This window comes from Methylobacterium nonmethylotrophicum (assembly GCF_004745635.1).
Taxonomy (GTDB): Bacteria; Pseudomonadota; Alphaproteobacteria; order Rhizobiales; family Beijerinckiaceae; genus Methylobacterium; species Methylobacterium nonmethylotrophicum.
This window is the reverse complement of the sequence record NZ_SRLB01000017.1, coordinates 56,303-112,832: the sequence shown is the minus strand read 5'-3', so window position 1 is coordinate 112,832 and position 56,530 is coordinate 56,303. Positions and strand designations below refer to the sequence as shown.

The 56,530-nt window shown below is 70.8% G+C and carries 50 protein-coding genes (2 of these 50 cut by a window edge); 18 read left to right on the top strand and 32 right to left on the bottom strand.

The genetic code is table 11. From position 1 onward, the window contains the following. The 5 genes in view from EU555_RS22390 to EU555_RS22370 are tightly spaced (at most 13 nt apart) and all read right to left on the bottom strand, a layout consistent with a single transcriptional unit that may run on beyond the window. Positions 1-560: the 5' portion of a peptide ABC transporter ATP-binding protein gene (locus EU555_RS22390; protein WP_135417443.1), read on the bottom strand. Its footprint begins 445 nt before the window's first position; 560 of the gene's 1,005 nt are visible here — the first part of the coding sequence; its start codon is at positions 558-560; its stop codon lies off the left edge, out of view. Then, positions 557-1,633, bottom strand: a complete 1,077-nt coding sequence (locus tag EU555_RS22385; RefSeq protein ID WP_135417442.1) for an ABC transporter ATP-binding protein — start codon at positions 1,631-1,633, stop codon at positions 557-559. The genes EU555_RS22390 and EU555_RS22385 overlap by 4 nt, the downstream gene beginning before the upstream one ends. An 8-nt stretch (positions 1,634-1,641) precedes the next feature. Continuing rightward, positions 1,642-2,553 carry an ABC transporter permease subunit gene (locus EU555_RS22380; protein ID WP_135417441.1) on the bottom strand — a complete coding sequence of 304 codons (912 nt, stop codon included), beginning with the start codon at positions 2,551-2,553 and terminating at the stop codon, positions 1,642-1,644. Between the two features lie 13 nt (positions 2,554-2,566). Next, positions 2,567-3,577: an ABC transporter permease subunit gene (locus EU555_RS22375; RefSeq protein WP_135417440.1), complete on the bottom strand. Its 1,011-nt coding sequence runs from the start codon at positions 3,575-3,577 to the stop codon at positions 2,567-2,569. Positions 3,578-3,587: 10 nt separating this feature from the next. Beyond that, positions 3,588-5,183: an ABC transporter substrate-binding protein gene (locus EU555_RS22370; RefSeq protein ID WP_135417439.1), complete on the bottom strand. Its 1,596-nt coding sequence runs from the start codon at positions 5,181-5,183 to the stop codon at positions 3,588-3,590. 201 nt (positions 5,184-5,384) lie between these two features. Between EU555_RS22370 and EU555_RS22365 the strand changes: the two genes are divergently transcribed. After that, positions 5,385-5,609, top strand: coding sequence for a hypothetical protein (locus EU555_RS22365; RefSeq protein WP_135417438.1), 225 nt, complete (start codon positions 5,385-5,387; stop codon positions 5,607-5,609). Positions 5,610-5,834: 225 nt separating this feature from the next. On the opposite strand, the gene EU555_RS22360 is transcribed toward EU555_RS22365, so the two are convergent. From EU555_RS22360 to EU555_RS22335, 6 genes are all read right to left on the bottom strand, one after another. Further along, a complete protein-coding gene (locus tag EU555_RS22360) occupies positions 5,835-6,680 on the bottom strand; it encodes an aminotransferase class IV (protein WP_135417437.1) in 846 nt (281 codons plus the stop codon). Beyond that, positions 6,667-7,278, bottom strand: a complete 612-nt coding sequence (locus EU555_RS22355) for an anthranilate synthase component II (RefSeq protein ID WP_135417436.1) — start codon at positions 7,276-7,278, stop codon at positions 6,667-6,669. Before EU555_RS22355 ends, EU555_RS22360 begins: the two co-directional genes overlap by 14 nt. After that, the gene (gene pabB, locus EU555_RS22350) at positions 7,275-8,663 is read right to left on the bottom strand and encodes an aminodeoxychorismate synthase component I (protein ID WP_135417435.1); all 1,389 of its coding nucleotides are present in this window, start codon (positions 8,661-8,663) and stop codon (positions 7,275-7,277) included. Before pabB ends, EU555_RS22355 begins: the two co-directional genes overlap by 4 nt. Positions 8,664-8,747: 84 nt before the next feature. Beyond that, positions 8,748-8,978: a hypothetical protein gene (locus EU555_RS22345; RefSeq protein ID WP_135417434.1), complete on the bottom strand. Its 231-nt coding sequence runs from the start codon at positions 8,976-8,978 to the stop codon at positions 8,748-8,750. Then, on the bottom strand, positions 8,971-12,231 hold the full coding sequence (locus tag EU555_RS36310; protein ID WP_167858637.1) for a hypothetical protein: 3,261 nt from the start codon (positions 12,229-12,231) through the stop codon (positions 8,971-8,973). Before EU555_RS36310 ends, EU555_RS22345 begins: the two co-directional genes overlap by 8 nt. A 4-nt stretch (positions 12,232-12,235) precedes the next feature. Then, the gene (locus tag EU555_RS22335; RefSeq protein WP_135417433.1) at positions 12,236-12,817 is read right to left on the bottom strand and encodes a hypothetical protein; all 582 of its coding nucleotides are present in this window, start codon (positions 12,815-12,817) and stop codon (positions 12,236-12,238) included. Positions 12,818-12,991: 174 nt separating this feature from the next. On the opposite strand from EU555_RS22335, the gene rimO reads away from it, so the two are divergent. Continuing rightward, the gene (rimO, locus tag EU555_RS22330; RefSeq protein WP_135417432.1) at positions 12,992-14,308 is read left to right on the top strand and encodes a 30S ribosomal protein S12 methylthiotransferase RimO; all 1,317 of its coding nucleotides are present in this window, start codon (positions 12,992-12,994) and stop codon (positions 14,306-14,308) included. Positions 14,309-14,427: 119 nt separating this feature from the next. Here the strand turns inward: rimO and pncA are convergent, their stop codons facing one another. Next, the gene (pncA, locus tag EU555_RS22325) at positions 14,428-15,057 is read right to left on the bottom strand and encodes a bifunctional nicotinamidase/pyrazinamidase (protein WP_135417475.1); all 630 of its coding nucleotides are present in this window, start codon (positions 15,055-15,057) and stop codon (positions 14,428-14,430) included. 62 nt (positions 15,058-15,119) lie between these two features. Further along, a complete protein-coding gene (locus EU555_RS22320) occupies positions 15,120-16,094 on the bottom strand; it encodes a quinone oxidoreductase family protein (protein ID WP_135417431.1) in 975 nt (324 codons plus the stop codon). Positions 16,095-16,227: 133 nt separating this feature from the next. Between EU555_RS22320 and EU555_RS22315 the strand changes: the two genes are divergently transcribed. Further along, positions 16,228-17,439: a UbiH/UbiF family hydroxylase gene (locus tag EU555_RS22315; RefSeq protein ID WP_135417430.1), complete on the top strand. Its 1,212-nt coding sequence runs from the start codon at positions 16,228-16,230 to the stop codon at positions 17,437-17,439. Positions 17,440-17,652: 213 nt separating this feature from the next. Here EU555_RS22315 and EU555_RS22310 read toward each other — a convergent pair whose 3' ends face one another. Further along, positions 17,653-18,873: a patatin-like phospholipase family protein gene (locus EU555_RS22310; protein ID WP_135417429.1), complete on the bottom strand. Its 1,221-nt coding sequence runs from the start codon at positions 18,871-18,873 to the stop codon at positions 17,653-17,655. A gap of 540 nt (positions 18,874-19,413) precedes the next feature. Between EU555_RS22310 and EU555_RS22305 the strand changes: the two genes are divergently transcribed. From EU555_RS22305 to EU555_RS22295, 3 genes are all read left to right on the top strand, one after another. Further along, entirely contained in the window at positions 19,414-20,469 is a 1,056-nt protein-coding gene (locus EU555_RS22305) for an HpcH/HpaI aldolase/citrate lyase family protein (protein WP_135417428.1), read from the top strand. Positions 20,470-20,609: 140 nt separating this feature from the next. After that, positions 20,610-20,975, top strand: coding sequence for a heat shock protein HspQ (gene hspQ / locus EU555_RS22300; protein WP_135417427.1), 366 nt, complete (start codon positions 20,610-20,612; stop codon positions 20,973-20,975). A gap of 289 nt (positions 20,976-21,264) precedes the next feature. Beyond that, positions 21,265-22,074: a class I SAM-dependent methyltransferase gene (locus tag EU555_RS22295; RefSeq protein ID WP_135417426.1), complete on the top strand. Its 810-nt coding sequence runs from the start codon at positions 21,265-21,267 to the stop codon at positions 22,072-22,074. Between the two features lie 223 nt (positions 22,075-22,297). On the opposite strand, the gene EU555_RS22290 is transcribed toward EU555_RS22295, so the two are convergent. Next, positions 22,298-23,047 (bottom strand): invasion associated locus B family protein, encoded by a 750-nt coding sequence (locus EU555_RS22290; RefSeq protein WP_135417425.1) that lies wholly within the window; start codon positions 23,045-23,047, stop codon positions 22,298-22,300. A gap of 301 nt (positions 23,048-23,348) precedes the next feature. On the opposite strand from EU555_RS22290, the gene EU555_RS22285 reads away from it, so the two are divergent. Together EU555_RS22285 and EU555_RS22280 are read left to right on the top strand one after the other, a co-directional pair. Then, positions 23,349-24,719 carry an AMP-binding protein gene (locus EU555_RS22285; RefSeq protein ID WP_245524436.1) on the top strand — a complete coding sequence of 457 codons (1,371 nt, stop codon included), beginning with the start codon at positions 23,349-23,351 and terminating at the stop codon, positions 24,717-24,719. 199 nt (positions 24,720-24,918) lie between these two features. Beyond that, positions 24,919-25,263: a hypothetical protein gene (locus tag EU555_RS22280; protein WP_135417424.1), complete on the top strand. Its 345-nt coding sequence runs from the start codon at positions 24,919-24,921 to the stop codon at positions 25,261-25,263. Between the two features lie 108 nt (positions 25,264-25,371). Here the strand turns inward: EU555_RS22280 and recG are convergent, their stop codons facing one another. From recG to EU555_RS22265, 3 genes are all read right to left on the bottom strand, one after another. Beyond that, positions 25,372-27,486 carry an ATP-dependent DNA helicase RecG gene (recG, locus tag EU555_RS22275; RefSeq protein WP_135417423.1) on the bottom strand — a complete coding sequence of 705 codons (2,115 nt, stop codon included), beginning with the start codon at positions 27,484-27,486 and terminating at the stop codon, positions 25,372-25,374. A gap of 238 nt (positions 27,487-27,724) precedes the next feature. Then, positions 27,725-28,243, bottom strand: coding sequence for a CHAP domain-containing protein (locus EU555_RS22270; protein WP_135417422.1), 519 nt, complete (start codon positions 28,241-28,243; stop codon positions 27,725-27,727). A 46-nt stretch (positions 28,244-28,289) separates the two neighbouring features. After that, a complete protein-coding gene (locus EU555_RS22265; protein ID WP_205820980.1) occupies positions 28,290-28,799 on the bottom strand; it encodes a lysozyme family protein in 510 nt (169 codons plus the stop codon). 404 nt (positions 28,800-29,203) lie between these two features. On the opposite strand from EU555_RS22265, the gene EU555_RS22260 reads away from it, so the two are divergent. Both EU555_RS22260 and mfd read left to right on the top strand, forming a co-directional pair. Then, positions 29,204-29,500: an FAD assembly factor SdhE gene (locus tag EU555_RS22260; protein ID WP_135417421.1), complete on the top strand. Its 297-nt coding sequence runs from the start codon at positions 29,204-29,206 to the stop codon at positions 29,498-29,500. Positions 29,501-29,815: 315 nt separating this feature from the next. Beyond that, positions 29,816-33,418: a transcription-repair coupling factor gene (mfd, locus tag EU555_RS22250; RefSeq protein WP_135417420.1), complete on the top strand. Its 3,603-nt coding sequence runs from the start codon at positions 29,816-29,818 to the stop codon at positions 33,416-33,418. 58 nt (positions 33,419-33,476) lie between these two features. On the opposite strand, the gene EU555_RS22245 is transcribed toward mfd, so the two are convergent. Then, a complete protein-coding gene (locus EU555_RS22245) occupies positions 33,477-34,103 on the bottom strand; it encodes a 2-dehydro-3-deoxy-6-phosphogalactonate aldolase (RefSeq protein WP_245524435.1) in 627 nt (208 codons plus the stop codon). After that, positions 34,094-34,972: a 2-dehydro-3-deoxygalactonokinase gene (locus EU555_RS22240; protein WP_135417419.1), complete on the bottom strand. Its 879-nt coding sequence runs from the start codon at positions 34,970-34,972 to the stop codon at positions 34,094-34,096. Before EU555_RS22240 ends, EU555_RS22245 begins: the two co-directional genes overlap by 10 nt. A 284-nt stretch (positions 34,973-35,256) precedes the next feature. Here EU555_RS22240 and fahA point away from each other — a divergent pair, with 284 nt between their 5' ends. The 3 genes from fahA to EU555_RS22225 are packed head-to-tail and all read left to right on the top strand — an operon-like array spanning position 35,257 to position 37,350. Beyond that, positions 35,257-36,564 carry a fumarylacetoacetase gene (gene fahA / locus EU555_RS22235; RefSeq protein WP_135417418.1) on the top strand — a complete coding sequence of 436 codons (1,308 nt, stop codon included), beginning with the start codon at positions 35,257-35,259 and terminating at the stop codon, positions 36,562-36,564. Further along, positions 36,561-36,881: a Rieske (2Fe-2S) protein gene (locus tag EU555_RS22230; protein WP_135417417.1), complete on the top strand. Its 321-nt coding sequence runs from the start codon at positions 36,561-36,563 to the stop codon at positions 36,879-36,881. Before fahA ends, EU555_RS22230 begins: the two co-directional genes overlap by 4 nt. Positions 36,882-36,915: 34 nt before the next feature. Next, positions 36,916-37,350, top strand: a complete 435-nt coding sequence (locus EU555_RS22225; protein ID WP_245524434.1) for a hypothetical protein — start codon at positions 36,916-36,918, stop codon at positions 37,348-37,350. 51 nt (positions 37,351-37,401) lie between these two features. Here the strand turns inward: EU555_RS22225 and EU555_RS22220 are convergent, their stop codons facing one another. Both EU555_RS22220 and EU555_RS22215 read right to left on the bottom strand, forming a co-directional pair. Further along, positions 37,402-37,884 carry a hypothetical protein gene (locus EU555_RS22220; protein WP_135417416.1) on the bottom strand — a complete coding sequence of 161 codons (483 nt, stop codon included), beginning with the start codon at positions 37,882-37,884 and terminating at the stop codon, positions 37,402-37,404. 117 nt (positions 37,885-38,001) lie between these two features. Continuing rightward, on the bottom strand, positions 38,002-38,358 hold the full coding sequence (locus EU555_RS22215) for a hypothetical protein (protein WP_135417415.1): 357 nt from the start codon (positions 38,356-38,358) through the stop codon (positions 38,002-38,004). 357 nt (positions 38,359-38,715) lie between these two features. On the opposite strand from EU555_RS22215, the gene EU555_RS22210 reads away from it, so the two are divergent. After that, entirely contained in the window at positions 38,716-40,716 is a 2,001-nt protein-coding gene (locus EU555_RS22210) for a calcium-binding protein (RefSeq protein WP_135417414.1), read from the top strand. Positions 40,717-41,315: 599 nt separating this feature from the next. On the opposite strand, the gene EU555_RS22205 is transcribed toward EU555_RS22210, so the two are convergent. Beyond that, positions 41,316-42,224 carry a 2-dehydropantoate 2-reductase gene (locus EU555_RS22205; RefSeq protein WP_135417413.1) on the bottom strand — a complete coding sequence of 303 codons (909 nt, stop codon included), beginning with the start codon at positions 42,222-42,224 and terminating at the stop codon, positions 41,316-41,318. Between the two features lie 187 nt (positions 42,225-42,411). On the opposite strand from EU555_RS22205, the gene zwf reads away from it, so the two are divergent. Beyond that, entirely contained in the window at positions 42,412-43,932 is a 1,521-nt protein-coding gene (gene zwf / locus EU555_RS22200) for a glucose-6-phosphate dehydrogenase (protein WP_135417412.1), read from the top strand. A gap of 6 nt (positions 43,933-43,938) precedes the next feature. Continuing rightward, entirely contained in the window at positions 43,939-45,855 is a 1,917-nt protein-coding gene (locus tag EU555_RS22195; RefSeq protein ID WP_135417411.1) for an amylo-alpha-1,6-glucosidase, read from the top strand. Positions 45,856-46,044: 189 nt separating this feature from the next. On the opposite strand, the gene EU555_RS22190 is transcribed toward EU555_RS22195, so the two are convergent. From EU555_RS22190 to EU555_RS22160, 8 genes are all read right to left on the bottom strand, one after another. Beyond that, entirely contained in the window at positions 46,045-46,224 is a 180-nt protein-coding gene (locus tag EU555_RS22190; protein WP_135417410.1) for a hypothetical protein, read from the bottom strand. Positions 46,225-46,304: 80 nt separating this feature from the next. Then, positions 46,305-47,384 carry a L,D-transpeptidase gene (locus EU555_RS22185; protein WP_245524433.1) on the bottom strand — a complete coding sequence of 360 codons (1,080 nt, stop codon included), beginning with the start codon at positions 47,382-47,384 and terminating at the stop codon, positions 46,305-46,307. A gap of 43 nt (positions 47,385-47,427) precedes the next feature. Next, positions 47,428-48,696, bottom strand: a complete 1,269-nt coding sequence (locus tag EU555_RS22180; protein ID WP_135417409.1) for a polysaccharide deacetylase family protein — start codon at positions 48,694-48,696, stop codon at positions 47,428-47,430. Positions 48,697-48,916: 220 nt separating this feature from the next. Then, a complete protein-coding gene (locus EU555_RS36305; protein ID WP_167858636.1) occupies positions 48,917-49,078 on the bottom strand; it encodes a hypothetical protein in 162 nt (53 codons plus the stop codon). Positions 49,079-49,225: 147 nt separating this feature from the next. Further along, positions 49,226-50,116: an NAD(P)-dependent oxidoreductase gene (locus EU555_RS22175; RefSeq protein WP_135417408.1), complete on the bottom strand. Its 891-nt coding sequence runs from the start codon at positions 50,114-50,116 to the stop codon at positions 49,226-49,228. Continuing rightward, positions 50,113-50,439, bottom strand: a complete 327-nt coding sequence (locus EU555_RS22170; protein ID WP_135417407.1) for a putative quinol monooxygenase — start codon at positions 50,437-50,439, stop codon at positions 50,113-50,115. Before EU555_RS22170 ends, EU555_RS22175 begins: the two co-directional genes overlap by 4 nt. Positions 50,440-50,535: 96 nt before the next feature. Then, entirely contained in the window at positions 50,536-51,897 is a 1,362-nt protein-coding gene (locus EU555_RS22165; protein WP_135417406.1) for an NAD(P)H-dependent oxidoreductase, read from the bottom strand. A 191-nt stretch (positions 51,898-52,088) separates the two neighbouring features. Then, positions 52,089-53,015 (bottom strand): LysR substrate-binding domain-containing protein, encoded by a 927-nt coding sequence (locus tag EU555_RS22160; protein WP_135417405.1) that lies wholly within the window; start codon positions 53,013-53,015, stop codon positions 52,089-52,091. 307 nt (positions 53,016-53,322) lie between these two features. Here EU555_RS22160 and EU555_RS22155 point away from each other — a divergent pair, with 307 nt between their 5' ends. Then, positions 53,323-54,354 carry a TRAP transporter substrate-binding protein gene (locus tag EU555_RS22155; RefSeq protein ID WP_135417404.1) on the top strand — a complete coding sequence of 344 codons (1,032 nt, stop codon included), beginning with the start codon at positions 53,323-53,325 and terminating at the stop codon, positions 54,352-54,354. Then, on the top strand, positions 54,351-56,225 hold the full coding sequence (locus EU555_RS22150; protein WP_135417403.1) for a TRAP transporter large permease: 1,875 nt from the start codon (positions 54,351-54,353) through the stop codon (positions 56,223-56,225). Before EU555_RS22155 ends, EU555_RS22150 begins: the two co-directional genes overlap by 4 nt. An 83-nt stretch (positions 56,226-56,308) precedes the next feature. Here the strand turns inward: EU555_RS22150 and EU555_RS22145 are convergent, their stop codons facing one another. Next, a protein-coding gene (locus EU555_RS22145) for an SDR family NAD(P)-dependent oxidoreductase (RefSeq protein WP_135417402.1) crosses the window boundary here: on the bottom strand, positions 56,309-56,530 show its 3' portion. 564 nt of this gene lie beyond the right edge of the window; the window shows 222 of its 786 coding nt (coding positions 565-786); the start codon falls outside the window, past its right edge; its stop codon occupies positions 56,309-56,311.

The following is a 56,530-nucleotide window of genomic DNA, read 5'->3' as shown; positions in this document are numbered from 1 at the left end:
ACGTCGAGGGCCGAGACCGGCTCGTCGGCCACCACGAGCTTGGGCGACAGCATCAGGGCGCGGGCGATGGCGATGCGCTGGCGCTGGCCGCCGGAGAACATGTGGGGGTAGCGCGCGTCGTGCTCCGGGCGCAGGCCCACCTTGGCCATCATCGCCCGCACCCGCTCGCGGCGCTCGACTCCCGACAGGCCGGTATTGATGGTGAGCGGCTGCTCCAGGATCGCCCCGATGCGCTTGCGCGGATTGAGCGAGCCGTAAGGGTTCTGGAACACCAGCTGCACCGTGCGGCGCAGGCGGCGGCGCTCGGAGGCCGGCGGGTCGACGGCATTGATCCCGTCGAGGGTGAGCGACCCGTCGCTCGGCGGCTCGATCAGCGTCACCATGCGGGCGAGGGTCGACTTGCCGCAGCCGGATTCGCCGACCACCGCCAGGGTCCGGCCGGGCTCGATCGCGAACGAGATGCCGCCGACCGCCTGGAGCCGGGCCGGCGCGCGGAAGAGCCCGCGGCGGATCTCGTAGGTCTGGCGGAGAGCGTCCGCGACGACGACGGGGGCGCTCACGGGGCCGCCTCCGCGGTGGTGGGAGCCTCGGCGCGCGCGCCGGCGTCGGCGCTCGCGCCCGCATCGGCGCTTGCGCCGACAGGGTGGTCCTGGCGGATGCGGGCGTCGCGGGAGGGATCGCCGAGAGGATAGTGGCAGCGCACGAAGCCGTCCTGCCAGGGGCGCAAGGCCGGGCGCTCGTCGCGGGAATGCGCGGTGGCGTAGGCGCAGCGCGGCGAGAACAGGCAGCCGCGCGGGCGGTCGTAGAGCCCCGGCACCACGCCCGGGATCGTGGCGAGGCGCCCGCCCGCGCTGCGCTCCGGCAGCGCCGCGAGCAGGGCTGCGGTGTAGGGGTGCTGGGGATGGGCGAAGAGCGCGTCGGCGCGCTGCTCCTCCATCACCTGGCCGGCATACATCACCATCATCCGGTCGGCGGTCTCGGCGACGACGCCCATGTTGTGGGTGATGAGCACCAGCGCCATGCCGCGCTCGCGCTGGAGCGAGAGCAGGAGGTCGAGGATCTGGGCCTGGATCGTGACGTCCAGCGCCGTGGTCGGCTCGTCGGCGATGAGGAGCTTCGGGTTGCAGGCGATCGCCATGGCGATCATCACCCGCTGGTTCATGCCGCCGGAGAGCTGGTGCGGATAGGCCGAGAGCCGGCTCTCGGCGGCCGGGATGCCGACCTGCTCCAGCAACTCGATCGCCCGGCGCTTGGCCGCCTTGCGGTCGAGGCCGAGATGCTGGCGCAGGGATTCGGTGATCTGGAAGCCGATCGTGAAGCAGGGGTTCAGGCTGGTGGTCGGCTCCTGGAAGATCATCGCCACGTCGTGGCCGGTGAGGCGGCGGCGCTCGCGGGCGGGCATCCCCAGGAGGTCTCTCCCCGCGAAGGCGAGGCGGTCGGCCTGCACCCGGCCCGGATAGGCGACGAGGCCCATCAAGGCCATCATGGTCACGCTCTTGCCCGAGCCCGACTCGCCGACGACGCCGAGCACCTCCCCCTCCTCAAGGGTCAGGCTGACGCCGTCGACGGCGCGGAGCGTCCCGCCGGCGGACGGGAACTCGACGGAGAGGTTTTGTATGTCGAGGAGCGGCACGGGTGGCCTCACCGCTTCAGCTTGGGGTCGAGGGCGTCGCGCAGGCCGTCCCCGACGAGGTTGAAGGCCAGCACCGTGACCAGGATGATCAGCCCCGGGAAGGTCACCACCCACCAGGCCCGCAGCACGAACTCGCGGGCATCGGCCAGCATCGTGCCCCATTCCGGCGAGGGTGGCTGGGCGCCGAGGCCCAGGAAGCCGAGGGCCGCCGCATCGAGGATCGCGGTCGAGACGCCCAGCGAGGCCTGGACGATGAGGGGGGCGGCGCAGTTCGGCAGCACCTCCCCCAGCATCAGGCGCAGCGGCCCCGCCCCGCTGACCCGGGCGGCGGTGACGTAGTCCTTCGATTTTTCCGCGATCACCGCCGCGCGGGCGATGCGGACGTAATGCGGCAGCACCACCACGGCGACCGCCAGCATCGCGTTCATCAGCCCGGGACCGAGGATCGCCACGATGACGATGGCGAGCAGCAGCGACGGCAGGGTCAGGATGATGTCCATCACCCGCATGATGACGATGCCGGTGGCGCCGCCGACGAAGCCCGCGACCAGCCCCAGCATCGTCCCGACCAGGATCGACACCGCCACGACCGCGATGCCGATCGAGAGCGACAGCCGGGCGCCGTGGATCAGGCGCGAGAGGATGTCGCGGCCGATCGCGTCGGTGCCGAGCGGATAGGTGAGCGAGCCGCCCTCCTGCCAGAACGGGGGCTTGAGGAAGGCGGCGTTGTTGGTGAGGTTCGGCGGGTGCGGGGCGATGAGGTCGGCAAAGACCGCCATCAGCAGCACGAGCACGATCAGGACGAGGCCGATCACCGCGCCCTGGTTGGCGCGAAAGCTCGTCCAGAACTCGGCGAGCGGGTGCGGCGGGCCGGCGGGTGCGGCGGACGCGGCGGGGGTATCGAGGAGTTCGGCGCTCATTGGCGTTCGGCGCTCATCGGGCGTGCCGGATGCGGGGGTTCACGAGGCCGTAGGCGAGGTCGACGATCAGGTTCACCGCCATCACCACCGCGCCGATCAAGAGGATGCCGCCCTGCAGGACGGGGTAGTCGCGCCGGCCGATCGCCTCGATCAGCCACTTGCCGATCCCGGGCCAGGAGAAGATCGTCTCGGTCAGGATCGCGCCGGTGAACAGCACCCCGACCTGGAGGCCGATCACGGTGACGACCGGGATGAGCGCGTTGCGCAGCGCATGCAGCCCGACGATGCGCCAGGCTGGCAGGCCCTTGGCGCGGGCGGTGCGCATGTAGTCCTCGCCGAGCACCTCGAGCATCGCCGAGCGGGTCATGCGGGCGATGACCGCGAGCGGCACCGTGCCGAGCACCACCGCCGGCAGGATCAGGTGCGACAGCGCCGAGCCGAAGGCACCGGATTCGTCCGACAGCAGGGTGTCGATCAAGAGGAAGCCGGTCACCGGCTCGACGAAGTACTGCACGTCGATGCGGCCCGAGACCGGGGTCCAGCCGAGCTGGACCGAGAACAGCAGGATCAGCAGCAGGCCCCACCAGAAGATCGGCATCGAGTAGCCGGTGAGCGAGAGCCCCATCACCCCGTGGTCGAGGACCGAGTTGCGCCTGAGGGCGGCCAGGATGCCGGCCGGCAGGCCGACGAGGAGCGCGAACAGGATCGCGCAGACGCCGAGCTCGACGGTGGCCGGAAACAGGCTGGTGAACTCGGCGATCACCGGCTCCTTGGTGCTGATCGAGCGGCCGAGATCGCCGTGGGCGAGCCGCTCGAGGTAGACGCCGTACTGCACCAGCAGCGGCTTGTCGAAGCCGTACTCGGCGCGCAGGGCCGCGTGCCGCGCGGGATCGATGCCCCGCTCCCCCGCCATCGTCTCGATCGGGTCGCCGGGCACCAGGCGGATCAGGAAGAACGCCACCAGGGTGATCCCCAGGAAGGTCGGGATCACCAGGGACGCGCGGGTCAGGAGGAAGCGGAGCACGGGCGGGATCTTACTTCAGGCTGACGCCGTAGAAGGTGTGGCGGCTGAACGGCGAGATCTTGAAGTCGACCACCTCCTTGCGCACCGGCTTGAGCTGCACCGCGTGCGCGATGGTGAACCAGGGCGCCTGCTCCTTGAACACCACCTGCGCCTGCTCGTAGAGCTTGGTGCGCTCGGCCTTGTCGCTGATGGTCTTGGCCTTGTTGACGAGGTCGTCGTAGCTCTTGTCGCACCACTTGGCGGTGTTGCCGCCGCCGGGCTGCGCCGCGGCGCAGCCGAGGAGGGTGTGCAGGAAGTTGTCGGGATCGCCGTTGTCGCCGGTCCAGCCCAGCATCGCGGTCTGGTGCTCGCCCTCCTGGACCCGCTTGCGGTACTCGCCCCACTCGTAGGTCTTGATCTCGGCCTTGACCCCGACCTTGGCGAGGTCGGCCTGCATCAGCTCGGCGATGCGGCGGGCGTTGGGGTTGTAGGGCCGCTGCACCGGCATCGCCCACAGGTCGGTCGTGAAGCCGTTGGCCAGGCCGGCCTCGGCGAGCAGCTTCTTGGCGGCTTCCGGATCGTACGGATCGTCCTTGATCGCCTCGTTGTAGGACCAGATCGTCGGCGGGATCGGGTTCGTGGCGGCGATGCCGGTCGAGAGGTAGACCGCGTCGATGATGGCCTTCTTGTTGATGGCCATGTTCATCGCCTTGCGCACGCGCACGTCGTCGAACGGCTTCTTCTGGGTGTTGTAGGCGAGGTAGCCGATGTTGAGGCCGGGCTGCTCGAGCACCTGGACGTTCGCGTCCTTGCGCATCGCGTCGACGTCGGCCGGGTTCGGATACGGCATGACGTGGCACTCGCCCTTCTGGAGCTTGGCCCAGCGCACCGAGGAATCCGGCGTGATCGCGAAGACGAGGTCGTCGAGGCTGGCCTTGCCGGCGTAGTATTGCGGGAAGGCGCGGTACCGGATGATCGCGTCCTTCTGGTACTGCAGCAGGTAGAACGGGCCGGTGCCGATCGGCTCCTGGTCGAGCTTGTCGGGCGTGCCGGCCTTCATCATCGCGTCGGCGTATTCCTTCGACTGGATCGCCGCGAAGGACATCGCGAGGTCGGAGAGGAACGGCGCCTCGGGCTTGGTCAGGGTGAAGCGGACGGTGTAGTCGTCGACCTTGTCGAGCGAGGCCAGCAGCTTGGGCAGCCCCATGTCGTTGAAGTAGGTGTGGTTGGCGCTGGTCACCCGGAAGTACGGGTGGTTCTCCTTCCACTGCCGCTCGAACGAGAACACCACGTCATCGGCGTTGAAGTCGCGGGTCGGCTTGAAGCCCTTGTTGGAATGCCACTTCACGCCCTTGCGCAGGTGGAAGGTGTAGGTCTTGCCGTCCTCCGAGATGTCCCATGTCTCGGCGAGGTCCGGTACCACGTTGGTGGTGCCGCGCTCGAAGCCGACGATGTTGGAGTAGATCTGGGCGCTGGCGTCGAACGAGGTGCCGGTGGTGTTCACCGCCGGATAAAAGTTCTCCGGGCTGCCCTCGGAGCAGTAGACCAGCGTCTTGGCGCCGGCCGGCAGGCTTGCCGTCAGGGCGGTCGCGGCACCGAGAACCACCGCCAGGGACGCGCGCTTCATGCTCTGCTCTCCACTGCTGCGGGCCTGAAGGCCCGTTTGCGCCACTTCTGACCGTTTCCCCCCCTTGTCCGCAAGGCCCCGGCGAATCGGACGCACAGTCGCCTAACCCCCCGGGTGCTTGTCCTCGGGCACGGAGTCGTGTCTGGTTCCAGACAGAGGGCGCGCCGCATATGCTCCCCGGATGTATGAGTTGGAGGCTGCGTGGAGCCGCAGGGGACGCCGACGACGGACGACCCGACGATCGCGGAGGCCTGCCGGGGCGTCGAGCGCCAGCTCATGCTGCTGGACGAGCGCCGGCGCCAGGGGCTGCCGACAGGGACCATCGAGGAGGCTCTCCGCGCCCTCTGGATCGATCTCGGCCTCGCCTATGCCCGCGAGGCGGTGCGTGTGGCGGAGCTGCGTCACCGGGTGGCGGGGCCGGAGTGAGATCCGGATTTCTTCCGGGTCTTTCGATAATTAGCGCCCGAACCCTCCCCGCTCTGCGGGGGGGCCCACGAAGTGGGGCGGGAGAGGGGAGCCACGCTTCCGGAGAGGCCGCAACCATCCTGACGAGCGCTTCCTGGATCAGCGTCGCGCTGCCCGTCTCGGCGGGACTGTATCCCGCTGGGCTCGCCACCCTCCCCCGCAGAGGGGGAGGGTTTGGGCGTTGTCTCACCCCTCCGGCGCCACCCCGCAGGCCTGCGCGATCTCCCGCGTCAGCGCCTCCTGCAAGGCCCGCACCGCCGGATGCCCGGCGCTCGAGAAATCCCGCTCCCCGATCCGCCGCACCGGCGCGATCAGCCGCAGGGAGTTGGTGACGAACACCGCCTCGGCCCCCGCGAGGTCCGAGGTCGACATCGGGCGCTCGGCGGGCTCGAAGCCGAGGCCGGGGGCGAGGGCGAGCACCCGGGCGCGGACGATGCCGGCGAGCACCCCCTCCTCCAGGGGCGGCGTGACGACCGCGCGGCCGAAGACCGCCCACAGGGTGCCGGTGCCGGCGCAGGCCACCCGGCCCCGCATGTTGAGGAACAGGGCTTCGTCGTGACCGTCCCGCGCCGCCGCCTCGGCGGCCAGCACCGCGTCGAGGTAGCCGAGCGTCTTGTGGCGCGCGGCCGGCGAGGTCTCGTTGCGACGGATCGCGCTCCAGCCGAGGGAGAGTTCCGAGAAGACCGTGCCGAGCCGCAGCGGCGCGGCGCTCGCCCACAGGACAGGGCGCGGCGCCGACGGCGGGCGCAGGCCCCGCGGTCCGGGGCCGCGGGTCACGGTGGTGCGGATCGCCGCCCGCTCGCAGCGCGCGGCCAGGGTCCGCATCGCGGCGCGGGCCTCCTCGATATCGAAGGCGAAGCCGAGCGCCGCGGCGGCCTCGCACAGGCGCGCGAGATGCGCAGCCTCCGCCACCACCGTGCCGCGAAGCGACAGCGCGGTGTCGAACACCCCGTCGCCGAGCAGGAGGCCGCGGTCGGACAAGTCGAAGGGCGCGCGCGTCCCCTCCTGCACCGCCCCGTCACGCCACAGCACGGCGCGGTCCCCCTTCCGCGTGCCAGCGCCGGGCGAGGCCCAGGAAATTGCCGAGCAGGGCGTGGCCGTGCGCGGTCAGCACCGATTCCGGGTGGAACTGCACCCCGTAGGTCGGGTGCCGGCGGTGGGAGAGCGCCATCACCTCGCCCTCGGGCGAGACGGCGTCGACCGTGAGGTGTTCCGCCATCGCCGGCTCCGGCGCCACGATCAGCGAGTGGTAGCGCCCGACCGTGAGCGGCGCCGGCAGGCCCTCGAACAGGCCCCGCCCGCCATGGTCGATGGCCGCTGCCTGGCCGTGGAGCGGGCGGACGGCGCGCGCGACCCGGCCGCCGAAGGCCGCCCCGATGCATTGATGCCCGAGGCAGATTCCGAGCAGGGGCACCTCCCCCGACAGCGCGCGGATCGCCGGCAGCGACACCCCGGCCTCCGCCGGGCTGCACGGCCCGGGCGAGATCACCACGGCCTGCGCGCCTGAGGCCCGGATGCCCGCGACGTCGAGGGCGTCGTTGCGCGCCACCCGCACCGGGGCGCCGAGCTCCTCGAGGTAGCGCACCACGTTGAAGACGAAGGAATCGTAATTGTCGATGACGAGGATCATGGCGCCTCCCCGCTCGCGAAGGCCGAGAAGACCCGCTCGGCCTTGGTCAGGGTCTCGCGGTACTCGGCCTCCGGGTCCGAGAGCAGCGTGACCCCGCCCCCGGCCTGCAGCACCGCGCGCCCCTCGCCGATCAGCACGGTGCGGATCGCGATGCTGGTGTCGAGGCTCCCGTCGAAGCCGATCCAGCCGATCGCCCCGCAATACAGCTCGCGGGCGTCGCCCTCGATCTCCGTGATGATGTCCATGGCGCGCAGCTTCGGCGCCCCGGTGATCGAGCCGCCCGGGAAGGTCGCGGCGAGGAGGTCGAGACCGTCCGTCCCCTCCTTGAGCGTGCCGGTGACCGCCGAGACGAGGTGGTGGACCCCCGCATAGGTCTCGAGCCCGCACAGGGACGGCACCGCGACGCTGTGGGGGGCGCAGATCCGCGACAGGTCGTTGCGCAGGAGATCGACGATCATCACGTTCTCGGCCCGCTCCTTGGCACTCGCCACGAGCGCCTCGGCCCGGGCCCGGTCCTCGGCCGGATCCGCGGCGCGCGGGGCCGTGCCCTTGATCGGCCTCGTCTCGACGTGCCGGCCGTCGAGGCGCAGGAACCGCTCGGGCGAGGAGGAGGCCACCGTGACCCCCGCGCATTCGAGATAGGCCGCGAACGGCGCGGGGTTGCGCGCCCGCAGGTGCCGGTAGAACGCGAAGGCGTCGAAGCCCGGCGGCAGGGCCGCCTCGAAGCGCTGGGCGATGTTGGCCTGGTAGATGTCGCCGGCCCGGATGTAGTCCCGCACCCGCTCGACCGCCAGGGCGTAGCGCTCCGCCGTGAAGTTCGAGCGCCAGGCGAGGGCCGCGACCGGGGCGGGTTCGGCCGCCGGCTCGGGCCGGCCCAGGGCCTCCTCCAGGGCGTCGAGGTCGGCCTCGGCCTTGCGCGCCCGGGCGCCCGGGCCGGTCTCGGGAAAGCCGGTGGCGATCAGGTGGCAGGTCCCGGCCCTGTGATCGAAGGCGACCACGCTGGCGTAGAGGTTGAAGGCCATGTCGTCGGTCAGGCCGGCCCGCCGGGCCGGCGGCGCCACCCGCTCGAGGTTCGCGCCGAAATCATAGGCCACGTAGCCGATCGCTCCGCCCTGGAACGGCGGCAGGCCGGGCTGCGGCGCGCTGCGGAAGGGCGCCAGCACCGCCCGCAGGGCGTCGAGGGGGGCGCCCGGCACCGGGTCGCCGTTCCAGAACGCCTGGTTGCCGCGCACCCGGAACGACCCGAACGGGTCGGCGGCGAGATAGGACGAGCGCCCGACGGCGTCGTGCCGCATGGCGCTGTCGAGGAGCGCGAGGCCAGGCCTGCCGCGCAGGCGGGCGGCCGCGGCGGCGGGATCGAGCGGGGGGACGAGGCGGCTCCACATGGCGCCGTGATAGCGGAGGCCGAGGCCGCAGCGGAAGCCGGTTCGCCGGGGCGGACGGCCCGTGGAAGGGGACGTCCGGAGGCGTCAGGAGCCTTTCGTCGTCTCCGCCTTCCCGCCATAGGCGGAGCTCTCATCCACCGCCCGGCTCATCCGCCGCACCGCGTCGCCCAGCGACCGGGCGGCGAAGATCGTCTCCGCGCCGGACGAGAGGGACGACGTGGTCGGCTTGCCTTGCTTGACGACGAAGCGCGGCACGTTGCCTAGCCCGAGGCTCTCCAGCTTGCGGATCACCTTGTCGTCGAAGACGTCACTCATCGCCTCTCTCCAACCTGACTCGTGGCGTGCCGCCGTCCCGGCCAACCAGGTCGAAGGCGTTCCGTTCCGCCAACCAGCCGATCAGCCTGGCCGAGCGCCATAGCTCGAACTCATTGACTGCCAGGATCCCGGTCGCATCCGGCGGCGGCGGCGCGTCTGCGAGATCGGCAGTGTCGTCCTTGAACCATAGCACGCCTGCGCGCTTCGGTCCCGCATCGCGGGCGGCCCGCACGAAATCGTCGAGACCTTTCGCACCGCCGACCTGCTCGGCGGCCGCCGCGACGATATCGCGATCGAAGCCGAGAGCCGCAAGGGCGGCGACGAAGGCCCAGCGCGGCGGCTGCGGGACGCTGCTGTCCAGGTTCTCGTCGTCCGGGCCGCCTTCGACCGGAAAAGGGGATGCACGCTGGGCCAGCGCGCTCCATTCCGCGACGGTAACCGTGCCGAGGCGGCGGCGCAGAAGGCCGCCGGGCCATGTTCCATGCACGGCCTGCACGACGTCCTCGAGTGAGACGGCGCCGGGTGACGGTTCGGGCTCGGCGAGGAAGCTCAGGACGCGCGGCCGCCAGGCCTCCCACCGCTCGATATCGTTTCCGTCGCGCGGCGGGGCGACGAGGGCCCGTCCCGCGCCACGAATCCTCTCCCGCCAGTCCCGCACGCTCCCGGGATCTGCCGCGAAGGGCGGCGGCACGGTCACGCCGGGTGGGACGTCGTTCAGGATACCGTCCAGCAGCGTGTCCAGGGAGGCGCCGGCTGCGGCGCGGTCCACCTCGTCGATGCGCAGGTGCCGCAGGACGGCGCGCAATCCGTCCTCGGTCTTGCCGCTCGTCCCGACGACCGTCCGGGCCAGGAGGATCGTCCATCCCAGAATATCGCCCGCCGCGACGCAGGTCTCCACGAACGCCCTGACCAGCGACCCGTCTTCCGCCTCCGCGCGGCCGGCGCGGATCCGGGTCGACGCCTCGGCGAGGGGCTGCTCCGCCGCCGATGCCGCCAGCACCCCCGCGTCGATCAGCGCCGCGGGCGTGACTCCCAGATCCGCGAAGCTATCCAGCAGCGCGTCGGCCGTCTCCAGCAAGGCCGCCGCATCCGCCGTGACCGCCTCCTGAGACCTCCTGGCATGCCGCGCGCCGTAGCGGTCGACCTGGAAGGCGTACCGGCCGTTCGCCACCTTCTCGACGAGGCCGGTGATGCCCTCGGGCATCAGCCCGGCGCCGACGATGCCCTCGAAGGCCGCGAGCCCGGCGGCGACGAACGTGTCGTCCGGCCCGATGCCGGCCAGAAGCTCCCGGCGGTGCGGCGTCCAGTACCCGGCAGCCGCCTTCTTCAGGGCGTCGAAATCCGCCAGGAGATCGGCCAGACCGATCGCCGAGCGCGACAGCAAGGCGAGGTCCTCGGGGGAGAGGGCGTCGGTGGTCGCCACGCCCCGCGGGGCCGCCCGTGCGGGAGGCGGGTCGGGCGGTTCGCTCGGCGGGTCGGCCTCGGCCGGCGCCGGGGCGTCGCTGCGCGTCCTGAGATAGGCGGCGAGGGCCACGGGGCCGAGGCTTACGTCCTCCTCGCCGCTCTCCCACGCGGCGGAGAGCCGGTAGAGCGCGTCGACGGCGAGTTGCGCGAAGAGCGGGTCCGCGGCGATGCGCACCGACAATTCGGGCCCGTCGAGGCAGAGGTCGACCGCGACCTGCACGCTGGCCTGAAGCCGGCCCTGCACGCTGGCGGCGATTCGCTCGGGCGAGACCCGCATCGCTCCGGCCTCGTCGAAGGCGAGCGACAGCTCGCGCATCAGCGCGATGGAGTTCAGGCGCGAGCGGTGGCGCGCCGCGAACGCGAAGGTCATCCAGGCGGCCGCTTCCTGCGTCGGGCGGGCGGTCTCCGCCGGCTGCACGATCCGCAGGAGGTAGCGCAGGACCTCCGGGGCGCCGTAGTGCACGAACAGGAGGTTGCTGAAATAGGTGAATTCCCGTGGATAGGCCGACTGGCGCATCCGCCACCAGACGTCCTCGTAGTAGGCCCGATTGGTCAGGAAGCAGAAGAAGCCGTAATCGGTGGTCAGGTTCTTCAGCTGGCCGATCAGCTCCTCGACGCAGGCGCGGGTGTCGTCGAGCTTGTCGAGCTCGTCGATGACGAAGACCGGGGCGAGGCCGGCCTCGCGCAGGCGCTGGATCACCTCGGGCAGGTCGCGGTCGAGGGTGGCGAGGGAGAAGTCCCGGATGAAGCGGTACTCGGCCGATTCGTCCCGCCGGTCGGCGCGCGTCGCGGCGAACGAGAAGGTCAGGGCCGAGACGAGGCCGCCGACGAGTCCCGCCGTCGCCGCGTTCGCCGCGCTGCCGCTGACGGCGCCCACCCCGGTCCCGACCGCCGCGCCGACGAGCAGGCCGGACAGCCGATCGAGCACGCCCTTCAGGTTCGCCTCGCCCTTCGCCTCCGCCTTCACGGATTGCTCGCCGGTCCCCTTGCTGACGTGCTGATAGCTGACCGCCCCGATGCAGACCTGGAACGACTGGGCGGCGGTGGCGACCGCCACGATCTCGCGCACGCCCTGGTCGAGGCGGGCAGCCCCGACCTCCGGCCACAGCACGCCCTGGCGCAGCCGCCCGGCGCGCCGGTAGACGGCACGCAGCGCGCCGGGGCCGGGCGCCGTGTCGAGCTCGAGCCGCAGGCGGGCGGCCAGTTCGAGCCCCTCGGCGAGGCGCGCCGTCGCGGCGGGCGAGGCCGGCTGGCCGCCGCGGAGGGCCTGCGTGCGGAACCGCCGGGCCACTTCCGTGGCGAGGGCGCGGTAGAGCGCCGCCATGATCTGGGCCAGGGCCGCCCGGGTGCGGTCGTGCGTCGACGGTTGCGCCGGCTTGGCTGTCGTCGTCTCGGCCTTCGCGGACTCGGCCGCCGCGCTCCCGTCCGTCTTCGGCACGCTCCCCTGTTCCGGCAGCCGGCCCGAGAACAGGCTCGGGCCGTGCAGCCTGACCAGGAGCGGGCGCTGCCGCGCCGGCAGGGGCTGGCCCGCGGCGGCGGCGATCAGGACCTCGTCGGCGACGCTGGCGACCGCCCGGTGCACCAGGGTCGTCTTCCCGGCCCCGCGATGGCCCGCGATCAGGAACGAGCGGCCCTCGACCTCCTCGCGCAGGTAGCGCCAGAGCTCGCGCTCGAGGATCGTCTCGGGAACCGACGCGATGGCGAGCGTCCGGGCCGCGGGGATCCAGGCATCGGGCCCGTATTGCGGGCCGGTCCGGGCGACGTCGATGTCGAGGAGGTGCAGCGGCATCGGTTCACTTCGCCCGGGCCGCGGGCGGTGCGGCACCCGGTGCCGGTGGGGCCGGTGCGACGCCGGGCTTGGCCGTCGCGTCCCCCTTTGCGGCGGGGTCCGCGACCCTGGCATGGAGCGCGACCGCCCCCACCGTCATGCCCCCGAAGGCGAGGGCGCAGAGCAGCAGGGCCGCGGGGGTCGAGAGCTGCCAGCCGCCGACCCCGTGCCCCAAGCCGCCCCAGTCGCTCTCGAGCCGGACCGGCTCGTCCGACGTCCAGATCCGGTGCAGGGCCATCGCAAGGGCGGCCACGGAGGCCGCCCCGAAGGCGAGCCCCAGGAGCGTCGGCAGGAGGCCGATCAGGGGGGTCGAGGCCAGCCCGATCGCGGCGACCGGGATCAGGCCGAGCCCGTACCCGGCGAGGGCGCCCGGCACCAGGCCGCCCCGGACCGGCGTCAGCGCGAGCCCGAGCAGGAGACCGGCGACCGCGAAGCCGGCCATTCGGAGGCCGGCCGGAAGCGCATCGCCCCACGCGGCGGTCGCCGCGCCCAGGATGGCGGCCACCGCGAGGAGAGCGGCGATGAGGAAGACCTGCCCTGGCGACATGCGACCCTCGGCCCGCGAACGCCGCATGGTGCCGCAGATCCGGCGCGCCGCAAACCGCCGGCCCGTGACGCCCGCCCTCCCCTGTGCTAGAGGCCTGCCCCAGCACCCTTCCCTAAATCCTTGATCCCGCTCGCGCCGCCTCGGCCGCGGGCCGGCGTCGCTCCCCTTCCTGCCATGAACGCACCCGCCCCAAAGATCTCCTTCGTGTCGCTCGGCTGTCCCAAGGCGCTGGTCGATTCCGAGCGCATCCTCACCCACCTGCGGGCGGAGGGCTACGAGCTGGCGCGCAAGCACGACGGTGCCGACGTGGTGATCGTCAACACCTGCGGCTTCCTCGATTCGGCGAAGGCCGAATCGCTGCAGGCGATCGGCGAGGCGATGGCGGAGAACGGCCGGGTGATCGTCACCGGCTGCATGGGCGCGCAGCCAGAGGAGATCCGCGAGAAGTACCCGAACCTGCTCGCCGTCACCGGGCCGCAGGCCTACGAGTCGGTGGTGGCGGCGGTCCACGAGGCGGTGCCCCCGGCCCACGACCCCTTCCTCGACCTGATCCCGCCGCAGGGGGTCAAGCTGACGCCGCGGCACTACGCGTATCTGAAGATCTCGGAGGGCTGCAACAACCGCTGCACGTTCTGCATCATCCCGCAGCTGCGCGGCGACCTCGTCAGCCGACCGGCGGCGGACGTGCTGCGCGAGGCCGAGAAGCTGGTGAAGGCCGGCGTCAAGGAACTGCTCGTCGTCTCGCAGGACACCAGCGCCTACGGCATCGACACCCGCTACGCCACGAGCGTCTGGCGCGACCGCGAGGTGCGGGCGCGGTTCTACGACCTGGCCAAGGAGTTGGGCGAACTCGGCGCCTGGGTGCGCCTGCACTACGTCTACCCCTACCCCCACGTCGACGAGGTCATCCCGCTGATGGCCGAGGGCAAGGTCCTGCCCTACCTCGACATGCCGCTCCAGCACGCGAGCCCGACGGTGCTCAGGCGCATGCGCCGCCCGGGCAACCAGGAGAAGATGCTGGAGCGCATCCGCTCCTGGCGCACCACCTGCCCGGACCTCGCCATCCGCTCGACCTTCATCGTCGGCTTCCCGGGCGAGACCGACAACGAGTTCGGGGAGCTGCTGGCCTGGCTCAAGGAGGCCAAGCTCGAGCGCGTCGGCTGCTTCCAGTACGAGCCGGTCCGCGGCGCCCCCGCCAACGCGATGGCCGAGGCGGTGCCGGACGCGGTGAAGGCCGAGCGCCAGCGCCGCTTCATGGAGACCCAGCAGGCGGTGTCATTGAGGCTCCAGAAGGCCAAGGTCGGCAAGCGCCTGCCGGTCCTCATCGACGCCGCCGGCCCGACCGTCGCCAAGGGCCGCTCGAAATACGACGCGCCCGAGATCGACGGCAATGTCCACGTCGCCTTCCGCCGCCCGGTCCGGGTCGGCGACATCGTGACGGTGAAGATCGAGTCGGCGGATGCCTACGACCTGCACGGGGTGGCGGTGTAAAACGCACTGCATCGTGCGCATCTCCCCTCTCCCGCCCGCGGGGAGAGGGGGAAACCCGCGCCTTTGGCACGACGTGAAGCTGTTGGTCCGTGCGTGCGCCTCTGCGACCTGGGCTGCATTCACCCCCCGATCGCCCCGCTCTCCACCCGCTCCACCCCCGCCGCCGCCATCGCGTCCCAGGCCCGCGCCAGCGACCCGCCGAGGTCGATCGCCCGGCAGGCATCCTCGACCACCACCGCCTGGAAACCCGCCTCCCGCGCGTCGAGGGCGCTCCAGCCGACGCAGTAATCGGTGGCGAGCCCGCACAGGACGACCCGGGTGAGGCCGCGCTCGCGCAGGTAGCCGGCAAGCCCGGTCGGGGTGGTGCGGTCGGCCTCGCGGAAGGCCGAGTAGCTGTCGATCCCGCGCCGGTAGCCCTTGCGGAGGACCAGCTCGGCGTGGGGCAGGTCGAGCTTCGGCGACAGCGCGGCGCCGGGCGTGCCCTGGACGCAGTGCTCCGGCCACAGCACCTGCTCGCCGTAAGGCAGCCGCACCGTCTCGAAGGGCTGCCTGCCCGGGTGGCTCGTGGCGAAGGAGGCGTGGCCCGCCGGGTGCCAGTCCTGGGTCAGGACGACGTGGTTGAATTGGCGGGCGAGCGCGTTGATCGGCGCGATCACCGCGTCCCCGTCCGGCACCGCGAGCGCGCCGCCGGGCAGGAAATCGGCCTGGACGTCGATGACGAGGAGCAGGTCGGTCTCTGTCGGGCGCATCACGCTCAAGGTCTCCGCCGATCCGGGGCGCGAATCGCCCCGGATGCCGCTGCGTCAGGCTATCAGGGATGCATCACCGTGGCGCCGGTCGTCTGGCGCCCGGCGAGGTCGGCGTGGACCTTGGGCGCGTCGGCGAGCTTGGCGCGGGTGTGGACCGGGATCTTCACCGCGCCGCTGCCCACCACGTCGAACAGGTCGGCAGCCATCTCCTCCAGCGTCGCGCGGTCGGCGGCGTGGGTGAACAGGGTCGGCCGCGTGGCGTAGAGCGAGCCCTTCTGGGCGAGGAGGCCGATGTCGAAGGCGGCGACCGGGCCGGACGCACTGCCGAAATTCACGAAATAGCCGAACGGCCTGAGGCAATCGAGGGAGGCCGGGAAGGTCGCCTTGCCGACGCCGTCATAGACCACCTGGCAGCCCTTGCCGCCGGTGATCTCCTTGACCCGGGCGGCGAAATCCTCGTCGCGGTACAGGATGACGTGGTCGCAGCCGTGCTCGCGGGCGAGCGACACCTTGTCCTGCGAGCCGACGGTGCCGATCACCGTGGCGCCGAGGTGCTTGGCCCATTGCGTCGCGATCAGCCCGACGCCGCCGGCGGCGGCGTGGAACAGGATCGTGTCGCCGGGCTGGACCCGGTAGGTGCGCCGCAGCAGGTACTGGGTGGTCAGGCCTTTGAGCATCATCGCGGCGGCGGTGTTGTCGTCGATGCTGTCCGGCAGGCGCACCACGGACTTCGCGTCGATCACCACCTCCTCGGCATAGGTGCCGGAGGCCGAGCCGTAGGCGACCCGCTCGCCCGGCCTGAAGCCGGTCACGCCCTCGCCCACCGACACCACGGTGCCGGCGCCCTCGTTGCCGGGGGTGAAGGGGAGCTGGGGCGCCTTGTACTGGCCGGAACGGAAGTAGATGTCGATGAAGTTGACGCCGATCGCGCTCTGGCGCACCCGGATCTGGCCGGGGCCGGGCTCGGCCACCGTGACGTCCTCGTAGCGCATCACCTCGGGGCCGCCGTACTCGTGAATCCGGATCGCCTTGGGCATCGCCCGCTCCCATGTCGCTCTTGGTGGCGGGCGGGATCATAGGTGGCGGCGGCGCTTCGGCAATGGCCGGGATGGCGGACGAGCCCTGCATGACCCAGATCTGACCCAGGATCGTTCGAGGAGAGCCCGTGTCGTGAGTGAGACCGCCGCTTCCACGCCCGAGGGCGACATCTACGACGTGGCGGTGGTCGGGGCCGGCGCGGTCGGCCTGGCGGCCGCCCTGGCGCTCGCCCGCGAGGGCCTGCGCACGGCGCTCGTCGGCCGCCACGCCCCCGTGGCCGACGGGCGCACCGTGGCGCTCCTCGACGGCTCGGTGAGGCTGCTGCGCGCCCTCGGCGCCTGGGAGGCGCTGGAACCGCAGGCGGCGGCGCTCGCCGAGATGCACCTGATCGACGACACCGGCAGCCTGTTTCGCCCGCCGCCGGCCCGCTTCGTCGCCCGCGAGATCGGCCTCGACGCCTTCGGGTGGAACGTCGAGAGCGCGCGCCTCGTCGAGACCCTGCGGGCCCGCGCCCGGGCGGTGCCGGGGCTGACGCTGATCGAGCACGACGCCGCCGGGCGCACGCTGCAGGAGGACCGGGCGGTGCTGGCCCTGGAAGGCGGCGGGAGCGTCGCGGCGCGCCTCGTGGTCGCGGCGGATGGCGGCGGCTCGCCGTTGCGCGAGGCGGCGGGCCTGACGGCGCAGCGCTGGACCTACCCGCAGAAGGCGCTGACCACGATCCTGGCGCATACCCGCGACCACCGCGAGATCTCGACCGAGTTCCACACCCGCGAGGGGCCCTTCACCCTGGTGCCGCTGCCGGGCGGACGCCGCTCCAGCCTGGTCTGGGTCTCGGCCGAGGCGCGGGCGGAGCGCCTGATCGCCCTCGACGACGCCGCGCTCGCCGCCGCGATCGAGCGCCAGGCGCAGTCGATGCTGGGCGCGATGCGGATCGATGGGCCGCGGGGCCTGGTGCCGATGCGCGGCCTCTCGGTGCCCCGGCCGGTGGGCCCCCGCCTCGCGCTCGTCGGCGAGGCCGCCCATGTCTTCCCGCCGATCGGCGCGCAGGGGTTGAACCTGGGGCTGCGCGACGCCGCCGCCCTGCGGGACGCGGTGGCGGGCGCCCGCGATCCCGGTGCCGAATCGGTGCTGTCCGGCTTCGCCCGCGGCCGGGCCCTCGATGCCCGCCTGCGCACGACGGCGGTCGACACCCTCAACCGCAGCCTGCTGACCGCCTTCCTGCCCGGCGACCTCGCCCGCGGCATCGGGCTGCTGGCCCTCTCGACCATCGCGCCGTTGCGCCGCCTGGTGATGCGCGAGGGCGTGACGCCGCGGCTGGGCACGCCGACTCTGATGCGGGGGTGAGCCGCACAAGGTCCACCCCACCCACACCCTCATCCTGAGGTGCGAGCTTAGCGAGCCTCGGAGGCCTCCAGATCCCACCGAGATGACTGGAGCCCTCCTTCGAGGCCGGTCGATCGCAGATCATGCGATCTGCGATCGACCGGCACCTCAGGATGAGGTCGTGGGTGGGATGATGTGAATTCGGGACATAACCTGACAAATACTTGAAACGTATCACGGCGCGCTGCTGGCACTCCGCCGGGTCGAGCTGGTGGCCAGCGTGTCGGGCGACCAGTCGAAGGCGGTGCCGGCCTTCCCCAGCCGCTCGCCATGGGCGAACAGCGCCCGCATGTAGCCCTGCTCGAAGGGCGCCTGCGAGGTCTGGGGGAAGCGCTGGTCGATGGTGGCGACGTGGATCGCCGTGCCGGTGCGCGCCGCGAAGGCCCTGGTCACCGCGATGGCGCCGGCGGTCTGGGCCTTGATCATCGCCGAGAGCGAGCGGCCGAGGATGCTCAGCATCGAGCGCTGGGCGACCTGGAAGTCCGGCGCCTGCGCGGTGTTGACGACGACGTAGATCGCCGGCGCCGGGAGCTTGTCCTCCTCGGCCGGCGCGCCGGCGATCGGCCCGAGCAGGGTCCGGCCGGGGGCGACGAAGAACGGCGCGGTGGCGCCGCCGTCGGCGTGCATCTCCTGGAAGCGCTTCGCCCCGGGGCCGACCGAATCGATCATCACCGGCGGGAAGATGCCGGGGATCGCCGCCGAGGCCAGCATCACCTCGCGGAAGAGCTTGAGCCCGGCCGGGCCGCCCGCGGCCGCGATGGCGCCCATGTCCCACAGGGTGGGGCGCAACGAGTCGAGCTCGGTGGTCACGACGAGGAGGCGCCGGCCCTTCCGGTGCTCCGCCGCCACCGCCGCGAGCAAGGCCGGGGTGACGCTGCGCTCGATGCCACGCTTGAGCGGCCAGGTGTCGGTCAGGCTCTCCGGGCCGCCGCCGAACTCGAACACGTCCGCGGCCGAGGTCTCGGTATAGGCCTTCTCCAGGGCCGCGTCCTGCGCGGCGCCCAGGAAGGCGAAGGGCGCGATCAGCGCGCCGGTCGAGACGCCGGTGACGACGCCGAAATCCGGCCGGTTGCCGGCCCGGGTCCAGCCCTTCAGGAGGCCGGCCGCGAAGGCGCCGTTCTCGCCGCCGCCGGAGAGGGCGAGCCAGGGCTCCCGCGCCGCCATCGGCGCCCCGTCGAGAAAGGCCCGGAACGCGGCGGGGTCGTCGCCGGGAAGCCGCACCGTCGCGGCCAGGCCCTCCGGCCGCGCCGCCGCGAGGTCCGCGGCCGTGAAGCTCGCCCGCACGGTCGAGCGCTGGCGGTCCGCGACGGTGCCGGCCTGCGCCGGCATCGTGCCGAGAGCGAGCGCCAGCATCGCGGCGCCGGCCAACCCGCGCCGATTCATCACTCGGGACATGGTGTGTGTCCTCCGCCGCCCGCCTCGCCCGGTGAACGCCGTGTGTGCGCCTGCGTTCCCCTGCCGCATGTGCGAAACGGCACCCGCGCGCAGGGCTCCCCCGGATCCGTGCCGGGTCCCGGCGCGGAGGTTCCGGCCTGCAATCAATCCGGCCGCCGCACCGTTCGGGATTGTCTGTCCCTTCCCAACGCTCTTGATGATAACGCCGAAATCAATCCCCGCAAGTCGACATGCGGTGACTTGCGGGGATTGATCCCAAGACAAGTTCTGGCGCGTGTCCGGCCGCTCCCGACGAAGCCGGACGCCGGGCCACTGCCCGGAGGCAGGCGCCGCCGCGGCGTCCGACGGGGAGGCGCAGCCGTTGCAGGCCGGCACCGCGCGGGCGATCCGGCGCCGGCCTCGGTCCGGAGCCCGACCATCTGCCGAGCCGCCGCCCCTTTACGGCCGCGCCGCCCCTGCACTACCCCTCCGTCACGGCCGGGACCCCGCGACGCGGGCTCGCCGGTGGCCGGCCGTGCCGGAAGGTTGGAGATCCGCCCCATGAAACTGCCGCGCCGCTTCTTCCAGCCCCTGGCCACCGGGGCGCCGGCTCCGTTTCGCGAGCTGCCGGTGCGGCTCGAGCGGATGATCCACTTCGTGCCGCCGCACAACGACAAGGTCCGGGCCCGGGTGCCGGAGCTGGCGGCCCAGGTCGACGTGGTGCTGGGCAACCTTGAGGACGCGGTCCCGGCCGACCAGAAGCTGAACGCCCGCAAGGGCTTCATCGCCATGGCGCGGGACACCGACTTCTCCCGCCACGGCACCGGCCTGTGGACCCGCGTCAACGCCCTCAACTCACCCTGGCTGCTCGACGACCTGATCGAGATCGTGGCCGAGGTCGGGACCAAGCTCGACGTCGTGATGGTGCCGAAGGTCGAGGGCCCCTGGGACATCCACTATGTCGACCAGCTGCTGGCCCAGCTCGAGGCGAAGGCCGGCGTCACCAAGCCGATCCTGGTCCACGCCATCCTGGAGACGGCCGAGGGTGTCGCCAATGTCGACGCCATCGCCTGCGCCTCGCCGCGCATGCACGGCATGAGCCTGGGGCCCGCGGACCTGGCGGCGTCGCGCGGCATGAAGACCACCCGGGTCGGCGGCGGCCACCCCGACTACCGCGTCATCGCCGATCCCACGCCCGGCGCCTCCGAGCGGGCGAGCGTGCAGCAGGACCTCTGGCACTACACCATCGCCCGCATGGTCGATGCCTGCCAGGCCAACGGCATCAAGGCGTTCTACGGCCCGTTCGGCGACTTTTCGGATGCCGCCGCCTGCGAGGTGCAGTTCCGCAACGCCTTCCTGATGGGCTGCGCCGGGGCCTGGACCCTGCATCCGAGCCAGGTCGCGATCGCGAAGAGCGTCTTTGCCCCCGATCCGGGCGAGGTCGCCTTCGCCCGGCGCATCCTCGAGGCGATGCCCGACGGCACCGGCGCGGTGATGCTCGACGGCAAGATGCAGGACGACGCCACCTGGAAGCAGGCCAGCGTGATCGTGAACCTCGCCCGGCTGGTGGCGGCCAAGGACCCCGACCTCGCCCGGGCCTATGGCCTTGAGGGGTGAGAGCCCTCCCGGCATCGTGAGATCAAGGGCGCGGGTCCCGCATCGCGCGGGCCCCGCGCCGGTGCAAACCCACCCCCGTCATCCTATGTGACGCCCGATCCTATCTGAAGCTCTTGCCTCTCGGACAGACCGCCTCCGCCATGCCCGCCCCGCAGCCCGTCGTCGCGCCGTCCGGCGCCGTCATCCGCCTCGCCAAGTTCAACATCGGCGATGTCGTGCGCCACCGGATCTACCCGTTCCGCGGCATCATCTTCGACGTCGACCCGGTCTTCGCCAATACCGAGGAATGGTGGCAGGCGATTCCCGAGGAGGTGCGGCCGTCCAAGGACCAGCCGTTCTACCACCTGCTCGCCGAGAACCAGGACACCGAGTACGTGGCCTACGTCTCGGAGCAGAACCTGGTGCCGGACCGCTCCGGCGAGGCCCTGCGCCACGCCCGCATCCCCGAGATGTTCGAGCGCGACGCCGACGGGGGCTACCGCATGCGGGGCGACGCGGCGAATTGAGGCGCTGGACGCTATCGTCGTCCGTCCGCAGCCTCTTGGGATCCCGTGGCGGGAGCGCGGCGCCTTCGTCGCGCCTCTGCCGGGTCCGTTCCGGCTGACCCAGCGGCGCCCGGCTGTCTCCGCCCTGGCCGATGGCGCCGTGCAACTTATGTGAACGAATGTCGATCGCGTTCTCATAAGATGCCGTCAGTCGATGCAGTCGCTCTTGCAAGCATCCAACTGTCAGTCCCCCATCGTGACGATCGGCCGATCGTCTCGATGATGCTTCCTGCGCGAACGGGAGGTCGTCATGAGCAGCGGGATCCAGCCTCACAATGCCAGGCCGGCCGGCATCTGGAACTCCGGCGGCGGTCGTTACGATGAGATCAGCCGGGGCATCGCCGACAGCATCGCGCATTGCGTGCTGCGCCTGGCCCCGCAGCCCGGCGAGCGGATTCTCGATCTCGCCACCGGGACCGGCTGGACCTCGCGCCTGGTCGCCCGGCGCGGCGCGCAGGTCGTCGGCGTCGACCTTGGCCCCGACCTGATCGCCTTCGCGGCCGAGCAGGCCAGGGCCGAGAACCTCGCCATCGACTACCGGGTCGGCGATGCGGAGAGCCTGCCCTTCGACGACGGCGCGTTCGATGCGGTGATCTCCACCTGCGGTGTGATGTTCGCCAGCCGGCCGGAGGCCGCGGCGGCGGAGCTGGCGCGGGTCTGCCGGCGGGGCGGCCGCATCGCCCTGACCACCTGGACGCCCGACGGCGCCGTGTTCGAGATGTTCACGGTGATGAAGCCCTACATGCCGGCGCCGCCTGTGCCGGCGCCGCCCTCGCCGTTCGAGTGGGGCCGCACCGAGCGCATCGCCGCGCTGCTGGGCCGGGACTTCGACCTGTCGTTCGAGAAGGGCGTCTCGTTCTATCGTGAGCCGAGTCCGGAGGCGGCGTGGGAGACCTTCTCCACCAGCTACGGTCCGACCAAGGCCCTGGCCGCTAGCCTGGACGAAGACCGCCGCGCCGCGCTGCGCCGCGACTTCATCGCCTTCCACGCCGGCTTCCCGACCTCGCTCGGCATCTGCGTGCCGCGTGAGTATTGGGTCACCCGCGGCCTGCGCCGGTAGGCGTCCTGCCACAGGGGTCCTGCCACGCGGAACGCCCCGGCATCGGCGCGGCGATACCGGGGAGTTCGGATGATTCCCGACCTGTCGTCGAGCCGCCGGTCCGGGGCCGGCGCCCCGATGCGGCCTCCCGCGTCTCAGGCCGGCGGCCTCGCTCGGCCGGAGAGTGCTTGACCGAGTATTACTTGGCCGAGGGTTACTTGGCCGAGGGTTACTTGGCCGAGGGTTACTTGGCCGGAGCCGCGGCGGTCGGGGTGCCGCTCTTCTGCTCGAGCTGCTTGCGCATCTCCTCGCTGCGCTTCTCGAGCTCGGCCTGGAGCTTCTTCTGCTGCTCCTCGAGCACCTTCGGGTCGATCGGGGCGCCGTCGAAGGCCTTGCCGAAGCCGGCCAGCGGCACCGCGAAGGTGACCTCGCGCTGCATCTGGTTCTGCACGCTGACGTTGAGGGTCGTGCCCTTCTTCATCGCCGCGATGACGTCGTCCTTCAGGCCCGGCGCCTCGGCGAAGCAGCCGTTCGGGAAGCAGACGGCGTAGCGGCCGGGGGTCGGCTGGCCGCCATCGACCGTGAAGCGGATGCCGGGCTGCAGCAGCAGGCCGAGCGGCATCAGGAAGCGCACGACCTTGGCGCCCTGCGGGCCCTTCATGTCGTAGACCGCCACGGCGAGGACCGCCTGGCCCTGGTCGGAGACGAAGTCGCGGGTGGTGTAGCAGACCTCGTTGCCGCTGCCCTGGTCCTTGCCGCAGACCTTGGTCCAGTCGGCCTGGGACGGCTCGGCCTTCACCTGCACGACCATCGGGCCGGTCTGCTGCGCCTGGGCGGCCGGGGCAGCCTGCTGGGCGGGGGCGGCCGGCGCCGGGGCAGCGGGCTTCTTGGGCTGGGCGAGCGCCGGGGCGGTCGCGAGACCGAGCCCGAGGCCGGCCAGGGCGAAGGCGATGGCGGCCTGGTTCGGGCGCGCGGGACGATTCGCGAAGAACATCAGGAGTGGACCCCTCAAACGGCAAGAACGTCGGTGGCTTTTGCGCGCGAAGCCCGCTGGTGCGGGTGCGCCGGCAGCAAGCGGAGCGCGGCCGAAGGGCTCCGCCCGGCCTCCGGGGCGCCTGCTTTCCCCCGGATTGAGGCGAAGGCAAGGCCTCGGCCGCCGACCGAGGGGCCCCTTAGCCGATCCCATCGCGGACCGCGAGAGGTCCCGGAGGATTAAAACGCCCTTAACCATGTCGGGGCAGGATGCGGGGTGAAAAAGCGCGGGCGGGGTTACGGCGGTGGCGGCTCAGGCGACGGTGAGACGAGACGACGCGCCGTTCCTGCGGGCCGCCACGGCGGCGCCGGGCCGCGAGGCGCCGGCGATCCCGGCCGATCGCGCCGCCGCCATGGGCCTCTGCGCCCTCCTTGCCGCCGTCGCCGACCGGCACCCGACCCGCATCGCCTTCGTCGACCAGGCGAGCAAGCCCGCCTGGTGCGGCCGGCCCGCCATCGCCTGGACCTACGCCGCCGCCCGGGAGATCGTGGCGCGCCTGGCCGAGGGGCTGCAGCAGCTGCGCCTGCCGCCGCGGAGCCCCGTCGGCCTCTGCATGGCCGGCATGGCCGAGGCGCACCTCGCCTACCTGGCGATCGAGCAGGCCGGCCACGTTCCCTGCCTCCTGCCGGTCACCTGGCACGAGGGGCGCCTGCTCCAGGCCGTCGAGGCGGCGCAGGTGCTGGCCGTCCTGACCCAGGGCGTGCTCGGGGCCGAGCGCCCGGCGGAGCGGCTGTGCCGGGTCGCGGCGCGCTACTTCCCCTTGCGCTTCATCGCGGCCTTCGGGCCGCACGTGCCGGACGGCGTGCTGAGCCTCGACCAGATCGTGCTCGACCACCGCGGCGATGCCGCCTCGCTCGGCGCCGGATCGGTGGCGGGGCTCGTGACCTTCGCGGTGCCGGGTCCCGCGCCGGCGGGCCGGCCGGGGGCCGCCGGTCCTCTCCCCGAGCCCGAGGGCGCGCCCCAGGCGGTCTTGCGCGAGGCCGAGGCGCTGACGGCAGCGGCCGCCGCCTTCCTGGTGCCCCTGCGGGCCGAGGCGGGCGATCGGATCCTCAGCCTGCTGCCGCCGAGCGACCTCAAGGGCCTCGCCACCGGGCTTGCCGCCGCCCTGCTCGCCGGAGCGGCCCTCGAGTGCCATCCGGTCTTCGATGCCGGCGCCCTCTCCTCCGCCCTCGACCAGCCGCAGCCGACCCACCTCGTCGCGCCCGCCTGGATGGAGGCGGGTTTTGCCCGCACCACGGTTCCGGGCCGCGTGCGCACCCTCGCCTACGTCCACCGGGCGCCCTGCCGCCTCAGCACCCGCCTGCCGGGACGGCCCGGCGTGGTCGACACGGTCGCCTTCGACGAGGTCGCCCTGCTGTGCGGCCGCCGCGACGCCCAGGATGTCGGGCTCGTGCTGGCGTCCCCCGAGCGGGCCGCATCGGCTCCGGAACGAGCCGCATCGGCCCCCGAGCGGACCGGCCTGCTCCAGCTTCGCCGCGATCCCGACGGCCGCCTGAGCTTCCGCGGTCCGGCCTGCGCGACCCGGATGTTGCGCCGCAGCACCACTCAGGACGAAAATCACGACGGGTGGTCGGCCTCGCGCTTCCGGGCCTCGCTCTTCGCCGGCGTCGCCACGGCGGTGACGGAGATCTGACACCGCGCCGGCACATTTTTCGGCCGGCCCGTCCTGCGGAAAAGTGCGAATGTTCTGAGCCTCTTGCCGGAGGCCGGGCCGGGCCGGGCCGGGATGGGCCGCCCGCCCCGGCCCCGCGACGGCGGTGAACCTTTGTCGGCTCACGGCGTTACTGCCCCGGTGCCTTCACGAGAGGCGCGCGATCGGCTAACGCTTGAACATGGGTGCGCTGCAAAAAGTCCTCGTCGTCGATGACGGCCACCGCGCCGTCGACCGGGCCCTCTCCGCAGAGCTGGCCGAGCTGGGCTATGCCAGCGTCACCGCCTCCCTCGAGGCGGCGGACGACGTCCTGGCGATGATGCCGCGCCCGGCGGCGGTCCTGCTGCATGTTCCGCCCCGCGACACCGGCGGCGCCTTCCGGATGCTGTCGGAGCGCCTGCGCGAGCAGATGCGCAGCGCCGGCGTCCCGGTGATCGAGGTTGACGCCGCGGGCCACCAGACTGGCGCGCCGGTCGATCTGCAGAGCCGGATCGGCACGCGGGTGCTGAACGAGCCGGAATTCTGAGAAGGCCTGCCGAGACCCTCGGGTCTCGCCCTGCCATCCCTCGATCTCATCCTGAGGTCGGGCGGTCGGAGTTGGACGTTCACGTCCGATGCGAGCCCCGCTTCCCCTTCACCCCGCCTGCAGCAGCTTCACCGCTGCATCCCGCTCGAACAGGTAGAGCAGCGCCCGCAGGGCGTGGCCCCGCTCCGTCTCGAGCCCCGGATCGCGCTCGACGATCAGCCTCGCATCGTCGCGCGCCGCCACGATCAGGTCGCCGTCGGCCTCCGGCCGGGCGAGGCGGAAGGCGGCCAGCCCCGACTGGCGGGTTCCCAGCACCTCGCCCTCGCCGCGCAGGCGCAGATCCTCCTCGGCGATGCGAAAACCGTCCTCGGTCTCGCGCATCATCTCGAGCCGGGCGCGAGCGACCTGGCCGAGCGGCCCCTTGAACAGCAGCAGGCAGGTCGAGGCGCCCGCGCCCCGGCCGACCCGGCCGCGCAGCTGGTGCAGCTGCGCCAGGCCGAAGCGCTCGGCGTGCTCGATCACCATGACGGTGGCCGCCGGCACGTCCACCCCGACCTCCACCACGGTGGTCGAGACCAGGATCTTGGTGTCACCGGCCACGAAGCGCTCCATCGCCTCGTCCTTGTCCTTGCCGGCCATCTTGCCGTGGACGAGCCCGACCGCGTCGCCGAAGCGCTCGCGCAACCCTGAGAACCGCTCCTCGGCGGCGGCGAGGTCGACGTATTCGGATTCGGCGACGAGCGGGCAGATCCAGTAGACCCGGTCGCCCCTGGCGAGAGCCCGCTCGAGGCCGAGCACCACCTCCTCGAGGCGGTCGGTCGAGACCAGCACCGTCTTGATCGGCTGGCGCCCGGCCGGCTTCTCGTCGAGGACCGAGACCTCCATGTCGCCGAAACAGGTCAGCGCCAGGGTGCGGGGGATCGGCGTGGCGGTCATCACCAGGATGTCGACCGCCGCGCCCTTGCCCCCGAGCGCGAGGCGCTGGTGCACGCCGAAGCGGTGTTGCTCGTCGACCACCGCGAGACCGAGGTCGTGGAACGCCACGTCGTCCTGGAACAGGGCGTGGGTGCCGACCACGATGTGGATCGACCCGTCGGCGAGGCCGGCGAGCGTCGCGCGGCGCTCCGCCACCCGGTCGCGGCCGGTCAGCAGCGCGAGCGTGAGGCCCGCTTCCTCCACCATCGGCCGCAGGCGCTCGGCGTGCTGGCGGGCCAGGATCTCGGTCGGCGCCATCATCGCCGCCTGGCGCCCGGCCTCGATCGCCGAGGCCATGGCGAGCAACGCCACCGCGGTCTTGCCGGAGCCGACATCGCCCTGGAGCAGGCGCAGCATGCGCCGCTCCGAGCCCATGTCGCCGCGGATCTCGGCGAGCGCCCGGGTCTGCGCTCCGGTGAGCCCGAACGGCAGCGCCGCCTCGATCCGCCGCGACAGGGCGCCGTCGCCGACATTCGTACGCCCGGGCGGGCGGTGCATCCGGCTGCGCACGAGAGCGAGCGCCAGCTGCGAGGCCAGAAGCTCGTCGTAGGCGAGGCGCCGGCGGGCCGGGGTCTTCAGGTCCTCCTCGGTCGCGGCGGCCTCCGCCGGGCGATGCTCGGTGCGGAGTGCCTCGGCGAAGGCCGGCCAGCCCTGGCGGTCGAGCCAGGCCCGGTCCTGCCACTCGGGGAGGGCCGGGAGACGGTCGAGGGCCGCGAGCGCGAGCTTGCCGATCGCCCGCGAGGTCAGCCCCTCCGTGGCGCCATAGATCGGCTCCACCGCCGGCAGGTCGGCCAGGCCCTTCTCGTCGAGGATGCGGGAGGGATGCACCATCTGGCGAAAGCCGTCCCACAGCTCGATCCGCCCCGAGACGTAGCGGTGGCTGCCGAGCGGCAGCATCTTCTCGATGCGGGCGCGGGGCAGGTTGAAGAACACCAGGGTGATGTCGCCGGTCTGGTCCTCGACCAGCACCCGGAACGGCTTTCGCCCGCCCACCGTCTGCGGCGGCCGGTGGGCCACGACCGTGACCCCGAGCGTCACCGGCTCGCCGGGCGGCGCCTCGGCGATCGAGCCGCGCAATTGCCGGGCGATGCCGCGCTGCGGCAGGTGGAACAGCAGGTCGACGACCCGGGCGGGGCGCTCCGGCGTGCCGACGAGCTTGTCGATCAGCACGGCGGCCTTGGGACCGGCCCCCGGCAGCACGGTCGCGGGGGCGAACAGGGGATCGAGCAGGGAGGGACGCAGCGACATCGGAACGGGGGCGGGGAGGATCCGCGGGCTCTATACACGACACCGTCGTGCTTGCGGGCCCGCGCGTGCCGCCGCAGGCGATAATTCGCCACGCCGGGCCAACGGCAGCGGCGCTCGCACCGCGGCTGCCGTCTCGTCCACCCGGGATGTCGGCCGCCCGGTCCGGTTACGTCCCTCCCCCGGCAGGATTTATGTCTCGCAAGACACGCGACTCCAAGTCACTCGACTCCAAGACACTCTACTCATCGAGATCGTCGCGCCATCCAATAAGAGACTCTTTCCTGTTCAGCCATATCGCGGGACCGGTGGCCTGGATGGCACTGCCGGTTCTGTCGTTGCTGACGGAGCAGTGTACAATGGATGTCACGGCTGCAATGCCGGTCTTGCTGTCATCGACCTCAAGGACGATCCCCATGTGGCCATCGTGGACCTTCCCATCGCTCCCCTTGTAATCGGGATAGACGAGGATGCAGCCGACTTTAGGCTTGCTGATTTGAGAGAAATACCCGACCGACGAACCAACGTCGGCATGGATGCCCGTCGTCTCGAACCATCCGCCATTAACTTTCTTGTAAAGGGGATGATCGACCTTTCGTGATACGCGGAAGCACCATGCCACGAACCCCGAACAGTCGATCGACACTTCCGACGATGGCCACTTGTTCGCCGAGAGACTGGGGGTGACGCCAGGGCTCTTGTACTTGACGTTCTGGTCGATGGCGGACGTTGCCCTTAGGATCAGGGTCTTCACATTCATGGCCGTATCCCCATGATGGCGAGTTGGCACGAGTTTTGAATTGTTATCATCCTCTGAATTCGTCCTTGAGTCCTCTGATCAATTTGTTATATACTTTTGCGGATGCCTCAGCTTTTGTTATCGTTCCGTCTTTGTTGGCGTCAAGTCCTTTGTTTTGCTGATAGGCTTTGGCTGGAGATTTAAACAAAATATGTGCGGCGCTCTTGCCGACGGCAGCAGGATACAGTATCGTCATGTAAACATCGGAAATGTTGTGCATTTTGTTGGTATACGGCTTCAGATACAATTCTACGAAGTCCAACTGCTGAACGGCTGTCATCTGTGCCAGTTGAGTGGTCGTCGTCCCAAGTCCGACCGCAGTATCCGGCATGAACTGGATAAGTCCGGTGGCCCCGCTTTGTTGATTCACGATATCCGGTCGAAATGTTTCACCCGTTTCGAAGGCCATGGCGGCCATCAGGTAGCTGGGATCGCAGCCAAGATGGCCCGAGATCGCAATCACCTTGTTTTTAAATGAAGGCGATATCTTTTTGTGTTTTCCGAAAGCGATTTCCATGGCCGGACCTCTCCGATCGTCTTATTTGGCCAGAGACCTCGCCTTTCGTCAAGATATTGGCAGCTCGCTCACGGACATCACGTCTAAAATCTTCAACTATTGGATGTTTATAGTGCGTAGTTAATTCGTATTCAGACTTCAAGCATTGGTTTATGGGATCTTCGCTTGGGATTTCATTGTTTATGCACTATTATTAGGCAGGGGTTATGAAGGGTTATATGCTGTATTGGGCAGATTTAATCTATCAAATATTATTGCTATGCCGACAATCATTTTCGTGCATCGTTGTTCGGTGAAATGCAGCGTGACCAGGCGTCGGCGATGTCGGATTGGGTTTCCCGGTGCGCGGTCAGGCGCTACATCCGTCGCGGGATCATCCTCGAGCCAGGAAAGCCACGGGCGATATGACCGGCACCACCCGCACCAGCGCCGACCTCGATCCGCGCCGCCGCCGCACCCTCTACCGCTCCTGGCACCGGGGCATCCGCGAGATGGACCTGATCATGGGCCGCTTCGCCGATGCCGAGATCGGCACGCTGACCGACGCGGAGCTCGACGATTTCGAGCTGCTGATCGAGGTGCCGGACCGCGACCTCTTCCGCTGGATCACCGACGAGGCCGAGACGCCGTCGAACTACGACACCCCTGTTTTCCGGCGCCTCAAGGCGTTCCACCAGCACGGGGCGCCGGTGGATCTGTGAGGTGGCGCTGACGAGCGAGAGGCTTCGAAGCGGGGAGCGGGATGAACCCTCCCCCCACTGCGGGGGAGGGTGTCCTGCGGAGCAGGACGGGAGAGGGGCAGCGCGACGGCGCAGGATATGGCGCCTTCACCGCGGTCTCGACCTCTCCGGAAGCGGCGTCCCCTCTCCCGACCCCTGCTGACGCAGGGGCCACCCTCCCCCGCAGAGGGGGGAGGGTTGCGCGCCTCGTTCTGGCGCGTTGATTGATCCTGAGCCTACCGACTGACGACCCCTGCCCCAGCCCGATCTGAACGCCGAAGACTCCGAAAAACCCTTATGGCCAAGCCTGCCCCCAAGCCCCCCGCTCCGCCCGCGGCTCCGAAAAAGCCCCCGGCCGCCCGCTTTGCCCTGCCGAAATCCGCGGCGCTGACGAAGGCCGTGGAGGCGCTGAAGGCCGGTGACAGCGCGACGCTGGCGCGGGTGCCGGACGGGTTCGACGCCCTGGTGGTGGCCGACCTCGCCCGCGCCCTCTCGCAGGTGGCGGAAGGCCCGGCGGTGCTGGTCCACGTCGCCCGGGACGGCACCCGCTCGGCGGCCTTCGCCAGCGCGCTCGCCTTCGTGGCCCCCGAGATCGAGGTGATGAGCGTCCCGGCCTGGGACTGCCAGCCCTATGACCGCGTCTCGCCCAACGCCGCCATCGCGGCGCAGCGCATGACGGCGCTCTCGCGGCTTGCCCGCACCCGCTCCTCGGCCGAGAAGCCGCGCATCGTCCTGACCACGGTCAACGCCCTGGTGCAGCGGGTGCCGCCGAAGTCCCGCATCGCTGTCGAGACCTTCTCGGCGGCGCCCGGCAACGCGCTGGACACCGACCAGATCGTCGCCTGGCTCGAGGCCAACGGCTTCCTGCGCACCGGCACCGTGCGCGACACCGGCGAGTACGCGGTGCGCGGCGGCATCATCGACCTGTCCCCGCCCGGCTTGGCCAACCCGGTCCGCCTCGACTTCTTCGGCGACACCCTCGAGTCGATCCGCGCCTTCGACCCCGAGACCCAGCGCACCATCGGGCAGCTGCGCGCCCTCGACCTCGTGCCGATGAGCGAGGTGCAGCTCACCACCGAGACGATCCGGCGCTTCCGCCAGGGCTATGTCACCGCCTTCGGCGCCGCGACCCGCGACGACCGGCTCTACGAGACGATCAGCGAAGGCCGCCGCTATGCCGGCCTCGAGCACTGGATGCCGCTGTTCTACGACCATCTCGACACCCTGTTCGACTATCTCGCCGGGGTGCCGCTCGTCCTCGACCACCAGGTCGACGACGCGGTGGCCGAGCGCCTGTCCCAGGTCCAGGAATACTACGACGCCCGCTGCGAGGCCTTGCGGGAGCGCCAGAGCGGCACCGCCCCCTACAAGCCGCTCAAGCCCGACGCGCTCTACCTCTCGCCGAACGAGTGGGCGAAGCGCATCGAGGCTGCCACGGTCGCCCGCCTCGCGCCCTTCGACGTGCCGGAAGTCTCCGGGCGGCGGCTGATCGACTGCGAGGGCGTGCCCGGCCGCAGCTTCGCGCCGGAGCGCGCGCAGGAGGACGTCAACGTCTTCGACGCGGCGGTCAGCCACGTCCGCGACCTGCAGGCCTCCGGCCATCACGTCGTCCTGGCGGCGTGGTCGGAGGGCTCGCGCGACCGGCTCTGCGGCGTGCTGACCGAGCACGGGCTGCAAAAGCCCAAGAGCATCACGCGGCTCTCCGACATCCTGGCGATGAAGCGCGGCCAGGATCTCGGCGTCGCGGTCTGGGGCCTGGAGGCCGGGTTCTCCGCCGGCCAGCTGGCCGTGGTGGCGGAGGGCGACATCCTCGGCGACCGGCTGGTACGGCCCAAGCGCAAGGCCAAGCGCCCCCAGGACGTGATCCTGGAGGTGCAGGCGCTCGCACCCGGCGACCTCGTGGTCCACGCCGATCACGGCATCGGACGCTTCGTCGGCCTCAAGACCGTGACGGCGGCGGGCGCGCCCCACGACTGCCTGGAGATCCAGTACAGCGGCGGCCTGCTCTTGCTGCCGGTCGAGAACATCGAGCTCCTGACCCGCTACGGCTCGGAGGATGCCGATGTCGCCCTCGACAAGCTCGGCGGCGGCGCCTGGCAGGCGCGCAAGGCCAAGCTCAAGCGCCGGATCATGGAGATGGCCGGCGCCCTCATCAAGGTCGCGGCCGAGCGCTTCCTGAAGTCGGCGCCCAGGATGGCGCCGCCGGAAGGCACCTACGGCGAGTTCGCCGCCCGCTTCCCCTACGAGGAGACCGAGGACCAGGAGGCGGCGATCGCCGCCACCCTCGGCGACCTCACCTCCGGCCGACCGATGGACCGGCTGATCTGCGGCGATGTCGGCTTCGGCAAGACCGAGGTGGCGCTCCGCGCCGCCTTCGTCACTGCCTTGTCCGGCAAGCAGGTGGCGGTGGTGGTGCCGACCACGCTCTTGGCGCGCCAGCACGCCCGCACCTTCGAGACCCGGTTCAAGGGCCTGCCGGTCAACGTCGCCCAGGCCTCCCGCTTCGTCAGCAGCGCCGAATTGAAGAAGGTCCGCGAGGGCCTCGCCGACGGCTCGATCGACATCGTGGTCGGCACCCACGCGCTGCTCGCGAAAAACATCACCTTCAAGGATCTCGGCCTCATCATCATCGACGAGGAGCAGCATTTCGGCGTCGCCCACAAGGAGCGGCTGAAGGCGCTGAAGGCCGAGGTCCACGTGCTGACGCTCTCGGCGACGCCGATCCCGCGCACGCTCCAGCTCGCGATGACGGGGGTGCGCGAGCTCTCGATCATCGCGACGCCGCCGGTCGATCGCCTCGCGGTGCGCACCTTCGTGATGCCGTTCGATCCGCTCTCGATCCGCGAGGCGCTCCTGCGCGAGCGCTACCGCGGCGGCCAGGCCTTCTACGTCGTGCCGCGCATCGAGCACCTGGAGGAGGTCAAGCGCTTCCTCGACCGCGAGGTGCCGGAGGCCAAGGTGGCGGTGGCCCACGGCCAGATGGCGGCGGGCCAGCTCGAGGACGTGATGACGGCCTTCTACGAGGGCCAGTACGACATCCTGCTCGCCACCACGATCGTCGAGTCGGGCCTCGACATCCCGACCGCCAACACGCTGATCGTCCACCGCGCCGACATGTTCGGCCTCGCCCAGCTCTACCAGCTGCGCGGCCGGGTCGGCCGCTCCAAGGCCCGGGCCTACGCCCTGTTCACCACGCCCGAGGGCAAGACCCTGACGGTGCAGGCCGAGCGGCGCCTCTCGGTGCTGCAATCCCTCGACACGCTGGGGGCCGGCTTCCAGCTCGCGAGCCACGACCTCGACATCCGCGGCGCCGGCAACCTTCTGGGCGATGAGCAGTCCGGCCACGTTAGGGAAGTCGGCTACGAGCTCTACCAGCAGATGCTCGAGGACGCGGTGGCGGCGCTCAAGTCCGGCAACACCCTGCCGACCGACGAGCAATGGTCGCCCACGATCGCGCTCGGCGCCCCGGTCACCATGCCGGAGGACTACGTCGCGGATCTCTCGGTGCGCCTCGGCCTCTACCGCCGCCTCGCGACGCTCGAGAACGACCAGGAGCTCGAGAGCTTCGGCGCCGAGCTGATCGACCGCTTCGGCCCGATGCCGCCGGAGGTCGAGCAGCTGCTCAAGATCGTGACGATCAAGATCCTGTGCCGCGAGACCAACGTCGAGAAGGTCGAGGCCGGCCCGAAGGGCGTCGTCATGCACTTCCGCGACCGCGCCTTCGCCAACCCGGCCAGGCTCGCCGGCTACATCGCCGAGCAGCGCTCCTTCGCCAAGGTGCGTCCGGACATGAGCGTGGTCTTCATCCGCGACCTCGCCACGGTGGCCGAGCGGCTGAAGGAGACCACCGCCATCCTGCGGGACCTGGTGAAGCTGACCACGAAGAAGAAGGCGGCGTGACCCGGAACGGCGCGTGCCGAACGAGCGGACCGGGGGGCGACGGGCCCCGACCGGTTCCTCAGAGCGCCGCGATCAGCGCCCTCGCCTTGGCGGCGACGGCGTCGGCGGTGTCGCCGGGCCGGTAGAGCGAGGAGCCGCAGCCGTAGCCGCTGGCGCCGGCCTCGCGCCAGGCCGGCAGGCTGCGGGCATCGACCCCGCCGACCGGCAGGAGCGGCGTGCCCTTCGGCAGCACCGCCCGCAGGGCCTTCAGCATCGGCGGGCCGCCGGCCTCGGCCGGGAAGAGCTTGAGGGCGTCGGCCCCGGCATCGAGGAGCCCGAAGGCCTCGGCCGGGGTCAGGAAGCCCGGCATCGCCACCATGCCGCGGGCCTTGGCGGCGCGCACGAGGGCCGGGTCGGCGTGGGGCGTCACCAGCAGGCGCCCGCCGGCCTCGGCCACCGCCTCGACCTCGGCCTCGCGGCGAAACGTGCCGGCGCCGACGAGCGCCCGGTCGCCGAGGCGCGCCGCCAGACGGCGCACGCTCTCGACCGGCTCGGGCGAGTTGAGCGGCACCTCCAGGATCACCACGCCCTCGGCCACCAGCGCCTCGCCGATCGCCTCGACCTCGTCCGGCCGCACGCCGCGCAGGATCGCCACCAGCGGGCAGCGCGACAGCCACTCCGTCACATCCAGGCGGCTCACATCCATGCGGTTCTCTCCCCGATCAGCGCCAGGCCGCGGGCGGCGGCGTCCGGATCGCCCGCGATCGCCTCGCCGCCCCTGAGGACGATCGCCCGGCCGTAGAGCGCCATCAGCGGGCCCGAGCCGACGAGGCGCACCGAGGCCGGTGTCGTCATGGCGGCGGAGACCTCGTGCCCGATCAGCAGGCCCGACAGGTAGCTCGCCGCGTCCTCCGCCGCGAGCCGGCCGAACAGCCCGAGGGTCCGGGTGCCGAACAGGTGGTGGAGCAGGCCGCCCTCCTCGCCGGCGCGGGCGATTCCCGCCTCGAAGGCCGGGCCGATCTCGGCCGTCCCGGTCATCATCCGGCCCAGGATGGTGTGGTCCTTGAGGGCCGCGAAGGCCTCGCCGGTCAGGCTGGTCGAGAAGCCGGCGATGCGCCCGCCCGCGACCCGCACCCACTTGGCGTGGCTGCCGGGCAGGCACAGGAGCGCGTCCTCGTCGCTTCGCGCCAGCGCGCCGAAGACCTGGACCTCCTCGCCGCGCATCACCTCCGGCACGCCGGACGCGTCCTCGGCGCTCAGGCCCGGGACCAGCCGCACCGTCGCCTCCGCGAACGGGACCGGCTCCACGGCCCCCGCGAGGTCGTCGAGCCCCGCCGGGCAGGCGAGGTACGGCGCCTCCTGCCAGCCCTGCCGGCTGCCGACCATGCCGGAGAGCAGCACCCGCGTCTCGCCATCCGCCAGCCAGGGGCCGACCATGCCGGCGAGGGCCGCCGGAAAGCCGCCCTCCGGCACCCGCAGGATGCCGCCCGCGCCCTCGCGCCGCTCCAGCACCGCCCCGTCCGGCGCGAGCCGGTAGGCCCGGGCGCTGCTCGTTCCCCAATCCACCGCGATCATGCCGGACGCTGTGCCCCAGGGGCGGCGCCCGCGCAACCGCCGCGCGGCTTGACGCCGGTCCGGGCCCCTCCTATCCAGGACGGAACGGTTGCAAACGAAACCAATCGGCAGGGCAGGCAATCGACGGGGCAGGAAGGGGTCGTCGCCATGACGAGCGAGGCGAATGTCCGGGCGCCGTCCGGACCCCACCCCGCCACCGGGTCCGGTCCCGCCCCTGGAACTCCGCCGTCGGGCCGCCGCCCCGTCTGGCCGCAACGGGACGCCCGCCAGACGGAGGTGCGGTGATGGCGGATCTCGACCACACCCACGATCCGTCGGTCCGCTCCTGCGTGCCCGGCGCGGACGGGCACCCCGACTTTCCGATCCAGAACCTGCCGTTCGGCGTGTTCTCGCCTGAGGGCGGCGGGAAGCGGATCGGCGTCGCGATCGGCGACCACGTCCTCGATCTCGCGGCGGCGCAGGCGGCGGGGCTCCTCACCGGCGAGGCGGCGCGGGCGGTCGCGGCGGCCGGGGACGGCGCCCTCAACGGCCTCCTCGCCCTCGGCGCCGGCCCGCGGCGGGCCCTGCGGGCGCAGCTCTTCCGGCTCCTGCGGGCGGACGGCCCGGACCGCGACCGGGTGCCGCCGCTCCTGCACGCCGCCGCCTCCTGCACGCTGCACCTGCCGGCGCGGATCGGCGACTACACCGACTTCTTCGTCGGCATCCACCACGCCACCAACACGGGCCGCCAGTTCCGGCCCGACCAGCCGCTCCTGCCCAACTACAAGCACGTGCCGGTGGGCTATCACGGCCGGGCCTCGTCGATCCGGCCGTCCGGGACCCCGGTGCGCCGCCCGCACGGCCAGGCCAAGCCCCCTCATCGTGACGCACCGGTCTTCGGCCCGTCCCGCCGGCTCGATTACGAGCTCGAGCTCGGGGTGTGGATCGGGCCCGGCAACGACCTCGGCGCGCCGGTCCCGGTCGGCGAGGCGGATGCGCAGATCGCGGGCTTCTGCCTGCTCAACGACTGGTCGGCCCGGGACATCCAGGGCTGGGAGTACCAGCCCCTCGGGCCGTTCCTGGCCAAGAGCTTCGCCACCACGATCTCGCCCTGGATCGTCACGCCCGAGGCGCTGGCGCCGTTCCGCGTGCCCCAGGCGCCACGGCCGGAGGGCGATCCTGCGCCCCTGCCCTACCTCCTCGATCCGGCCGACCAGGCCGGCGGCGCCCTCGACCTCGCCCTCGAGATTCGGCTCTCGACCGCTTCCTCCCGCGCGGCCGGCCTCGCGCCGGACGTCGTCGCCCGCTCGAATGCGCGGCACATGTACTGGACGGTGGCCCAGATGGTGGCCCACCACACCAGCGGCGGCTGCAACCTGCGGCCCGGCGACCTCCTCGGCACCGGCACGCTCTCGGGCCCGGATCCGGAATCCTGCGGCAGCCTGCTCGAGACCACGAACGGCGGCAAGGCGCCGATCCGCCTCATGAGCGGCGAGGAGCGCCGCTTCCTCGAGGACGGCGACGAGGTGATCCTGACGGCGCGGGGCCTGCGCGACGGCTTCGCGCCGATCGGCTTCGGACCCTGCCGCGCCGTGGTGCTGGGGGCCGCATGACCTGGCACGCCGTCGCCGCGCTCGCGGAGTTCGAGGACAGACCGGTCCTCGCCCGCGAGGCCGAAGGACAGGCCCTCGCCCTCTACCGCCTCGACGGCGCGGTCTACGCCACGCAAGCCCGGTGCACCCATGCGGGCGCCCTCCTCACGGAGGGCGAGGTGGTGGAGGGCTACATCGAGTGCCCGCTGCATTACGGCCTGTTCGAGATCGCCACCGGCCGGGCGCAGGGCGGGCCGGTCTGCCGCGACCTCGCGACCTACCCGGTCCGGGTCGAGGACGGCCAGGTCTGGGTCGAGATCGCGCCCGTCGGGGCCTGAACGCCGCGGCCGCCGCTGCGGGCCGGGTGCTGCCATGCGCGTGCTGCATCCCGCTCACGGAATGATGAAGTGCCATTCCGTCCGTGCATTGTTAGATCAAGACCACCGTTCGATAGTCGAAGCGGTCGCTCCGAACCCGGAGGCACGCATGAAACGACTCTTTCTCGCCGGTCTCTCATTGTTTCTGGTCTTGCCGGCCTCCGCGCAGACCGGTGCCAATCCTGCGGAAATCAGGGAGCCGGGGCCGCCCAGGATCACGACACCGTTCGAAGGTCAGGAAGAGGTCTTCGAGGGCAGCCGGACGCAGGTCGACAATGCGGGTCCGGGCTCGACCGGGACGCTGGCCCGCAGCGGGCTCGGCGCCGACAACTGGACCAACGACAGCGCCAACACCTCGAACTCGTCGGATCCCGAGCGGGGCCTCCCGAACACCGGAAGCGGCGGCGGCGATCCCGGCGGCGGGTCGTAGAAGGATGCCGGCCCTGCCCCGATCCTGCCGGGGCCGGGCCGGCGCTGCCTCTCAGCGGGACCGGACGAAGCGCGCGCCGTTCCAGGTCAGCGTCATCGGGCAGGGCTCGGCGCCCGCCTTGCCGCATGCGCTGCCGTGCAGGTTGAGCACCATGGCGGGCCTGCCGTTCACGGTGCGGAACTTCAGGTTCCGGACGTTCTCGTCGAGGACCTTCACGTAGCCGCCCCGTCCGGTCGAGGCGAACACCGTCGTGTTGCACCCGGCCGAACCGCAAAACGGCGCCCCCTGGTCCCCGCACTTGTATGCGCCGTAATCCAGGATGACGTCCGGGATCCCGTCGCCGTTCACGTCCTTGCGCGAGACGAAACCGCGCCCGAACACCCGCTCGCGCGGCCTGCAATCCTGAACGGTGGTGTTGATCTCATCCTGGACCTGGCGCGGCAGGTCGTGGGTCTGGGCCTGTGCATGCGCGGACAGAAGCGACAAGACGAGGGCTGCCGATGCGGCAACCCCCGTGCGGACGAGAACGCGCATCGAGTGTATCCGGCTTGCCCACTTGCGTTCGAGCCCGACGGCTCCTCTCGCGCAGGTCTCGGGTGCTCACGCCGCCCATGCCGGGAGGCTGGCCGGATCGGCGCGCCGCCGTCAACATCACCCTGCGCGGGAGGCGTGGATGGGCGCGCGTCCGTCGCCATGGTCAACGTCCGAAGTCGCCCGCATCCCTGACAATCCGAAGGCCCAGCCCGTGAACTCGGCCGAAGGTTCGAGGAGCGGCAGTTTAATGGCTCTGCCGCTCGCGGCAGCCCGCACGATCCCATCGGTGAACGTAGTTTTGCAGGCGGTCGCGGGCACTGACAAGCGGCCCCGCCCCTCCCAGATCGCCGCCGTGAAATGCGCGATCCGCTCCGCCGGGAGAACCGAGCGCGCCAGTGGGATCATCTCGCAGACAAACGGTTTGTCCCCGGGGCCGAAGCTCTCACGGGGAGCGCGCTGCAGCACGCGGTTCATCCTGTGTCTGTGCCCGCTGCCACGACATCGTCACCGCCGTCCCGGGTTGGCGCATGCGAAGACCCGATGAACCACGATCGCTCGTCCTGTCAGCATACCCATCCCAAGTAAGAACCGAGGGTGCATCATTGCACGGAGCTTTCGCAGAAACGTCGGCGTTACGTTCAAGAGTGTTCCGGCGAACCAGGGCCTTTGGTCCCCCGATTACCCTGCAAGGTGATCCTCTCGAACGTGCATTGCTCTAACACTGCATCATCAATATTGCCGACGGGGAAAAATGCCCTTCTCTAATCCGTCCAATAAAGTATGTATTGTACATACGCGATTATCTGTTGACTGCAAGCTTAGGCCGACCATATGATTGGCCGCAAGCAAAGGGAGGCCATGATGGCATATACATTTTTTTCGTCAAATTCCTATAATGTTAATAATTTTTATAACACATTTTATAATACGCAATCAAATCCAGCATCTTATCTTTACACGAGCACAGCAAATCCTTTCTCATTTCCCAGCAGTGGCCCAGTTACTGTAGACACTGTTTTGGAGTTTGGTTTAAACTTTGGATTGGTCCAAATCAGAGCGCCAGTGCCCGGCGTTCCGGGCGCATTCTATAGCAATACCTACAGGCAAACCGGTTACCAGTCACCAACTGGCATTGTTTTCAACAGCACTTCCGGATCGGGCTCACCGATTTATCTTGATACCAGCTCGTCAAACCAGTCATACACGTTTCACACTCTCATCAATACAAATCAAGCGCTCTTTCCGTACAGCCCACCTTTAGTTCCGCTGGCGATCACACCGGCCACTTCTCGACTTCCGTTGCAAGTTACGGACGCGGCACCAGGACAAGCCAACTCCTTCCTTGCAAGATCTCCTTCAGATGCCATATCGTATGCCAACTCACCGCGAGGCGTCATTGTAGATCTTGGTGGTCAGATCAGTTGGGACGGCGTGGCGAATGACAGAATTACAAACTTTATGAATGTCATTGGATCCACGTTCAATGACATATTGCAAGGAAACAATTTCGATAATGTGATCGAAGGGTATGGCGGTACAGATACAATCAGGGGCGGTCTCGGCAGTGACACCGTCAGTTTCTCAAGTATCGGACGAAGCGTCACCATTGATCTGGCAAGTTTATATACTTATGACGGAGTGAATTATTCGTTTTTACAAAGTATTGAAAACGCGATTGGATCGAACAGAAATGATTCTATTTTCGGCGATAGCGGTAATAATGTATTGGATGGACACGGTGGCGCTGATTTAATCAACGGAGAACTTGGAAGTGATACTGTAAGCTTTGCAAGTACAAGCAGAGGTGTCATCATCGATCTTGTCAACCAGCTGACCTGGGATGGCGTCGACAATTCCCGACTGGTAAGTATCGAAAATGCAATCGGTACGACAGCGAACGACATCCTCGTTGGCGACAACGGTGACAACATCCTTGAGGGGTATGGTGGCAGGGACACCGTCCGAGGTGGCAACGGAAGCGACACGATCAGCTTTGCCAGCTCAGAGCGAAGTGTTATTATTGATTTGGCAAACCAAGTTACCTGGGATTTCACAAATAATACATTCCTCGAGAGTATCGAGAACGCAGTCGGATCGACGGGAAATGATACTTTGTCCGGGGATTCGGGCAACAATGTCTTGGATGGGCATGGAGGGGCGGATCTCATCAGAGGCGGCAGCGGCAGCGATACCGTAAGCTTCGCAAGCACCGATCGAGGGGTGATTGTCGACTTGAGCAGCCAGCGGACATGGGATGGCGTTAATAACTCTGATCTACAAAGCATAGAAAATGCAATAGGTACAAGATCAAACGATATCTTTGGCGGCAACAGCGGCGATAACGTGTTTGACGGGTTTGGTGGACAAGATACAATTCGCGGCGGGAGTGGAAACGATACAGTGAGCTTTGCCAGTGCGTCGCGGGGAGTAATTATTGATCTTGGAAGTCAAGTAACTTGGGATTATTCAAATAACAGCTATCTTACTGGTATTGAAAGCGCAATCGGATCTGCGTATGACGATATAATTGGTCCTGCTGATTTCCGGACCGGAAGCCCCAGCGGCTTCCTCACTGGTAATGGTGGTTCCGACACATTCTCCTTCACCTATCGCGGCTTTGGAACTCAGACTATTACCGATTTCCAGGCCACGTCAGGGCAGGGGCACGATACGTTGCAGTACGCCCGTGGCCTGTTTACAAACGATAATCCGTTGACCTCTGCGATCGCCTTCGATGGTGGTACTTTGCTCGCTGCGACCGATCAGAGTCAGATCGTTCTGCTGGGCGTAAGACTGAGCGATCTGGATAGTTCGGACTTCCGGCTCGTGTGAAGCTTGCTGCAAAGACGGGGCGGCCATTACTGGCCGCCCCTGTCGCATTGATGCTGACCCACCCGCGCGAAGCCCTTCCGGCGTTCGCACGAGGTGCTTTCGATCACCGCATGCCGCCATCCCGCTGAGTTCCGGTTTCAGGTCGTCGAACTGATCCGCGCCCAACGCGATCCACCCGGTCTTACCCGTGAGTTCGGGCCCCTCGACCAGGCCACCCGGACTGGGTTGCTCGGGCGGATCGGACCGAAGATCGCAAGGCGAAAGCCGGGATCCTCACGGCCGCCGAGCGTGAAGAACTGGATCCTCCGCGCCGCGAGGTCTTTCAGTTGCGGCTGGAGCGGGATCCAGTCAAGAAGCCGCGGCCTGGTTCGCGCGGGAGACTGCCGACGTGCTGTCGGGAACTTCCGGACCGTGAGCGCTCGCCAGACCACTATCCCATCTCTGTCATGGTCCCCAGCGGGCCCCGATCGCGCTGTCGCGAGGGGGTTCCTCTTCGGCGTTTCGGAAGCAGGCGATCATGCTCCGTGGCCGGGAAAGCCCTCCCCACGCCGCAGGCCGATGCCGCATTGCTGGCAGGGGATCAGGATGATCCAGGCGGATCAGTCCTTCGCGTCGAAGCCCCGCCCGCTCACCGCGCCGGCGAGGGCCAGGATCGCCCGGTTGAGCGGCACGTCGATGCCGTGGCGCTCGGCGGCCGCCACGACGGCGCCGGTGATGTGATCGTGCTCGAGCGGACGCCCGGCGAGGCGGTCGTAGAGCATCGAGCTGCCGCCGTCGCCGCCCATGCGCAGGTAGCCGTCGAGGACGCGCTCGCCGTCCGCTTCGGTCAGCCGGGCGCCCTCGGCATTGGCGACCCGGATCACCTCGGCCATCACCCCGCGGGCGAGGGCCTGGACCGCCGGATCGGCGAAGACCGGGAGGCGGCGCAGGGTGAGCGCCGTGATCGGGTTGGCGACCGCGTTGCTGAGGAGCTTGCGCCACGCGACCGTGACGAAGTCGCTCTCCTGGGTGATCGCGAACGGCGTGCCGGAGAAGAGCCGCGCGAAGGCGGACCCGTCCTCGCCCGCCGGGACGCTCATCCGGGTGCTGCCGTGATGCACGATGCGGCCGGGGGCCGTGCGCTCGACCGAGCAGTAGATGATGGCCGGCATGACCGGCACGCCCGCCGGCAGGTGCGGCCGCGCCCGTTCCGCCTGGCCGACGCCGTTCTGCACCACCACCACCCGGGTGCCCGGGCCGACGAGGGTGCGAAACCACGGCGCTGCGCTTCCCGTGTCCTGCGCCTTGGTGGTCACCAGCACCCAGTCGGCCGCCGCCACCGCATCCGGGCTGGCGACGATGCGCACAGGCACCTCGCGCTCGCCCGCCGCATCGACCACGACGAGGCGCTCGAAGGGCGTGCGCACGCACAGAGTGACGGCGCGCCCCGCTCCCTCCAGCGCCCCCGCCAGGTAGCCGCCGATGCCGCCGCTGCCGATCACCGCGACGCTGCCCGTGCCGTCCGCCATCGTTTCGCCCACCGTCAGTCTCTGTCGCCGAGAGAAGTAGCCGGGCGCCTCCCCGCGGGAAAGCCGCCGGGAACGCGGGTGGGGGCTGCACCCAAGTGGTGAAGGGCGCTTGCGAAGGACGCTCTTGTCCGCTGCAATGCGGGATATAGCTTCACCGCCGTCGCGCCCCTTCGGCAAGGAGAGCCCCATGACGTCGCACGTCCCGGTGGAGGGGCACGCCGCCTCCGGAAACCGGCCGGCCCCGCCCTGCACCATCGTGATCTTCGGCGCCGGCGGCGACCTGACCAAGCGCCTGCTGATGCCGGCGCTCTACAACCTCGCCGGCAGCCACCTGCTCGACGCTACGACGACGATCTGGGGCGTCGACCACGGCGAGGGCTCGGACGAGAGCTGGCGCCAGACCCTCTCCGACACGATGCAGTCCTTCACCGAGGACGAGACGGCGGAGTTCCACGCCAAGCACATCGACCCGACCGCCTGGGGCTTCGTGCGCGAGCGCCTGCACTACCTCGAGGGCGATTTCCTGGCTCCGGAGACCTACCGGCAGGTCGCTGAAAAAATTCCCGGCAACGCCGTGTTCTACCTCGCGGTGGCGGCGCGCTTCTTCGCGCCGATCGTCGAGCATCTCGGGGCCGCCGGGCTTCTGAAGCAGGCGGACGGTGCCTTCCGCCGGGTGGTGATCGAGAAGCCGTTCGGCAGCGACCTCGCCTCGGCGCAGGAGCTGAACAAGCGGCTCCTCACCGTGGCCGACGAGTCGCAGCTCTACCGGATCGACCATTTCCTGGGGAAGGAGACGGTGCAGAGCATCATGGCGATCCGCTTCGCCAACGGGATGTTCGAGCCGATCTGGCGCCGGGACTTCGTCGACCATGTCCAGATCACCGCCGCCGAGACGATCGGCGTCGAGGAGCGCGGCGCCTTCTACGAGCCCACGGGCGCCCTGCGGGACATGGTGCCCAACCACCTCTTCCAGCTCCTGTGCATGACCGCGATGGAGCCGCCGGTCTCCTTCGACGCCGAGGCGGTCAGGACCGAGAAGGCGAAGCTCGTCCAGGCGGTGCAGCCGGTCCAGCCCGGGGACGCGGTCCGCGGCCAGTACCGGGCCGGCACCGTGCAGGGCCGTGCCGTCCCGGCCTACCGGGACGAGCCGCACGTGGCGCCCGACAGCCGCACCGAGACCTACGCGGCGCTCAAGCTCACCATCGACAACTGGCGCTGGGGCGGCGTGCCGTTCTACCTGCGCACCGGCAAGCGGATGACCAGTCGGCGCACCGAGATCGCGATCCACTTCAAGCCGGCGCCCTATCGGCTGTTTCGCGACACTGCCGTCGACCAGATCGCCCCCAACATCCTGCGGATCATGGTCGATCCGGTCCAGGGCATGGTGACCGAGTTCAACGCCAAGGTGCCGGGCCCGTCGATGCGCCTCGGCGCGGTGCGCTCGACCTTCCGGGAGGGCGACTTCTTCCCGCAGGAGCCGAAGGTCGGCTACGAGACCTTGCTCTACGACTGCCTGTGCGGCGACGCGACCCTGTTTCAGCGCGCCGACAACATCGAGGCGTCCTGGGCCGCGGTCGACCCGCTGGTGAAGGCCTGGGGCGCCGGCGGCGAGCCGGACTTCTACGAATCCGGCAGCGCCGGCCCGGCGGCGGCCGACGCGCTGCTCGCCCGGGACGGCCGGCACTGGCTGCCCCTCGACGGCGAGTAGGAGGCCGTGGATGGTCCGGCGGACGGCCGCGAGTGGCTCGAGGCCGACGGCCTCGGCGGCTTCGCCTCCGGTCCCGCCTTCGGGCCCCGCACCCGGCGCTACCACGCCCTTCTCCTCACCGCCACGACCCCGCCGACCGGCCGCGTGGTGCTGGTCAACGGGATCGAGGCCGCGGTCGCGACGGCGGGCGGGGCCTTCCCGCTCTCGACGCAACGATACGCCCCGGACGTGCTCCACCCCGACGGCTGGCGCCACGTCACGGCGTTCTCAAACCGGCCCTGGCCGCGCTGGACCTTTGCCCTGCCTGACGGCACGACGATCCTGCACGAGGTGCTGGTCGAGCCCGATTCCTGCGAGACGCTGCTGCGCTGGCAACGCCTGGCCGGCGACGGGCCCTGCACGCTGAGCGTGCGCCCGCTCCTGTCGGGCCGCGACTACCACGCCCTCCACCACGAGAACCCGGCCTTCGCCTTCGCGGCGACGGTGCGCGGCGGAAACGTCGCCTGGCGGCCCTATCCCGACCTGCCGGCGGTCGCGGCGCTGACCAACGGCACCTACGCGCACGCGCCGGACTGGTACCGGAATTTTCTGTACGTCGCGGAGCGTGAGCGCGGCCTCGACGATACCGAGGACCTGGCGAGCCCGGGATCCTTCGCCTTCGACCTCGCGGCGGGCGCCGGCGTGATGATCCTGCGCAGCGGCGACGGCCTCACTGTCCGCGCCGGGCCCCATGCCGAGCGCCTGGTCGCGGCCGAGCGGGCGCGCCGCGCGGCGCTGACGCCGCTCGCTCTGGCGGCGGGCGCCTACCGCGTCGACCGGCCGGGCGGCCGCACCCTGGTGGCGGGCTTCCCGTGGTTCACCGACTGGGGCCGGGACACCTTCATCGCCCTGCGCGGGCTCCTCGTCGCCACCGGCGCCCTGGCGCAGGCGCGGGCGATCCTGCTCGCCTGGGCCGGCGCGGTGAGCGAGGGCATGATGCCGAACCGCTTCCCCGATCGCGGCGAGGCGCCCGAGTACAACGCCGTCGACGCCTCGCTCTGGTACGTGGTGGCGGTCCACGACGTGCTCGCGGCCCACGCGGCGGCCGGGCACCCGGTGCCCGAGGCGGAGGCTGCGCGCCTGGCAGAGGCCTGCGCGGCGATCCTCGACGGCTACGCCGCCGGCACGCGCTACGGCATCGCGGCCGATGCGGACGGTCTCCTGCGCGCCGGCGTGCCGGGGGTGCAGCTCACCTGGATGGACGCCAAGGTCGGCGACCGGGTGATCACCCCGCGGATCGGCAAGCCGGTCGAGATCCAGGCGCTGTGGATCAACGCCCTCAGGATCGGCATCGCCCGCTGGTCGCCGCGCTGGCGCGCGCTGGAGCAGCGCGCCTCCGCCGGCTTCGCGCGCTTCGTGTCGCCGTCCGGCGCCCTCTACGACGTGATCGACGCCGACCACGTCCCGGGGGCGGTCGACCCGCGCGTTCGGCCGAACCAGATCCTGGCGGTCGGCGGGCTGCCCCACCCGCTGCTGGCGGGCGCGCAGGCCCGGGCGGTGGTCGACACGGTCGAGGCGCGCCTCCTCACGCCGCTCGGCCTGCGCTCCCTCGACCCCGCCGATCCGGATTATCGCGGACGCTATGGCGGCGGGCCGGCGGAGCGGGACGGCGCCTATCACCAGGGCACCGTCTGGCCCTGGCTGATCGGCCCGTTCGTCGATGCCTGGCTCGGGGTGCGCGGCCGCTCGGCCGAGGCCCGGGCCGAGGCTAGGTCGCGCTTCCTGCCGCCGCTCGCCGCCCACCTGGAAGAGGCCGGCCTCGGCCACGTCAGCGAGGTGGTCGACGGCGACCCGCCCCACCGCCCCGGCGGCTGCCCGTTCCAGGCCTGGTCCCTCGGCGAGCTGATCCGCGTGCGGCGGATGCTCGACCTCGACCCGGTGTGAGGACGAGGATGGTCCTTCCATGGGAGATTGCTTGGCTCGGAGCCATCTGACGCGCCGACAGGGTCATCGCCCTCCTTGTCGTCCCTGTGCGGCTGCGCGGCTCCGGGATGATAGGAAGGAGTCGACGCCGTCGCGGCGACAGACCCTTGGCGCCTGGGCCCACCCCGTCGCGAACCGGGTCCGACAGGCTCACAGCGAGCGGATCTTCTCCTCGATGCGCCGCGCCTCCTCCTCGTCGATCTCGACCGGGCTGCTGGTGTCGTTCGGCAGGCCGGGGCCGGTCTGGGCGATCGTCGCGTCGCGCGGGCGGGCGTTGGGGCCGTTCGAGATCTTGGTCGGGCGGGGCTCTCTCGTGTCGTCGTCGGCCATCGGTGCCTCCTGGGGCGAGTCTGTCGGAGGCAATCGGCCGGGCGTGCCATCGTTCCGGCACGGCCCCGGCCGGAGGGACGTCAGATCACCATGACCTTGGTGCCGACGGGCACGAAGCGGTAGAGCTCCATCACGTCCTCGTTCAGCATCCGGAAGCATCCCGCCGAGGCGGCGCGCCCGATCGAGCTCGGATCGGTCGTGCCGTGGATGCGGTAGAGCGTGGAGCCGAGATAGAGCGCCCGCGCCCCGAGGGGGTTGCGCGGTCCCCCGGCGACGGTTTGGGGCAGCCCGGGCCGCTTCCGGCGCATCTCCGGCGTCGGCGTCCATTGCGGCCATTCCTGCTTGGCGGTCACGGTCTGGACGCCCTTCCAGGTCGTGCCGGGACGCCCGACCGCCACCCGGTAGCGGATCGCCGTGCCGTCGCCGCGCACGAGGTAGAGGAGGCGCGACGCGGTGTTGACCACGATGGTCCCGGGCGCCTCGGCGCCCGGATAGCCGATCACCGTGCCCCGCTTCACCGAGGGCAGCGCCGGCAGGCTCGACGCGGCCGGCGGCGGCGGGCTCGGCGCGGCGGGCACCGGCAGCGGCTCGGCGGGGAGCGCCGCGAGACCGATGGGAATGCCCGGCGCGAGGGCGAGGCTCGGCACCGAGGGCGCGCGCGCCGGCTCGGCCGGGAGCGCGGCGAGGCGCAGGGGCGCGTCGGGCAGCGACAGGGGCGTCGGCGCGGGCGCGGGTGCGTCGCTTGCGGCGACGCGGCGGGGTGCGTCGGCGGTCGCGGCGGGCCGGGAGCGGCAGCGATAGACCCGCTGGCCGTCCGCCCGCATGGTCTGCGGCCCGATCGCGTCGACGACGATCTGCCGGGCCTCGGCATGCGCGTCGGCCCGCAGATCCGCGACCGAGCGGTAGCAGCGCATGTGGAGGCGGTAGCCGATCGCCGTGTCGGAGACCCGGTCGATCCGGCAGTGCAGCTCGTGCGCCTCGAGCCGCGCCTCCGCGGACGGCTTCAGACGGATCTCGAAGGCCCGCGGGCTCGCCGGGTCGGCGCAGTCCTTCAGGCTCGGCGCCCACCAGCCGGTCGGCGATTCGTCGGCATCGATCGCGTGGGCGGCGCCGGTGCCGCAGAGGAGGATCAGGGGCAGGAGCCGGCCGAGACGTCGCATCGTGAGGGGCTTTCGGGCGGGAAAACAGTCGGCGGGGCGGTGTTCAGCGCGGCGGGCTGCCCGCCTCGGCGACGGGGCGGAAGCCGCCCGCGGCCGGGGCGGCACCGATCACCACGAACCCGCTCCAGCCCGCCCGGTGCGCCGGGCCGAAGCCGGGGACCGCCCCGTGCATCGTGATCGGCCCGCGGCCGGCCTCGCGCGGGACCGAGCCCGTTTCCGACGGGCCGGGGGCATCCGCGACCAGCGCGACCCGGACGGCCCGGCCTGGGTTCGGGAGCGGTTCCGATCGGGCACGGGGCGCCGGCACCGCCGGCCGTGCGGCCGGCCGGACCTCCGCTTCCTCCTCGAACAGCCCCGCCCGCAGGCGCAGCGGACCCTCCTCGCTCGCGACCACGACGCGCGACGGCTGCCCGGCCCGGGCGACCGGCCCGGGGGCGGCCGTGCCGTCGGGCGCGCGGGCCGCCATCCGCACCGCCTCCATCCGGGTCCCGAGCCGGTCGAGGGCCAGGCGGATCGGCCCCGCCTGCGGGGTGTCGAGGGCCGCGAGGGCGGCCTGGGTGTCGGCCTGCGCCGGCACCACGTGGACGACGCGGTAGTTGCGCGCCTTCAGGGCCCGCAGCAGGTCCGGCAGGATCGCGACGGTCCGGGGCTGGATGTCGTGGAGCAGGATGATCCCGCGCCCCGCCGCGTCGAGGCGCTTGAGCACCCGCTCGAGCACCTCCGCCGGGGTGATCCGCTTCCAGTCGTCGCCGTCGACGTCGACGCTGAACGGCATCAGCCGCTGGGCGGCGGCGGTGCGGTCGAGGGCGGCGGTGTGGCCGAGGCCGGGGAAGCGGAAGAACGGCGACAGGGCCGGGTCGCTCTCGTCCAGGACGGTGCGGGCGGCCTGGAGCCCGGCATTGATCTGCTCGCGATGCACCGCCTGGCTGCGCACGCGGTCGAGGTAGCGGTGCGACCAGGTATGGGTCGCGATGGTGTGGCCCTCGGCGGCGGTCCGGCGCAGGGTGTCGGGGAACTGCGCCACCATGGTGCCGACGACGAAGAAGGTCGCCTTGACGCATTCCGCCTTCAGGGCGTCGAGCACGGCGGCGGTGCGCCGCGGCATCGGCCCGTCATCGAAGGTCAGCACCACCTCGCCGCGCGCGAGCGGCAGGGTGCGCCCGTAGCTCGCCCGCCCGACCGGGCCCTGCGAGAACGGCACTTCGAGGACCCGCGCGGTGCCCAGCGCCTCCGGCCGGCACTCCTCCGCCGCCGCCGCGGCCGGCGGCAGAAACAGGAATCCGGACAGGAGCAGGGGCCTGAAGCAACGCACAAACACACTCCACCACGACCGCCGGTCATGAACCGATTTATCTCACGCAAACCTGAGTCGCAGGTAAACGCATCGGCTTCGTGGTGCAGTCTCTCCGGGACGGAATGACGACGATGCGTCTAAATCTGTCGTCGTGATATGTTGCAACCGCGCAGAATAACAGGGTTAACGGTCGTATAATCTTGGTTATTGGTCGGAAATTGCCTTGAGGCCGACGTCATCACCAGACCGTCGCATGCAATCCGCCCGCGTATTCGTCGCGTTCGACCCGCGATGGAAGCGGGCCGGCGGGTGCGCTTGGCCGAACCGGCCTGGCGGCGTGGCGCGCGAGGCCGGCCCGCATCGCGCGCAACACGATCACCGCGACGGTGATGCCGGTCATGTCCGGGATCCGCGCGGCGGACACCGCCGAGCGCGCGACCCGAGCCAGGTTCGCTCCGGCTCCCCCGGCTCAGGCCGGGGGCGGAGTCCGGGCTCGACTCTCATCCCCTTGCGCCTTCGACCGAGTCCGTTCGAAGGCGCGGCGGCATCAGGCCGTCGACAGGCCGTTGCGGCGGCGGATCTCGCGGATCACCGCGCTGTGGTCGAGGTCGCCGTCGCCCTGCGCCACCATCTCGGAAAACAGGCGATCGACGAGGGACAGGACCGGCAAGGTCAGGCCGAGCGTCGCGGCATGGGACAGGGCGGTGCCGGTATCCTTGACCTGGTACTTGGCCGGGCCGCCCGGGGCGAAGTCCCGGGCGATCATCCGCAAGGCATGCTGCTTGAGGATCGTCGAATCGGCGAAGCCGCCGAGGAGCGCCTCGCGGACCTTGGCCGGATCGGCCCCGCCGCGCTCCACGAAGGTGATCGCCTCCGCCACCGTGACGAGGGTCGAGGCGACGATGGCCTGGTTGGCGAGCTTGGCCAATTGCCCGCTTCCGGCCGGCCCGACATGGGTCACCCGCCCCATCGCCGCCAGAATCGGCTCCGCCCGGCCGAACGCCTCCGGGGTGCCGCCCGCCATGATCGCGAGGGTGCCGGCGACCGCGCCGCGCTCGCCGCCGGAGACGGGTGCGTCGACGGCGTGGATCCCGGCCGCGGCGGCGGCCTCGGCCTGGCGCTGCGCGGTCTCGACCGGGATCGAGCTCATCACCGCGAGCACGCTGCCGGGCGACATCGCCGCGATGACGCCCCGGGAGCCGAGCAGGATCTCGTCGCAGGCCGGGCCGGAGCTCAGCATGCAGATCACCGCGTCGGCGCCGCGGGCCGCCTCGCGCGGGTCGGCCGCGACCGTCGCCCCGTCCTCCGCCAGGGCGGCCGCCTTGGCCGGCGAGCGGTTCCAGGCGCGGACGGCGTGGCCGGCCCGGCAGAGGTGGCGCGCCATCGGCGCGCCCATGATGCCGGTGCCGAGGAAGCCGATCGTCAGGGGCGCGGTCATGCCGCCTCCGCGCCGCTGAAGGTCCGGTGAAGGAACCGCACCGGCCGCTCCTCCGCGATCAGCGCCGGGAAGCCGGCCCGGAACCGGGCGAGGTGCGGCGTCTCGAGATGCGCGTCGAAGGCGGCGCGGTCGTCGTAGACCTCGTAGAACACCACCGTGAGCGGGTCGCTCCCGCTCACCGCGACGTCGAAGGCGCGGCAGCCGGGCTCGTGCGCCACCGAGGCGCGGGCATCGTCATGGGCGAGGTCGAGGAACGCGTCGAGGGAGCCGGGCTTCACCCGGAACTCGGCGATGACCACGAAGGGCCGGGATGTCAGAGGCATGGGCGGGCTCGCGCGGCGCCGGCCCGTCCGGCGCCGGATGGACGGATCCGGTGAGGGACGCCGCCGGCCGGACGGGCCGGCCGGCGACGCTTCAACTCAGGCCGCCTTCTGCGGCGCCGTCCGGCGGGTCTCGTCCTCCATCTGCCGGCGCAAGCCCACCACGTCGAGGTCGCTGGTGAGCTCGACGTCGTCGACGCTCACGATCTGGTCCTTTCCGACCGGGCGCTTGAGCTTGACGTTGTGGGCGAGCCCGATCGGCAGGGCGTTGAGCGCCAGGCTCTTCGTCGCCGGGATCGCGTTCGCCCACACCGCGTAGCCGCCCTCGCCGTCGAGCATCTCGCCGGGCTTGAGGTCGCGCTTGGCGGTCGCCACGGCGTCGCCGCGGAACTCCTTCGAGCAGCCGGTCGGCTCGCCCCGCAGCACCGCCGAGAGCACGCTGACGCTGGTCTCCAGCCCGATCATGTGGAAGGGGCGCCACATCGAGCCGTACCAGCCGGACGGGTCGGTGAGCAGGCCGTACTGGCGGAAGCAGGCCCGGGTGTACTCGCTCGTCGCCTTGAAGGTGACGAAGACGCCGTACCGGATGTTGTTGAACACCTCGCGCCCGTCCGGCTCCTGGCTCGCCGCGATGTCGACGAGGCCCGACCGCGGCAGCCTGCCGCCGTCGCTCACCGGGCGGAAGACCCGGGCGAGGTCGTGCAGGCCGGTCGGCGGGAAGGCGAGGCCGTCGTCGGGGCAGTCGAGCCCGGTGCCGTTGGCCACCGCCGCCATCTCGATCGCCGCCTTGGTGCCGTCGGTGAACGAGTTGTACATCTTCGGGTTGAAGTCGCCCTTCTTCACCTCCTCCTCGGACCAGCCGAAGAAGCCCCACACGGTGTCGGGGGTGGAGTAGCGGTAGCGCGGCTCGAAGTTCATGCCCTTGCCGGCCGAGGTCAGCTCGAAGCCGCAGGAGCGGGCCCAGTCGACCAGTTCGCAGATGATCGCCGGCTGGTCGCCATAGGCCATGGAGTAGACGACGCCCTTGCGGCGGGCCCGCTCGGCGAGCAGGGGGCCGCACAGCACGTCGGCCTCGACGTTGACCATCACGACGTGCTTGCCGGCATCGATCGCCTGGATGGCGTGGCGGATTCCGGCGATCGGGTGCCCGGTCGCCTCGATGATGCACTCGACCTCGTCGCAGGCGCTGAGCGCGCCGGCATCGTCGGTGACGCAGGTGCGGCCGGTCCTGATCGCGTCGCCCAGCGAGGTCGCGGCGTAGCGCTCCGCCGGCCAGCCGACGCGGGCGAGGGAGTCGCGGGCGCGGCCGACATTGAGGTCGGCGACGCCGACGACGTGCATTCCCTCGATGCGCTGGGCCTGGGCGAGCACCATCGAGCCGAACTTGCCGGCGCCGATCAGGCCGACGCGGACCGGCCGGCCGGCCGAGGCGCGGGCGAGGAGCAGGGTGGACAGGTTCATCGTTTCCTCCGTTTTCCGCCGACCGGGCTCTCGTCCGCTCGCTCCGGGCTGGATGCCGGAGGGCGGGGCCGGTCTCGGGGCGCGACCGTGGCGGGCGCCTGGAGCGGCCCGGCGCGGTCGTGACGGCCGAAACGCTAGAAGCGCGCTTCGTGAAGGACAATCCAGATTTCCAGCGCCACCGTGAAGCGCCGCTAAAGGTTCGTCTCGGCCCGCTCCGGCGCCCAGGCGTCGCGCTCCCTCGCCCAGGCATCCCGTTCCCGGCGGATCCAGTCCAGGAAGGCCCGAACCTTGCGGTGCCGCAGGTGGTCGGGCGGGCAGGTCACCCACTGGGTGACGAGGGTGATCCGCGGGGGCGTCCGCAGCGGGCAGGCGAGCCGCCCCGCCCGGAGGTCGCCCCACAGCATCAGGTCGCTCTCCAGCGCGATGCCGAGGCCGGCGGCGGCGGCGTCGATCGCCATGTGGGTGCGGTCGAACAGGAGCCGGCGCCAGCGCGAAGCCGGCACCACGCCGGCGAGCTTGAACCAGTGCGCCCACTGCACCTGGGATTTCACCGAGTGGATCAGCAGGTGGCGGGGCAGGTCCTCGGCCGCGAGGCTGCCGGGAGCGGCGAGGGAGGCGGCGCAGACCGGCCGGAAGCTCTCCTCGACCAGGCCCTCGGCGAACAGCCCCGGCCAGCCGCCGGTGCCGTGCCGGATCTCGATGTCGACGCTCTCCTTCTGGAACGCCGTCGGCTCGTTGGTGCCGTCGAGGCGCAGCTCGATGTCGGGATGCGCCTCGATGAAGCCGGCGAGCCGCGGCAGCAGCCACTTGGTCGACAGGCTCGGGGTCGCCCGCACGGTGAGCGTCGTCACCGACCGGAAGCCCTGGATGCGCTGGGTCGCCTCCATGATCCGGTCGATCTCGGTCCCGATCATCTCGAAGTAGCGCTCGCCCGCCTCGGTCAGCACGACGTTGCGGCCGGCCTTGCCGATGAGGGCGGTACCGAGGCTGACCTCGAGCGCCTGGATCTGCTGGCTCACCGCCGAGGGCGTGACGCCGAGATCCTCCGCCGCCCGGGTGACGCTGCCGGAGCGGGCGACGGCGTGGAAGACCGTGATGGCGCGAAGCGGGACCGACATCCCGACAGTTTAGCGACGCTACACGAACATGCAAATATTCTGGATTGTCCTACAAGAAGCCGGTTCCTAGTGTCGTCCGATAGCGAGACGAGCCGCCCCGCGCCCACCCGAGAGGTGCGCTGCCAGCGAGGGCGCCGACAGGGAGGACGACGAGCGCGAGACCGCGCTTCACGCCGTGCGCCATCCGGCCCGCCCCGGCTCACGCCATGACCGACGGGGCGGCGCCCAACGCCGACACGCCACATTACCCCGACGAAACGATGCCGCACCGCAGCAAGCGCGGATGCCGGCGCAGTGGAGGAAACCCATGACGTCGAAGACCGGATTCACCACCGGACCGTCGCGCCGCCTCGTCCTGGCCGGCGCGGCCGCGTTCCCGCTCGTCGCGATCCGCACCGGCCCGGCGCGCGCCGCCGAGTTCACCTACAAGCTCGCGACCGGCCAGTCCCTGACCCAGCCGATCAACGCGCGGCTCGAGCAGGCCTGCGGGCGCATCCGCGAGGCCTCGGGCGGGCGGATGGAGCTGCGCTTCTTCCCGGCGAGCCAGCTCGGCTCCGACACCGACCTGATCACGCAGGTGCGCTCCGGCGGCATCGAGTTCCTCAACATCGCCGGATCGGTGATCTCGACCGTCGCGGCCGGCGCGGCGATCACCAATGTCGGCTTCGCCTTCTCGGATTACGACCAGGTCTGGCGCGGGGTCGACGGGCCGATCGGCCAGTACGTCCGCACGCAGATCGAGAAGGCCGGCCTCATCGTCGCCGCCAAGGCCGCCGACAACAGCTTCCGGCAGATCACCTCGGCGGCCAAGCCGATCCGCACCCCCGACGACCTCAAGGGCTACCGCATCCGCGTGCCGGTGGCGCCGATCTTCACCTCGCTGTTCTCGGCCCTCGGGGCGAGCCCGACCTCGATCAACTTCAACGAGCTCTACACCGCGCTGCAGACCCGGCTGGTCGACGGCCAGGAGAACGGGCTCGTGGCGATCGATTCCGGCAAGCTCTACGAGGTCCAGAAATACGTCTCCGAGACCAACCACATCTGGGACCCGTTCTGGCTCGTGGCCAACCGGCGCGCGCTCTCCCGCCTGCCCGATCCGCTGCAGGAGATCGTCCGGCGCGAGCTCGACCGCGCCGCGGCGGAGCAGCGCGAGGACGTGGTGCGCCTCAGCGGCACGTTGAAGTCGCAGCTCACCGCCCGCGGGCTGGTCTTCGAGGCCCCCGACAAGGAGGCGTTCCGCAAGGCCCTGAGCCAGGCGGGCTTCTACCGCGACTGGAAGGAGAAGTTCGGGCCCGAGGCGTGGAAGGCCCTCGAGGCGGTGACCGGGGGGCTCGCATGAGCGCCCTCGCCGACACCCACGGGCGGCCGGCCGCCGCCGCCCCTCCCTCGGACTGGCTCTCGGCGGCCGAGCGGGCCTTGCGCCTCGCCGTCGAGGTCCCGGCCGCGATCCTGGTCGCCGCCGAGGCGGTCATCCTGTTCGCCGGCATCGTCTCGCGGGCGATCGGGCACTCGATCATCTGGAGCGACGAGCTCGCCTCGATCCTGTTCCTGTGGCTCGCCATGCTCGGCAGCGTCGTGGCGGTGCAACGGGCTGAGCACATGCGGCTGACCTTCGTGGTCGGGTCGCTGTCGCCGCGGGCGCGGGGCTGGTGCGAGGCGCTCGCCGTCGGGACGGTGTTCGTCTTCCTGGCCCTGCTGATGCACGCCGCCTACGACTACACCGAGGACCAGTCCTTCGTGGAGACGCCGGCTCTCGGCTGGTCGGGCACGGTGCGGGCGCTGGCGGTGCCGGTCGGCTTCGTGCTGGCGCTCCTGGCCTGCGCCCTGCGCCTCGCCCGCCACCGCCTCGCCGACCTCCTGGGCGTCGGCGCGGTGCTCGCCGGGATCGCGGTGCTCCTCGCCCTCGCGGCTCCCCTGCTCGCCGGGATCGGCAACTGGGCGCTCCTGGTGTTCTTCGTCGGCCTGCTCGGTGTCGGCATCCTGGCCGGCGTGCCGATCGCGTTCTCGTTCGCGCTCGCCACCTCGGCCTACCTGCTGACCACGACCTCGACCCCGCTCACCATCGTGGTCGGGCGGATGGACGAGGGGATGAGCAGCCTGATCCTGCTCGCGATTCCCCTCTTCGTGCTGCTCGGCCAGCTCGTCGACGCGACCGGGATGGCGCGGGTGATGGTGGCGTTCCTGGCCTCGCTCCTCGGCCACGTGAAGGCCGGCATGTCCTACGTGCTGCTCGGCGCGATGCTCCTCGTGTCGGGCATCTCCGGCTCGAAGACCGCCGACATGGCGGCGGTCGCCCCCGTCCTGTTTCCCGAGATGCGCCGGCGCGGGATGAAGGACGGCGAATTGCTGTCGATCCTGGCGGCGTCGGGCGCGATGAGCGAGACGATCCCGCCCTCGATCGTGCTCATCGCCATCGCGTCGGCGACGGGGGTGTCGATCGCCGCCCTGTTCACCGCCGGGATCCTGCCCGCCCTGGTGCTCGCCCTCGTCCTCGCGGCGGTCGCCCGCTACCGGGCCGGAAAGGAGGAGGACGCCGTCGTGATCGCCCGCGCCCCCGTCTCGGTGGTGAAGAAGACGCTCCTCGTCGCGCTGCCCGCCCTGCTGCTGCCGTTCCTGATCCGCACGGCGGTGGTCGAGGGGGTCGCGACCGCCACCGAGGTCTCGACGATCGGTATCGCCTACTCGCTGGTCCTCGGCCTCGTGATCTATCGCGGCGGGCTCAAGCGGCGGGAGATCCTGCCGATGCTGGCGCGCACGGCCTCGTTGTCCGGCGCGATCCTGTTCATCGTCGGAGCGGCGAGCGCCATGGCCTGGGCCCTGACCCAGTCCGGCTTCTCGCACGACCTCGCCCGGGCGATGGCGGCGGTGCCGGGCGGCCAGGTCGGCTTCCTGCTGATCTCGGTCGTCGCCTTCATCGTGCTCGGCAGCCTGCTCGAAGGCATTCCGGCGATCGTGCTGTTCGGCCCGCTGCTGTTTCCGATCGCGCACCAGTTCGGGATCCACGAGGTGCATTACAGCATGATCGTGATCCTCGCGATGGGACTGGGCCTCTTCGCCCCGCCCTTCGGCCTCTGCTACTACGCCGCCTGCATCATCGGCGACGTCGCGCCCGAGGCCGGGATGCGCCGGATCTGGATCTATCTCGGCGCGCTGTTCCTCGGCCTCCTGGTGCTGACCTTCGTGCCGTGGTTCTCGACCGGCTTCCTGTGATGTCGCAGCGCCTTCGAACGGGTCCGTTCGAAGGCGCTGGCTTCGAGCCCGGAACGTCGCCGAGCAGCCGCGAGCGATGACGGTCAGGTCGCGGCGGGTGTGTCCGGATCGCGCGTGAACATCAGGCCCGCCTCGCGGAAGCCGCCATCGACGTTGAGGGTGTGGCCGTGGATGTAGCCCGCCTCGTCCGAGCACAGGAACACCGCGGCGTCGGCGATCTCCTCCGGCGTGCCGTAGCGGCTCATCGGGATCAGGCGGTGATAGGCCGCCCGCGTCGCCCGGTCGTGCATCGCCTTCGCGATCTC

Bases quoted from the DNA above. Each gene is read 5' to 3' on its own strand.
- EU555_RS22380 (WP_135417441.1), bottom strand. From the start codon at position 2,553: ATGAGCGCCGAACTCCTCGATACCCCCGCCGCGTCCGCCGCACCCGCC.
- EU555_RS22370 (WP_135417439.1), bottom strand. From the start codon at position 5,183: ATGAAGCGCGCGTCCCTGGCGGTGGTTCTCGGTGCCGCGACCGCCCTG.
- EU555_RS22355 (WP_135417436.1), bottom strand. From the start codon at position 7,278: ATGATCCTCGTCATCGACAATTACGATTCCTTCGTCTTCAACGTGGTG.
- pabB (WP_135417435.1), bottom strand. From the start codon at position 8,663: ATGTGGAGCCGCCTCGTCCCCCCGCTCGATCCCGCCGCCGCGGCCGCC.
- EU555_RS22345 (WP_135417434.1), bottom strand. From the start codon at position 8,978: ATGAGTGACGTCTTCGACGACAAGGTGATCCGCAAGCTGGAGAGCCTC.
- EU555_RS36310 (WP_167858637.1), bottom strand. From the start codon at position 12,231: ATGCCGCTGCACCTCCTCGACATCGACGTCGCCCGGACCGGCCCGCAA.
- EU555_RS22335 (WP_135417433.1), bottom strand. From the start codon at position 12,817: ATGTCGCCAGGGCAGGTCTTCCTCATCGCCGCTCTCCTCGCGGTGGCC.
- rimO (WP_135417432.1), top strand. From the start codon at position 12,992: ATGAACGCACCCGCCCCAAAGATCTCCTTCGTGTCGCTCGGCTGTCCC.
- pncA (WP_135417475.1), bottom strand. From the start codon at position 15,057: ATGCGCCCGACAGAGACCGACCTGCTCCTCGTCATCGACGTCCAGGCC.
- EU555_RS22320 (WP_135417431.1), bottom strand. From the start codon at position 16,094: ATGCCCAAGGCGATCCGGATTCACGAGTACGGCGGCCCCGAGGTGATG.
- EU555_RS22310 (WP_135417429.1), bottom strand. From the start codon at position 18,873: ATGTCCCGAGTGATGAATCGGCGCGGGTTGGCCGGCGCCGCGATGCTG.
- EU555_RS22305 (WP_135417428.1), top strand. From the start codon at position 19,414: ATGAAACTGCCGCGCCGCTTCTTCCAGCCCCTGGCCACCGGGGCGCCG.
- hspQ (WP_135417427.1), top strand. From the start codon at position 20,610: ATGCCCGCCCCGCAGCCCGTCGTCGCGCCGTCCGGCGCCGTCATCCGC.
- EU555_RS22295 (WP_135417426.1), top strand. From the start codon at position 21,265: ATGAGCAGCGGGATCCAGCCTCACAATGCCAGGCCGGCCGGCATCTGG.
- EU555_RS22290 (WP_135417425.1), bottom strand. From the start codon at position 23,047: ATGTTCTTCGCGAATCGTCCCGCGCGCCCGAACCAGGCCGCCATCGCC.
- EU555_RS22280 (WP_135417424.1), top strand. From the start codon at position 24,919: ATGGGTGCGCTGCAAAAAGTCCTCGTCGTCGATGACGGCCACCGCGCC.
- recG (WP_135417423.1), bottom strand. From the start codon at position 27,486: ATGTCGCTGCGTCCCTCCCTGCTCGATCCCCTGTTCGCCCCCGCGACC.
- EU555_RS22270 (WP_135417422.1), bottom strand. From the start codon at position 28,243: ATGAATGTGAAGACCCTGATCCTAAGGGCAACGTCCGCCATCGACCAG.
- EU555_RS22265 (WP_205820980.1), bottom strand. From the start codon at position 28,799: ATGGAAATCGCTTTCGGAAAACACAAAAAGATATCGCCTTCATTTAAA.
- EU555_RS22260 (WP_135417421.1), top strand. From the start codon at position 29,204: ATGACCGGCACCACCCGCACCAGCGCCGACCTCGATCCGCGCCGCCGC.
- mfd (WP_135417420.1), top strand. From the start codon at position 29,816: ATGGCCAAGCCTGCCCCCAAGCCCCCCGCTCCGCCCGCGGCTCCGAAA.
- EU555_RS22245 (WP_245524435.1), bottom strand. From the start codon at position 34,103: ATGGATGTGAGCCGCCTGGATGTGACGGAGTGGCTGTCGCGCTGCCCG.
- EU555_RS22240 (WP_135417419.1), bottom strand. From the start codon at position 34,972: ATGATCGCGGTGGATTGGGGAACGAGCAGCGCCCGGGCCTACCGGCTC.
- fahA (WP_135417418.1), top strand. From the start codon at position 35,257: ATGGCGGATCTCGACCACACCCACGATCCGTCGGTCCGCTCCTGCGTG.
- EU555_RS22230 (WP_135417417.1), top strand. From the start codon at position 36,561: ATGACCTGGCACGCCGTCGCCGCGCTCGCGGAGTTCGAGGACAGACCG.
- EU555_RS22225 (WP_245524434.1), top strand. From the start codon at position 36,916: ATGCGCGTGCTGCATCCCGCTCACGGAATGATGAAGTGCCATTCCGTC.
- EU555_RS22220 (WP_135417416.1), bottom strand. From the start codon at position 37,884: ATGCGCGTTCTCGTCCGCACGGGGGTTGCCGCATCGGCAGCCCTCGTC.
- EU555_RS22215 (WP_135417415.1), bottom strand. From the start codon at position 38,358: ATGAACCGCGTGCTGCAGCGCGCTCCCCGTGAGAGCTTCGGCCCCGGG.
- EU555_RS22210 (WP_135417414.1), top strand. From the start codon at position 38,716: ATGATTGGCCGCAAGCAAAGGGAGGCCATGATGGCATATACATTTTTT.
- EU555_RS22205 (WP_135417413.1), bottom strand. From the start codon at position 42,224: ATGGCGGACGGCACGGGCAGCGTCGCGGTGATCGGCAGCGGCGGCATC.
- zwf (WP_135417412.1), top strand. From the start codon at position 42,412: ATGACGTCGCACGTCCCGGTGGAGGGGCACGCCGCCTCCGGAAACCGG.
- EU555_RS22190 (WP_135417410.1), bottom strand. From the start codon at position 46,224: ATGGCCGACGACGACACGAGAGAGCCCCGCCCGACCAAGATCTCGAAC.
- EU555_RS22185 (WP_245524433.1), bottom strand. From the start codon at position 47,384: ATGCGACGTCTCGGCCGGCTCCTGCCCCTGATCCTCCTCTGCGGCACC.
- EU555_RS36305 (WP_167858636.1), bottom strand. From the start codon at position 49,078: ATGACCGGCATCACCGTCGCGGTGATCGTGTTGCGCGCGATGCGGGCC.
- EU555_RS22175 (WP_135417408.1), bottom strand. From the start codon at position 50,116: ATGACCGCGCCCCTGACGATCGGCTTCCTCGGCACCGGCATCATGGGC.
- EU555_RS22170 (WP_135417407.1), bottom strand. From the start codon at position 50,439: ATGCCTCTGACATCCCGGCCCTTCGTGGTCATCGCCGAGTTCCGGGTG.
- EU555_RS22165 (WP_135417406.1), bottom strand. From the start codon at position 51,897: ATGAACCTGTCCACCCTGCTCCTCGCCCGCGCCTCGGCCGGCCGGCCG.
- EU555_RS22160 (WP_135417405.1), bottom strand. From the start codon at position 53,015: ATGTCGGTCCCGCTTCGCGCCATCACGGTCTTCCACGCCGTCGCCCGC.
- EU555_RS22155 (WP_135417404.1), top strand. From the start codon at position 53,323: ATGACGTCGAAGACCGGATTCACCACCGGACCGTCGCGCCGCCTCGTC.
- EU555_RS22150 (WP_135417403.1), top strand. From the start codon at position 54,351: ATGAGCGCCCTCGCCGACACCCACGGGCGGCCGGCCGCCGCCGCCCCT.